The organism is Cupriavidus sp. 05L310, assembly GCF_056398185.1.
In genome coordinates, this window is the sequence record NZ_JBFTOX010000032.1 from 1 (window position 1) to 56,863 (window position 56,863).

General features: G+C 66.0%; 46 protein-coding genes, 2 tRNA genes and 1 pseudogene. 20 read left to right on the plus strand and 29 right to left on the minus strand.

Features of this window, described 5'->3' with window-relative positions; all coding sequences use genetic code 11:
- Positions 1-525 precede the first annotated feature (525 nt).
- A complete protein-coding gene (locus AC1DS6_RS22690; RefSeq protein ID WP_441634055.1) occupies positions 526-852 on the plus strand; it encodes a hypothetical protein in 327 nt (108 codons plus the stop codon).
- A gap of 121 nt (positions 853-973) precedes the next feature.
- Here the strand turns inward: AC1DS6_RS22690 and AC1DS6_RS22695 are convergent.
- From AC1DS6_RS22695 to AC1DS6_RS22705, 3 genes and pseudogenes are all read right to left on the minus strand, one after another.
- A pseudogene (locus AC1DS6_RS22695) lies at positions 974-1,165 on the minus strand (alpha/beta fold hydrolase); the annotation flags it as partial.
- Between the two features lie 32 nt (positions 1,166-1,197).
- A complete protein-coding gene (locus AC1DS6_RS22700) occupies positions 1,198-2,412 on the minus strand; it encodes an FAD-dependent oxidoreductase (protein ID WP_441634057.1) in 1,215 nt (404 codons plus the stop codon).
- Positions 2,413-2,461: 49 nt separating this feature from the next.
- The gene (locus tag AC1DS6_RS22705; protein WP_441634059.1) at positions 2,462-2,794 is read right to left on the minus strand and encodes a hypothetical protein; all 333 of its coding nucleotides are present in this window, start codon (positions 2,792-2,794) and stop codon (positions 2,462-2,464) included.
- Positions 2,795-3,022: 228 nt separating this feature from the next.
- Here AC1DS6_RS22705 and AC1DS6_RS22710 point away from each other — a divergent pair, with 228 nt between their 5' ends.
- Both AC1DS6_RS22710 and AC1DS6_RS22715 read left to right on the plus strand, forming a co-directional pair.
- Positions 3,023-3,901: an AraC family transcriptional regulator gene (locus AC1DS6_RS22710; RefSeq protein WP_441634061.1), complete on the plus strand. Its 879-nt coding sequence runs from the start codon at positions 3,023-3,025 to the stop codon at positions 3,899-3,901.
- Positions 3,902-4,026: 125 nt separating this feature from the next.
- On the plus strand, positions 4,027-4,464 hold the full coding sequence (locus AC1DS6_RS22715) for a MarR family winged helix-turn-helix transcriptional regulator (RefSeq protein WP_441634063.1): 438 nt from the start codon (positions 4,027-4,029) through the stop codon (positions 4,462-4,464).
- A 138-nt stretch (positions 4,465-4,602) separates the two neighbouring features.
- On the opposite strand, the gene AC1DS6_RS22720 is transcribed toward AC1DS6_RS22715, so the two are convergent.
- Positions 4,603-4,854 (minus strand): hypothetical protein, encoded by a 252-nt coding sequence (locus tag AC1DS6_RS22720; protein WP_441634065.1) that lies wholly within the window; start codon positions 4,852-4,854, stop codon positions 4,603-4,605.
- Between the two features lie 205 nt (positions 4,855-5,059).
- On the opposite strand from AC1DS6_RS22720, the gene AC1DS6_RS22725 reads away from it, so the two are divergent.
- From AC1DS6_RS22725 to AC1DS6_RS22740, 4 genes are all read left to right on the plus strand, one after another.
- Positions 5,060-6,271 (plus strand): NnrS family protein, encoded by a 1,212-nt coding sequence (locus AC1DS6_RS22725; RefSeq protein WP_441634067.1) that lies wholly within the window; start codon positions 5,060-5,062, stop codon positions 6,269-6,271.
- Between the two features lie 102 nt (positions 6,272-6,373).
- A complete protein-coding gene (gene pdxR / locus AC1DS6_RS22730; RefSeq protein WP_477103191.1) occupies positions 6,374-7,813 on the plus strand; it encodes a MocR-like pyridoxine biosynthesis transcription factor PdxR in 1,440 nt (479 codons plus the stop codon).
- Between the two features lie 94 nt (positions 7,814-7,907).
- The gene (locus AC1DS6_RS22735; RefSeq protein ID WP_035871037.1) at positions 7,908-8,345 is read left to right on the plus strand and encodes a carboxymuconolactone decarboxylase family protein; all 438 of its coding nucleotides are present in this window, start codon (positions 7,908-7,910) and stop codon (positions 8,343-8,345) included.
- Between the two features lie 19 nt (positions 8,346-8,364).
- The gene (locus AC1DS6_RS22740; RefSeq protein WP_441634072.1) at positions 8,365-8,823 is read left to right on the plus strand and encodes a cupin domain-containing protein; all 459 of its coding nucleotides are present in this window, start codon (positions 8,365-8,367) and stop codon (positions 8,821-8,823) included.
- 91 nt (positions 8,824-8,914) lie between these two features.
- Here AC1DS6_RS22740 and AC1DS6_RS22745 read toward each other — a convergent pair whose 3' ends face one another.
- Positions 8,915-9,352 carry a carboxymuconolactone decarboxylase family protein gene (locus AC1DS6_RS22745; protein ID WP_441634074.1) on the minus strand — a complete coding sequence of 146 codons (438 nt, stop codon included), beginning with the start codon at positions 9,350-9,352 and terminating at the stop codon, positions 8,915-8,917.
- A gap of 136 nt (positions 9,353-9,488) precedes the next feature.
- On the minus strand, positions 9,489-10,013 hold the full coding sequence (locus AC1DS6_RS22750) for an RrF2 family transcriptional regulator (RefSeq protein WP_441634076.1): 525 nt from the start codon (positions 10,011-10,013) through the stop codon (positions 9,489-9,491).
- A 273-nt stretch (positions 10,014-10,286) separates the two neighbouring features.
- Here AC1DS6_RS22750 and AC1DS6_RS22755 point away from each other — a divergent pair, with 273 nt between their 5' ends.
- Complete coding sequence (locus tag AC1DS6_RS22755; RefSeq protein WP_441634078.1) at positions 10,287-11,498, plus strand: globin domain-containing protein; 1,212 nt, start codon at positions 10,287-10,289, stop codon at positions 11,496-11,498.
- Between the two features lie 449 nt (positions 11,499-11,947).
- On the plus strand, positions 11,948-12,229 hold the full coding sequence (locus AC1DS6_RS22760; RefSeq protein ID WP_441634080.1) for a hypothetical protein: 282 nt from the start codon (positions 11,948-11,950) through the stop codon (positions 12,227-12,229).
- A gap of 112 nt (positions 12,230-12,341) precedes the next feature.
- Here AC1DS6_RS22760 and purL read toward each other — a convergent pair whose 3' ends face one another.
- The 12 genes from purL to AC1DS6_RS22820 form a co-directional block, all read right to left on the minus strand.
- Positions 12,342-16,388, minus strand: a complete 4,047-nt coding sequence (purL, locus tag AC1DS6_RS22765) for a phosphoribosylformylglycinamidine synthase (RefSeq protein WP_441634082.1) — start codon at positions 16,386-16,388, stop codon at positions 12,342-12,344.
- Positions 16,389-16,693: 305 nt separating this feature from the next.
- Entirely contained in the window at positions 16,694-17,059 is a 366-nt protein-coding gene (locus AC1DS6_RS22770; protein WP_441634084.1) for an alkyl sulfatase C-terminal domain-containing protein, read from the minus strand.
- 8 nt (positions 17,060-17,067) lie between these two features.
- The gene (locus AC1DS6_RS22775) at positions 17,068-17,862 is read right to left on the minus strand and encodes an MBL fold metallo-hydrolase (RefSeq protein ID WP_441634086.1); all 795 of its coding nucleotides are present in this window, start codon (positions 17,860-17,862) and stop codon (positions 17,068-17,070) included.
- Between the two features lie 192 nt (positions 17,863-18,054).
- Positions 18,055-18,195, minus strand: coding sequence for a hypothetical protein (locus AC1DS6_RS22780; RefSeq protein ID WP_441634088.1), 141 nt, complete (start codon positions 18,193-18,195; stop codon positions 18,055-18,057).
- 35 nt (positions 18,196-18,230) lie between these two features.
- Positions 18,231-18,689: a (2Fe-2S)-binding protein gene (locus AC1DS6_RS22785; RefSeq protein WP_441634090.1), complete on the minus strand. Its 459-nt coding sequence runs from the start codon at positions 18,687-18,689 to the stop codon at positions 18,231-18,233.
- 16 nt (positions 18,690-18,705) lie between these two features.
- Positions 18,706-20,973, minus strand: a complete 2,268-nt coding sequence (locus tag AC1DS6_RS22790) for a xanthine dehydrogenase family protein molybdopterin-binding subunit (RefSeq protein WP_441634092.1) — start codon at positions 20,971-20,973, stop codon at positions 18,706-18,708.
- Positions 20,974-20,978: 5 nt separating this feature from the next.
- Complete coding sequence (locus AC1DS6_RS22795; RefSeq protein ID WP_441634094.1) at positions 20,979-21,410, minus strand: hypothetical protein; 432 nt, start codon at positions 21,408-21,410, stop codon at positions 20,979-20,981.
- 27 nt (positions 21,411-21,437) lie between these two features.
- Entirely contained in the window at positions 21,438-23,285 is a 1,848-nt protein-coding gene (locus tag AC1DS6_RS22800) for a GMC family oxidoreductase (RefSeq protein ID WP_441634096.1), read from the minus strand.
- A 21-nt stretch (positions 23,286-23,306) separates the two neighbouring features.
- Entirely contained in the window at positions 23,307-25,868 is a 2,562-nt protein-coding gene (locus tag AC1DS6_RS22805; RefSeq protein ID WP_477103192.1) for a hypothetical protein, read from the minus strand.
- A gap of 62 nt (positions 25,869-25,930) precedes the next feature.
- Positions 25,931-26,083: a hypothetical protein gene (locus AC1DS6_RS22810; protein WP_441634100.1), complete on the minus strand. Its 153-nt coding sequence runs from the start codon at positions 26,081-26,083 to the stop codon at positions 25,931-25,933.
- 64 nt (positions 26,084-26,147) lie between these two features.
- Entirely contained in the window at positions 26,148-29,792 is a 3,645-nt protein-coding gene (locus AC1DS6_RS22815) for a hydantoinase B/oxoprolinase family protein (protein ID WP_441634102.1), read from the minus strand.
- Positions 29,793-29,918: 126 nt separating this feature from the next.
- Complete coding sequence (locus AC1DS6_RS22820) at positions 29,919-30,521, minus strand: winged helix DNA-binding protein (RefSeq protein WP_045237773.1); 603 nt, start codon at positions 30,519-30,521, stop codon at positions 29,919-29,921.
- Positions 30,522-30,827: 306 nt separating this feature from the next.
- On the opposite strand from AC1DS6_RS22820, the gene AC1DS6_RS22825 reads away from it, so the two are divergent.
- The 8 genes from AC1DS6_RS22825 to pgi all read left to right on the plus strand — a co-directional run bounded on the left by AC1DS6_RS22825 (position 30,828) and on the right by pgi (position 41,080).
- Complete coding sequence (locus tag AC1DS6_RS22825) at positions 30,828-32,171, plus strand: amidase (protein ID WP_441634104.1); 1,344 nt, start codon at positions 30,828-30,830, stop codon at positions 32,169-32,171.
- Between the two features lie 154 nt (positions 32,172-32,325).
- Positions 32,326-33,288, plus strand: a complete 963-nt coding sequence (locus AC1DS6_RS22830) for a TRAP transporter substrate-binding protein (RefSeq protein WP_441634113.1) — start codon at positions 32,326-32,328, stop codon at positions 33,286-33,288.
- Positions 33,289-33,408: 120 nt separating this feature from the next.
- Entirely contained in the window at positions 33,409-33,960 is a 552-nt protein-coding gene (locus AC1DS6_RS22835; protein ID WP_441634106.1) for a TRAP transporter small permease subunit, read from the plus strand.
- Positions 33,960-35,270, plus strand: coding sequence for a TRAP transporter large permease (locus tag AC1DS6_RS22840; RefSeq protein WP_035870958.1), 1,311 nt, complete (start codon positions 33,960-33,962; stop codon positions 35,268-35,270). Before AC1DS6_RS22835 ends, AC1DS6_RS22840 begins: the two co-directional genes overlap by 1 nt.
- A gap of 41 nt (positions 35,271-35,311) precedes the next feature.
- Positions 35,312-36,592 carry a D-amino acid dehydrogenase gene (locus tag AC1DS6_RS22845; RefSeq protein ID WP_441634109.1) on the plus strand — a complete coding sequence of 427 codons (1,281 nt, stop codon included), beginning with the start codon at positions 35,312-35,314 and terminating at the stop codon, positions 36,590-36,592.
- A 2-nt stretch (positions 36,593-36,594) separates the two neighbouring features.
- Positions 36,595-38,229, plus strand: a complete 1,635-nt coding sequence (locus tag AC1DS6_RS22850; protein ID WP_477103193.1) for an NAD(P)H-hydrate dehydratase — start codon at positions 36,595-36,597, stop codon at positions 38,227-38,229.
- Positions 38,226-39,197, plus strand: a complete 972-nt coding sequence (locus AC1DS6_RS22855; RefSeq protein WP_441634876.1) for a DMT family transporter — start codon at positions 38,226-38,228, stop codon at positions 39,195-39,197. Before AC1DS6_RS22850 ends, AC1DS6_RS22855 begins: the two co-directional genes overlap by 4 nt.
- 236 nt (positions 39,198-39,433) lie before the next feature.
- Positions 39,434-41,080 carry a glucose-6-phosphate isomerase gene (gene pgi, locus AC1DS6_RS22860; RefSeq protein WP_477103194.1) on the plus strand — a complete coding sequence of 549 codons (1,647 nt, stop codon included), beginning with the start codon at positions 39,434-39,436 and terminating at the stop codon, positions 41,078-41,080.
- Between the two features lie 14 nt (positions 41,081-41,094).
- On the opposite strand, the gene AC1DS6_RS22865 is transcribed toward pgi, so the two are convergent.
- A complete protein-coding gene (locus tag AC1DS6_RS22865) occupies positions 41,095-41,793 on the minus strand; it encodes an ABC transporter ATP-binding protein (protein WP_045237779.1) in 699 nt (232 codons plus the stop codon).
- Here AC1DS6_RS22865 and AC1DS6_RS22870 point away from each other — a divergent pair.
- Entirely contained in the window at positions 41,792-42,463 is a 672-nt protein-coding gene (locus AC1DS6_RS22870; protein WP_441634880.1) for an arylesterase, read from the plus strand. The genes AC1DS6_RS22865 and AC1DS6_RS22870 overlap by 2 nt on opposite strands.
- Positions 42,464-42,528: 65 nt before the next feature.
- Here the strand turns inward: AC1DS6_RS22870 and AC1DS6_RS22875 are convergent, their stop codons facing one another.
- From AC1DS6_RS22875 to mnmC, 8 genes are all read right to left on the minus strand, one after another.
- Positions 42,529-44,478 (minus strand): SurA N-terminal domain-containing protein, encoded by a 1,950-nt coding sequence (locus AC1DS6_RS22875; RefSeq protein WP_441634882.1) that lies wholly within the window; start codon positions 44,476-44,478, stop codon positions 42,529-42,531.
- Positions 44,479-44,796: 318 nt separating this feature from the next.
- A tRNA-Asp gene (locus tag AC1DS6_RS22880) sits at positions 44,797-44,873 on the minus strand.
- A gap of 54 nt (positions 44,874-44,927) precedes the next feature.
- Positions 44,928-45,003: transfer RNA gene (locus tag AC1DS6_RS22885), tRNA-Val, on the minus strand.
- A 298-nt stretch (positions 45,004-45,301) separates the two neighbouring features.
- Positions 45,302-47,713, minus strand: a complete 2,412-nt coding sequence (gene lon / locus AC1DS6_RS22890) for an endopeptidase La (protein ID WP_035871050.1) — start codon at positions 47,711-47,713, stop codon at positions 45,302-45,304.
- Between the two features lie 244 nt (positions 47,714-47,957).
- A complete protein-coding gene (clpX, locus tag AC1DS6_RS22895; RefSeq protein ID WP_045237782.1) occupies positions 47,958-49,232 on the minus strand; it encodes an ATP-dependent Clp protease ATP-binding subunit ClpX in 1,275 nt (424 codons plus the stop codon).
- A gap of 246 nt (positions 49,233-49,478) precedes the next feature.
- Positions 49,479-50,129: an ATP-dependent Clp endopeptidase proteolytic subunit ClpP gene (clpP, locus tag AC1DS6_RS22900; RefSeq protein ID WP_006160857.1), complete on the minus strand. Its 651-nt coding sequence runs from the start codon at positions 50,127-50,129 to the stop codon at positions 49,479-49,481.
- Between the two features lie 73 nt (positions 50,130-50,202).
- Positions 50,203-51,564, minus strand: coding sequence for a trigger factor (tig, locus tag AC1DS6_RS22905; RefSeq protein WP_035870974.1), 1,362 nt, complete (start codon positions 51,562-51,564; stop codon positions 50,203-50,205).
- A gap of 227 nt (positions 51,565-51,791) precedes the next feature.
- Complete coding sequence (gene mnmC / locus AC1DS6_RS22910; protein ID WP_441634885.1) at positions 51,792-53,828, minus strand: bifunctional tRNA (5-methylaminomethyl-2-thiouridine)(34)-methyltransferase MnmC2/FAD-dependent 5-carboxymethylaminomethyl-2-thiouridine(34) oxidoreductase MnmC1; 2,037 nt, start codon at positions 53,826-53,828, stop codon at positions 51,792-51,794.
- 233 nt (positions 53,829-54,061) lie between these two features.
- Here mnmC and AC1DS6_RS22915 point away from each other — a divergent pair, with 233 nt between their 5' ends.
- The gene (locus AC1DS6_RS22915; protein WP_477103195.1) at positions 54,062-54,919 is read left to right on the plus strand and encodes a 23S rRNA (adenine(2030)-N(6))-methyltransferase RlmJ; all 858 of its coding nucleotides are present in this window, start codon (positions 54,062-54,064) and stop codon (positions 54,917-54,919) included.
- A 22-nt stretch (positions 54,920-54,941) separates the two neighbouring features.
- Here AC1DS6_RS22915 and AC1DS6_RS22920 read toward each other — a convergent pair whose 3' ends face one another.
- Positions 54,942-55,487 carry an AAA family ATPase gene (locus AC1DS6_RS22920; RefSeq protein ID WP_441634887.1) on the minus strand — a complete coding sequence of 182 codons (546 nt, stop codon included), beginning with the start codon at positions 55,485-55,487 and terminating at the stop codon, positions 54,942-54,944.
- Positions 55,488-55,685: 198 nt separating this feature from the next.
- Between AC1DS6_RS22920 and AC1DS6_RS22925 the strand changes: the two genes are divergently transcribed.
- Positions 55,686-56,357 carry an SOS response-associated peptidase gene (locus tag AC1DS6_RS22925; protein WP_441634889.1) on the plus strand — a complete coding sequence of 224 codons (672 nt, stop codon included), beginning with the start codon at positions 55,686-55,688 and terminating at the stop codon, positions 56,355-56,357.
- 31 nt (positions 56,358-56,388) lie between these two features.
- Here the strand turns inward: AC1DS6_RS22925 and AC1DS6_RS22930 are convergent, their stop codons facing one another.
- Positions 56,389-56,640, minus strand: a complete 252-nt coding sequence (locus AC1DS6_RS22930) for a DUF1488 family protein (RefSeq protein WP_035870981.1) — start codon at positions 56,638-56,640, stop codon at positions 56,389-56,391.
- Positions 56,641-56,863 lie beyond the last annotated feature (223 nt).

Sequence of the window (56,863 nt, forward strand, 5' to 3'; positions counted from 1 at the left end):
TGCCGGCAACGAAGGCGGCGGCAAGGGCGGCGGCGGTGATCAGGGTCTTGGCGAAGAGGTTCGAGGTCATGATGTTCTCCATTCACTTTGAGGATCCGCGCTGGGGCGGAATCGAATCGGTACGCTTTGGAAGCCTTCGTTCTTTCTGGTAGTTATCTACTAGTAGATAGACTGGTTGGCCCAAAAAAACGGGGATTCCCCGGGTGTTGCGCTGGATCCTCTTTCCTGCTTCAGCTTTCTTGCTGGGGCGGAGCAGTGGCTTCCATGTCCTGAATATTATCTACTGGTAGATAGATAGTCAAGGGGTTTTTTGCAAGCCATCTGCAAGCGCACGATGTCGTCACGGGCGCTCGAGCAGGATTTGCACGTCCATCAACGTGTGCCCGCACCCTCCGGCCCAAAAGGGAATCGCCGAAATGCCAGCAACAAGGATTTACAACGTTTTACTTCAGGCAGCATGAAATCACTCCTACGATGATATTTGCGGGATGCAGTACAGGGTCCTCGCTACCACCGGAGCAAGAGATGCGCAAAGTCCTCACGATGACGTTACTTATCGCCGCCGCGACGGCTTCAGGCTTGAGCTATGCCCAGCAAAAGAAGTTCGACCCGTACACCGACGGCGCCAAGGCAGGCAAGGCCGACCCCTATACGGACGGCGCGAAATCCGGCAAGTTCGATCCATACACGGATGGCGCCAAGCAATCCACCCAGATGGACCTGAATGCCAACCAGGCCAAGCCCGACCCGTACACCGACGGTGCCAAGGCTGGCAAGGCCGATCCCTATACGGACGGCGCGAAGGCCGGCAAGGCCGACCCCTATACGGACGGCGCGAAGTCTTCCAAGTAATTGGCATCCGCGTTGCCGCTCCGCAAGCGGCAACGCATATCCACCATGGCGCGCCTACCGCAGCGAACCCGCGCGGCCTCCTCCCCTAGCCGCGCGGCCTGCACTTATGCCTGTCGCGGCTTCATCCGTGCAACCCCTGCAAAAAGGCAAGCAAGTCTGCATTGACCTGCTCTGCGTTGACCGCGCACATCCCATGCGATGCGCCCGGGCAGACCTTCAGCGTCGCGTTTCTGACCAGCCTGGAGGCCAGCATGGCCGCCGCCCCGATCGGCACGATCTGGTCGGCGTCGCCATGCAGGAACGGCGTCGGCACGATTCCGATTGCCGCCCCGCAAGCCGTGGCGCCTAGCCAGCCAGGACGCGCTTGGGCGCATGGGGCCGGCCCCCGTAGCCAAGCAAGATTTCCGTACCGCGCTGCGAAGCCAGGATGGCGTGCGAACTGTGTTCCCGCATGGCGGTTTCGTAACTGCCGATGGCCGCGCGCAGCGAACAGTGGCCGGCGGCGGCCTCGCCCAGTTGCCGCGCCAGCAGGTAGGCATCGTGCAGCGCCGCATTCGCCCCCAGGCCACCTGCGGGACTCATCGCATGGATGGCATCCCCCAGCACCGTGACCGCATTGGTCGGCCAGGCCGGCGGCACGTCTGCCGTCCTGACGGGCAGCATGGCCAGCGAGGCGCGATCGCCCAGCTGGAACAGCGCCCGCAGCCCGCTGTGCCAGTCTGCCGTGACGCGCTCGATGCGCGCGGCGAGTTCGTCCTGGCGCAACGCATCGCCACCCTCCCAGCCGATGCCAAGGCTCTCGCGGGCGCCGACGATGGCCCAGTAGAGATAGTCCTCGCACTCGCCCAGGCGGTAGCCCGTGGGCTGCGGCCGGAACCGCATCGGATCGATGATGACCGCGAGGCCATCGCCGAAGACGATAGAAGTCCTGTCCCGCAGCACGCCGGAGATCCGCGCCAGCGCGGCAGGCGTCGGGCAAGTCTTGCCATAGAGGCAGGCGCACCCGGTATCCGCCGGGGTGGCGCCCGGCAAACGGCGCCGGCGCACCTGGGAATTGACGCCATCCGCCGCCACCAGCACGTCCGAGACGGCGGATGAACCATCCGCAAACACGGCGGCCACGCGCCCGTCTTCGCACTCCCGGTAACGCACGCACGCCTTGCCGAAATGCACACGGTCCTCGATGCCGCACAGCAGGACTTCGCGCAGCGTCTGGCGGTTCACGCTCAGGTCGTCCTCTTCAACATTTCCAGCGCCTTCGTTCCCGGCCCGCCGCCACGACTCCACCCACATTCCGGTCACGGCATCGAGCCCTGTGTCAACCACATTGACGCCCTCCACCGGCATCGCGCCGGTTGCCTTGAACAAGGCGAAAAGGTCTGCCGGCAAGCAGGCCTTCAAGGCTTGCTGGCCCCGATGATCGATGCGGATGCGGTAGCCCTGCGTGCGGCTGTCCAGTGCCGCATCGCGCTCGTAGACATCGAAGGCGATGCCATGCCTCCTGAGCCCTTGCGCCAGGCACAAGCCGCCCAGGCCGGCGCCGACGATGGTGATGTGCATGGGCCTCGCCATCAAGGCGCGCTGCGCCGCCACAGCGCCCGCCCGGCGTTCAGCGCGCGGGGCCATCTTGCACTCCGGCAACCGCATTCGCCGTGGTCGTGGCAGCCAGGGCATCGTTGCCCAGCGCCAGCGCTTCCGCCATGGTGGCGGCCATCGCCACGGGCACGCCAAAGGCCTTGACCGCCATCTGCGCCTGCTCGGCCATTGCCGCCCGCTTGTCCGGGTCGGGTTCGATATGGATCAGCGCCCTGCAGCTTCTCCCGAGTGGCGCCTTGTGCTGTTTGAGCCATAGCGCGCGTTGCTTGCGGTCCTCGTGCGCTTCTTCGTCCCGTGCGGCATGGATCAGCACAAAGACCCGGTCCTGCCCGACCAGGGCCGTCATCTCGTCGCGCCACCGGGCGGCGTAGCCTGCATGGCTTCGGCGCGGCCGACCACGAGGGGGAAGTTCGATACGTCGTAGATGTGGAAGCTGGAAGCCTGTGCTTGCATGTCGCTCTCCTGCGCTGCGGGTAAAGGTTGACGCGTTGAATAAGGCGCCTCGCATGCAGTATCCAGTGGAAGCGGGTAGACTCGATAACGTTATCACGCCTAAAAATATTGAATTCCGGCCATGCCTTCCCGCCCAGCCCATCCTGCGGTCCCTAACGCTGACGACGCGTCCCCGCAGGCGGAAACCCAGACCCTGCTCGCCTCCTTTGCCGACTCGAGCGAGCAAGCGGGCGGCCCTGCCCTGATCGCCATGCGCGGTGCCGACAGGACCGACAACGAATTCCGACTTGGCACGCGTGAGCTGGACTGGCATAGCCACGTGCGCGGCCAGTTGTTCTGCATCGACAACGGCCTGGTGCATGTCCGCACCCGCCACGGCTCCTGGCTGCTGCCCGCCCAGCGCGCTGGCTGGATGCCGCCGGGCGAGACGCATCGCGTCACCATCAGCGGCGTGCTGGGCGGCTGGAACGTGTGGATTGCCCCCTCCGCGGCGCAGGACCTGCCGCGCCTGCCTTGCGTATTGGGAACCAGCGAACTGATGCGCGCGCTGATCAGCCGTGCTGCGTCCTGGCCCTCGCCTTTCGCGCCGGATCCTGCGCAGGAGCGCATTGCCGCGGTACTGCTCGACGAGATCCGGCAGGCGCCGCGCGAGCCCCTGCATCTGCCCTTGCCAACCGACCGGCGCGCGCTGCGGATCAGCAATGCCATCCTGGGATGCCCGGATGACCATCGCAGCCTGGTGGAGTGGGCAGACTGGGCGGGCATGTCGCCGCGTACGCTATCCCGCCTGTTCCTTGGAGAGACTGGCCTGAGCTTTGCCCATTGGCGCCAGCAGGCTCGCCTGACCCTGGCGCTGGAACGGCTCGCACGCGGCGAAGCCGTGGCCGCTGTGGCCGAGACCCTGGGCTACGCCACGCCGAGCAACTTCATCGCCATGTTCCGCCGTGCTTTTGGCGACTCGCCGGCCCGGTATTTTGCGAACCGCGGACTGGGTGGCTAGCTACCGGAAGCGGCCCGTTCCTCGCCCTCACTCCCGCCCCGGCGGCTCACTGAAAATCCGCAGATTCTGACCTTGAATTTATCTGACTTATCAAATAATATCCATCCAGCAAACAGGAGGCGCCCATGAAGCACTACACCAGAGAGAACTTTCGCCTCACGCAGAGCGTGGGGTTCTTCCTCAACAAGGCCCGCAACCTTGTGCTGATGGAAATGGACGCCGCCCTCAAGGAACTGGATATCACCGCCCAGCAGATGGGCATCCTGCTGTCGCTGTCCCGAGGCGTCGCCACCACCCCGTTCGAACTCAGCAAGCTGCTGGTGATCGACACCGGCCTGATGACCCGCATGCTCGACAAGCTGGAGCACAAGGGCCTGCTGACCCGCTCGCGCAGCGTGGACGACCGCCGCGTGGTCAACCTGGAGCTGACCGCCAAGGGCCATGGCGTTGCCGAACAGATCCCGGAGATCGCCCCCGAGGTGCTGAATGCGCGCCTGAAGGATTTCACCAAGAGCGAGTTCGACGAGTTCATCCGCCTGCTCGGCAAATTCTCGGCCGCCTGAGCGCATCATTTTTAATTATTTAAAAGCGCGCGACGGTTTCCTTGCGCCGGTGCCGGGCAAAATCATGCCGTGCCCCGATGCGCGTGCTGCTACCCTGGCCTTCGCCGGTTTTGCAGTGGTGTTCTTCATTCGCTCGGGCTACACCACCACCGTGGACACCTTGACGCTGGTGCCGCCCGCGTTGCGGCAAGGCATTCCGACCGCGCCCGCCAGGTGGTTGATGATGGGCGGCAACATCTGCGCCACGCCCGCATCGATGATGAAAAAACTGAAGCTCCGCTCTGCCGCCGCGGGATCGAAGGACACAGGATCAGAGCGCAGCGCGCGCATACGTTCCAGGATGCCCAGCACGGGCTCCGCCAGCGCCCGGTCGCTATCGGCCAGCGGCAAATTGTCATGCCGGATCCGAGCCTCGCCATCGGTCTTTATGTTGCATTTAAAATGCTTGTTTTATAGAATCGTTATCGGGTTGCTGCGCCGCACGATATGAAGCGCCGGTAACACCGGTAACGCCGGTTGGCAAGCGAGGCCGCTGCGACACTGCCTTGGCGGCTGCCGCATCCCGAATTCCACCCGACACATTGAGAGCCGAACCATGCTGCCCCTTGCGCAAAACCAGCCACCGGCAAGCCACGCCACCACGCGCTATCACGGCCATCCCGTCCTTGCGCTGGCGTTCCGGCCGTTCTACCTGCTGGCGGCCGCCTTTGCCGTGGTGGCCGTTGGCGTCTGGACCGCGATCTACCTGGGCTGGTGGCCCCATGCCGGTGCGCAGCCGGCCATGGGCGGCATGCTGTGGCACGCGCACGAGATGGTGTTCGGCTTTGCCGCCGCGATCGTGGTCGGCTTCCTGTTCACTGCCGGCAAGAACTGGACAGGCCTGCAAACACCGCAGGGCGGCTTGCTGGCCTGCCTCGCTGCCGTCTGGCTAGCGGCGCGTGTGCTGATGTGGACCGGGCCGGCAGCCGTTGCGGCGGGGCTGGACCTGGCCTTCCTGCTGCTTTGCGCGGCCAGCTTCCTGCGCGTGCTGGTTCGCGCCGGCAGTACGCGCAACTACGGGCTTGCCGCCGCGTTGTTCCTGCTGTGGGCGCTGAATGCGGTGTTCCATGTGGCGCTGGCCAACGGCGCCGTGCTGCTCGCGCTGCAAAGCGCCGATGCGGGGATCGGGCTGATCGTCATCTTCATTACCGTGATCGGCGGGCGCGTGATCCCGATGTTCACCGCCAACACGGTCCCAGGGGTACGCATCCGGCGCTCGGCGGCTATCGAGCGCAGCGTTGTGGCGCTGACGCTGGCCGCGATGACCGCCTGCACGCTGGCGCCGCGCGGCATGGCCACCGCCGCGATCGCGCTGCTGGCCGCGCTGGCGCAAGCCGTGCGACTGGGCGGCTGGAGCTCGCGGCGCACGGCAGGCAAGCCCCTGATCGCCATCCTGCACCTCGCCTACGGCTGCCTGCCGCTGGGCCTGCTCTTGCTGGCGGCCGCCGCACTTGGCTGGGCCGACCGCTCGGCGGCCTTGCACGCGCTCACCGTGGGCGCGATCGGTTGCGCCATCCTGGGGATGATCACGCGCACCGCGCTGGGCCATACGGGCCGCAAGCTGGAGGCCGGCCAGATGGAGAAAGCGGCTTATGCGTGCATCGGCACGGCTGCCCTCTTCCGCGTCCTGGGGCCGCTATTGCTGCCGCAATACAAGCCGTTCTGGATAGCCGGGGCCGCTGCGCTGTGGATGGCGGCGTTCTTGCTTTACCTGGTGAAATACACGCCCTACCTGACCAGGCCACGCGCCGACGGGCGGGACGGCTGAGCGGCCAGGGCCCGGGCCAAGCCCCCCTCCAGCGCCCCTTCACCGATGGCATGAGCGGCTACTAAAATCAATGAACTTTTCTCCGTCTCAGGTAGCCAGCAAATGGACGTCCATTTGACTATTCACGGCCGGCAGGGCCTGGCCGGCCAGCTTTATCGCCAGTTGCGCGCGGGTATCGTCGACGGACGGCTGGCGCCGGGCGAGAGACTGCCGTCTACCCGCGACCTCGCCACGCAGCTCGGCATCTCGCGCAAGACCACGCTCGATGTGTTCGAGCGGTTGATTGCCGAGGGCTACCTGCGCTCGCGCGCCGGCGACGGCACCTTCGTGGCGCACGAGATGACCCGCCTGGCACCGGCGCCGGCACCGGTCTCCCCGAGTCCCGGCTCCGGCTCGATCTGGGAGACGTTGCCGGACGCCTTGCCGATGACGGCGCCCGGCGCGGCGCCCGCGTTCGACTTCGTGGGCGGCGTCACAGACAAGGCCTTGTTTCCCTTCGATAAATGGCGCAGTTGCGTGAGCCACGCGCTGCGCGTGCAGGCCCGCGGACGCGGCACCTACCGGGATCCCGCCGGGGAGCAGGAGCTGCGCCTGGCGGTCTCGCGCTACCTGGCTTTCAGCCGCGCCGTGGCCAGCAACTGGCAGGACGTCATCGTGACGCAAGGCGCGCAGCAGGCGATCGACCTGATGGCACGGGTCGTGATCCGCCCAGGCGATGTGGTGGCGGTGGAAGATCCCGGCTACCCGCCCGCGCGCATCGCATTTTCCGCGCTCGGCGCGCAGGTGGCGCACGTCCCGGTCGATGCCGAGGGGCTGGTGGTGGACGCCCTGCCCGGCAACGCACGCATTGTCTACGTCACGCCCTCGCACCAGTTCCCGCTGGGCATGGCCATGAGCATGGAGCGCCGCGTCGCGCTGCTGGAATGGGCGCAACGCCGCGGTGCGCTGCTGCTGGAAGACGACTACGACGGTGAATTCCGCTTCATGGGCCGCCCGATGGAGTCGCTCAAGAGCCTGGACAAGACCGGCGTGGTGGCGTACGTGGGCACCTTCTCCAAGACGATCTTTCCCGAACTGCGCATTGGCTACGTGATCCCCCCGGCACCGTTGGCCACAGCGGTACGCCGCGCCAAGCAGGTCGGCGACTGGCATAGCTGCACCATGACGCAGACCGCCCTCGCCAAGTTCATGCTCGACGGCTATTTCGGCAAGCATCTGCGGCGCATGCACAAGGAATATGCCGCGCGCCGGACCGCGCTGCTTGCGCACCTGGACGGCCCGCTGAGCCGCTGGTTCACGGCGCTCGCGCCGGCCGCCGGCATCCACCTGGTTGCCCGGCTGAAGACGGAGCAGGATGAGCAGGCGCTGATCGCACGTGCCGCCGCCGCATCCATCGGCCTGTACGGCATCTCCGGCATGTACGCAGGGCAACGGCCAACACCCGGGATCCTGTTTGGCTATGGCGGCATCGGCGTGGCCGACATTCACGCCGGCATGGAAAAACTGGCCGGGGCGATGGATGGCCATCACTGGCTACCTTAAATTACAAAAAAGTGGCTATTTTTTATAACCAGTTGCCGTCCTAATCTTGTTCCTGTCGCGCAGCCAACCCGGCGGCGCAAACCAGGAGCAAACCATGGAACAACGTCTCGACTTCTACAAAGCCAGCCCCGCCACCATCAAGGCGCTGATCGGGCTGGAGGAACGCATCGGCAAGAGCGGACTGGAACAGCCGCTGGTGGAACTGGTGCGCCTGCGGGCTTCGCAAATCAACGGCTGCGCCTATTGCATCGACTTGCACACCACCGACGCGCGCAAGGGCGGCGAAGACGACCGCCGCCTGGCCACCCTGTCGGTCTGGCGCGAAACGCCCTTCTTCTCCGCGCGCGAGCAAGCCGCGCTGGCCTGGACCGAGGCAGTCACGTTGGTCGCGCAGGACCACGTGCCCGACGCCGCCTGGGAAGCCGTCCGCCCGCACTTCAGCGACGCCGAGCTGGTCGACCTGACGCTGCTGATCTCCGCGATCAATAGCTGGAACCGCTTCGCCATCTCGTTCCGCAAGACGCCGGCCTGAGCCAGGGGAGACAATGACGATGACCCGATTGCAGATTGGACGGGCCGTGTCCCGCCTGGCGATTGCGACAGTAGTGTCGGCCGTGCTGGCGTTGCCGGGCGCGGGCAGTGCCCTTGCCCATACGCCTGACGGACAACCCGGTAAGTCAGAGGAAAGCGTGCAGCCGCTGATGAAACAGCCGATCCCTGAGGCCGCGGGCAAGAACGTCCTGCTGGCAACAGTGACATTCGCACCCGGCCAGGAGTCCGAGCCCCATGTCCACCCCGGATCGATCTTTGCCTATGTACTGGAAGGTACCGTGGTATCGCAACTCGGCGGCGAGCCCGAAAGGACCTATGGCAAGGGCCAGAGCTGGTACGAAGCGCCCGGCGCGCGGCATCTCGTCACCCGCAACGCCAGCAAGACCAAGCCGGCCAGACTACTGGTGTTTGGCATCGCCGCCGAAGGCGATCCAATCAAGCAGCCGCTGCCCCGATAAGCTGGTGGCCAGGACCTGCGGGCGTGGGCCTGCCGGCATGCCCGTTCCAGACCCCGCGCATGGCAGTGTCCCGGCTCCCGGCTCCCTTCACCTAGACGGGAGACCGGCGAAACGCGATGCCGAAGCGGTTAAGACTATTGACCGCCGTGACCAGCAAGGTCAGGTCCACGATCTCCCGCTCCGAAAAATACGGCCGTACCGCCTCCCAGACGGCATCCGGCACATGCGTGCCGGCGATGTCCGTCACCGCCTCGGCCCACGCCAGCGCCGCCCGCTCACGGTCGGTGTACAGCGGCGTCTCACGCCAGACTTCCAGCATATCGATCCGCGCCGCCATTTCGCCGTCCTTGCGCGCCCGCGCCGAATGCAGGTCGATGCAATATGGACAGCCGTTGACCTGCGACACACGCAGGCGCACCAGATCCACCAGCGAATGCTCAAGCCGGTAGCGCTGGTTGCGCCTGTCCAGGCGAATCAATAGTTCGGTGCTGAGCCGGTTGGCCCGGTGGCTGTCGAGCCGCAATGTCATCCCGATCTCCCCTGCCGGCCCTGCCGGACGGCTGGCCGCATACGGCAGACTAGCGCCGCCAGCGGGCGCAGACAATAGCCACTACGGCGCCATTTCGGGTAACCAGTGCAGGCCTCCGCTTCGGGGTCCCGGCTACTTACTGCTCACCTGCATCGCCTGGCGCTGCCCGGGCAGGCCTGGCCTTGCGCATCACGCTCTTCACGGGAATTCCCACCATGGTGGCCGCCCCGTCCTGTCCAAGCGCGCGGCTCAGCGCCGCGGGCTTCTCCACCAGATCCTGCAGGCTGTAGGCATCCAGCACTTCGAAATATGCCCGCAGCGCGGCGGCAAGCACGCCCCGCAAGCCGCACACGCGCGTGATCACGCAATGGTTGTCATCCCCCTGGAAGCACTCCACCAGGTGGAAATCCGACTCCATGGTGCGGATCACCTCGCCCACATTGATCTGCGCCGCCGGCCGGCCCAGCTCGATGCCGCCGGCGCGCCCGCGCACCGTGTGCAGGAAGCCGGCCTGGCCAAGCTTCTGCACAATCTTGATCAGGTGGTTCTTGGGAATGCCGAACGCATCCGCGATGCGCTGGATGGTCACAAGCTCGCCTGGGTGGACCGCGACATAGATCAGGGTCCGCAGACTGTAGTCGGTGTAGTCAGTCAGTCTCATGGCTTGGGTCCGGCTTGCGGCGGTGATGGTATGCGTGGCAGCCAGGATGGCTCTGCGGCAGGCGCAGCGCTGCTTTGCGCAACGCCGCCGCAGTCTAACATGGCCCCCGGATGCATCTTTCCGCACCGCCACAAACTTTATGTTGCATTACAAATGCATGTTTAATAAAATCCTTCCCAAGGCGTCGCAACCACATCGCACGCCGCCACCGCGGAATGCCGCGGCATTTTTTCGCTTTTTTGTTGCATCTATCGTACATCTTTGGAGGTTGTCGTGCTGTCTGAAAAATCGAGACCACTGATCGACGCAAGCGTCCCCGTCCTGCGGGAACATGGCCTGGCCATCACCCAGACCTTCTACCGCAACATGTTTGCCGATCGGCCCGAGTTGACCAACCTGTTCAACATGGGCAACCAAGCCAACGGTTCGCAGCAGCAATCGCTCGCCTCCGCAGTCTTTGCCTACGCCGCCAACTACGGCGACAACAGCGCCCTGGCCCCGGTTGTCAACCGCATCGTTCACAAGCACGCCTCGGTCGGCATCAAGCCCAGCCACTACGCCATCGTTGCCCGCCACCTGCTCGGCGCCATCGGCGAAGTGCTCGGCGACGCCGCCACCCCGGCACTGGTAGCCGCGTGGGATGAAGCCTACTGGTTGCTGGCCGCCGAACTGATCGCCGCGGAAACGCGCCTCTACGAGCGCGCGCAGACCGGCCCGGACCACCGCCAGCCCGTGCGGATCGTTGCCCGCGAAGAACAAAGCGCCGACATCACCGCCTTCACGCTCGAAGCCGTCGGTGGCACCACGCTGGCAGATTTCCTGCCGGGCCAGTACATCTCGGTCGTGGTCGAACTGGCACCCGGCGCCTTCCAGCAACGTCAGTACAGCCTGTCGGACGCGCCCAACGGAAAGACCTGGCGCATCTCGGTAAAGCGCGACAGCGGCAACGGCGACACCCTGCCCGCCGGCGCCGTGTCCAACTGGCTCCATGACAACGCCCGCCCTGGCGACGTGCTGATGGTCAGCCAGCCCTTCGGCGACTTCGCGCCGCGCATTGAGCCGGCCACGCCCATCGTGCTGCTCTCCGCCGGCGTCGGTGTCACGCCCATGATCTCCGCGCTGAATGCCGTGGCGAAACGCAATCCTTCGCGCAAGGTGGTGTTCGGCCATGCGGCGCGCAAGGTCTCGCATGTGGCCCACCTGAAGGATGTCACGCACGCGGCGCGGAAACTGCCGAAGCTGCGGACGCATTTCTTCCTGGAGTCGGCGGAGCCCGCTGAATTCCTCGCGCAACCCGCCCTGCCCGGCCGCATGGATATCGACGTGATCCTGGCGGACGACGATCTTGCGGATGCTGACTTTTACCTGTGCGGGCCGCTGCCGTTCATGCAGGCGCAGCGGGCAGCGTTGCACGCGCGGGGAGTGAAGGCTGAGCGGGTGCATCGGGAAGTGTTCGGGCCGGATTTGCTGGATGGCCTGGTGTAGTGGGTGTAGTGGCCGGCTGGCACTAACAATGGCCGGGCCCATCGGCGAATGCGACCAAAGCGTCCGCCCTGAAAAACCAGGATCGCGGGTCCGGCCGGCTTTTGCCGGCATTCAAGCTGGCAGCAAACGCCGGCCGCCAGACGCGCCCTGGCTCATGCGGCGTACCACAGGTGATGTACTGCCAATCTTTCGCAGACGCCGATGAGCCACATGGATCATGCGGTACTCCGGGATCACACCAGGCGTCATTCCCTTGCCTGCCAGGTGATCCCGCGGCAACGCGTATGTGCCGCATACCACCAAGCCCGGGCCACGGGCATTCCCTCCATGCCGACACCTGAGTAAGATCAGGGGAATGCGCCTCCCGCCGCATGGCTGGCGCGCACACTGCATTGCCCTCACCCGCGTGATCTCCCGCCGCGGGCGACGGCATGGGAAAGAGCGAGTCCATGGCTTCAGGCAGCGCCTACCGGCAACTCTGGCACCTCACCTCCGAGGGTTGGGGCTACTGCGCGCTCGGCACCTTCAGCCACGATGGCCTGCCACCGGAATGGCGGTCCGTGCTGCCGCTGCTGCCGCTGCGCGACCGCTATTCGGCCGTCAAGGCGGCACGCATGGTGCTGGTCACCATGCAGCTCCGGGGCGCGGCACCGGCTCGCGCAAAACTATCGGATCCGCAGCGGCCGTTGTATTACGTGTATCAGGCCTGGAGTACGCAGATGGTGGCGTGACCGGAATCTGCTCCTTTTGCCCCCGTCTTCGCCATGCACGCCCGTTAGCAAAAGAAAAAGCCCGCGCGAGGCGAGCTTTCTCTTTTCTACCAGCGAGCCAGCGGCAAACCGCTCAACCCACCCACTTCCGCGCGTTGCGGAACATGCGCATCCACGGGCTGCCGCCATCCGCCACCTGCTTCCAGGCATCCGGCGCCCAACTCATGGTGGCGGTGCGGAACACGCGCTCCGGGTGCGGCATCAGCACGGTGAAGCGGCCATCCGTGGTGGTCACCGAGGTAATGCCGTCCGGCGAGCCGTTCGGGTTCAGCGGATAGGTCTGGGTGGGTGCGCCGAGGTTGTCCACGAAACGCAGCGCCACCTGGGCCTGGCTCTTGTCGCCTTGCTGCGAGAAGTCGGCAAAGCCTTCGCCGTGCGCCACCACGATGGGGATGCGGCTGCCTTCCATGCCGGCGAAGAAGATCGACGGCGAGGACTGCACTTCCACGGTGACGTAGCGCGCTTCGTACTGTTCCGACTGATTACGCGTGAACTTGGGCCAGGCGCCCGCGCCCGGGATGATCGGGGCGAGGTTGCTCATCATCTGGCAGCCATTGCACACGCCCAGCGCGAACGTATCCTGGCGGTTGAAGAAGGCTGCAAACTGCTCGGCCATCTGCGCGTTGAACAGGATCGTCTTGGCCCAGCCTTCGCCAGCGCCCAGCACGTCGCCGTAGCTGAAGCCGCCGCAGGCCACGAAGCCGGAGAACTCGGCCAGGTTGGCGCGGCCCGCGATCAGGTCGCTCATATGCACGTCGTGCGTGTCGAAGCCCGCGCGGTCCATGCTGTAGGCCATCTCGATCTGCGAGTTGACGCCCTGCTCGCGCAGGATCGCCACGCGCGGACGCGCACCGGTTGCCACGAACGGCGCAGCAATGTCTTCCGCCGGATCGAAGGTCAGTACCGGCGAGATGCCGGGGTCCGCCGCGTCGAGCAGGCGGTCGTATTCGCTATCGGCGCAGGCGGGGTTGTCGCGCAGGCGCGCGATGCGCCAGCTGACTTCGCTCCAGGTGCGCTGCAGTTCGCCGCGCGCGGCGCCGAACACCTTCTTGGCGTCGCGGTAGATCTCGATCTGGTCGGTGGTGTTGGGCTTGCCCACTACGTGGCTGCATGCCGACAGGCCAACCTCGCGCAGCACGGCGAACACGGCATCGCGCTCTTCCTGGCGTACCTGGATCACCGCGCCGAGTTCCTCCGAGAACAGCGCGCGCAGGGTCTGCTCGTCCCGGCGGCCGGAGATTTGCTGGGCCCAGTTCTTGGCGTCGCCGAAGTCCTGCTCCTGGACCGGGTCCAGCGCCAGCATGTCGACGTTGAGCGACAGGCCGCAATGGCCGGCAAAGGCCATTTCCGCCAGGGCAGCCAGGAAGCCGCCGTCGGAACGGTCGTGGTAGGCCAGCAGCTTGCCCTCGCGGTTCAGGCGCTGGATCACGTTGAAGAAGTTCTTCAGGTCTTCGGCGTTGTCCACGTCCGGCGCGGTGTCGCCTACCTGCTGCGTCACCTGGGCCAGGATGCTGCCGCCCAGGCGGTTCTTGCCGCGGCCGAGGTCGATGGCGATCAGCACGCTGTCGCCGGCATCGGTGCGCAGTTGCGGGGTCAGGGTCCGGTCGGTGTCGTCCACGGCGGCAAACGCCGAGATGATCAGCGAGACTGGCGCGACCACTTCCTTGTCGGCGCCGTTGTCCTGCCACTTGGTGCGCATGGACAGCGAATCCTTGCCCACCGGGATGCTGATGCCCAGCGCCGGGCACAGCTCCATGCCGACGGCGTGCACGGTGTCATACAGCTTGGCGTCCTCGCCTTCCACGCCGCAGGCCGCCATCCAGTTGGCCGACAGCTTCACCTTGCCCAGGTCCTTGACCGGCGCGGCGGCCAGGTTGGTCAGTGCCTCGCCGATGGCCATGCGGCCGGAGGCCGGAGCGTTGATCACGGCCAGCGGCGTGCGCTCGCCCATGGTCATGGCTTCGCCGGTGCGGCCCTTGTAATCGAGCGTGGTCACGGCCACGTCGGCCACCGGCACCTGCCAGGGGCCGACCATCTGGTCGCGCGCGTTCATGCCGCCCACGGTACGGTCGCCGATGGTGATCAGGAAGGACTTGCTGGCCACGGTGGGGTGGCGCAGCACGTCGCGCACGGCCTTGTCCAGCGCGATGCCGGTCACGTCCACCGGCGGCAGGCTTTGCTCCACATGCCTGACGTCGCGGTGCATGCGCGGCGGCTTGCCCAGCAGCACGTCCATCGGCATGTTCACGGCATGGTGTTCCTTGAGCGCGGCGTCGACATGGGCGTCGACCAGCTGCAGCTGCTTCTCCTCGGTGGCGATGCCCACCACCGCGAACGGCGAGCGCTCGCGCTGGCACATGGCCTGGAACAGCGGGAAGGATTCCGGCGCCACCGCCATCACATAGCGTTCCTGCGACTCGTTGCACCAGATCTCGGCCGGGCTCATGCCGGACTCTTCCAGGTGCACCTGGCGCAGGTCGAAACGCGCGCCGCGGCCGGCGCCGTCCACCAGTTCGGGGAAGGCATTGGAAATGCCGCCCGCGCCCACGTCATGGATCGACAGGATGGGGTTGTCGTCGCCGAGTTGCCAGCAGGCGTTGATCACTTCCTGCGCGCGCCGCTCCATCTCGGGGTTGCCGCGCTGGACCGAATCGAAGTCCAGGTCGGCGGTGTTGGTGCCGGTCGCCATCGAGCTGGCGGCGCTGCCGCCCATGCCGATGCGCATGCCCGGGCCGCCCAGCTGGATCAGCAGCGAGCCGGCGGGCAGGTCCTTCTTGTGCGTGTGGCCGGCGTCGATATTGCCGATGCCGCCGGCGATCATGATCGGCTTGTGATAGCCGCGCACGGTGCCGCCGACGTTTTGCTCGTAGACGCGGAAGTAGCCACCCAGGATGGCGCGGCCGAACTCGTTGTTGAACGCGGCGCCGCCAAGCGGGCCGTCGGTCATGATCTGCAGCGGCGAGGCGATGCGATCCGGCTTGCCGGTCACGCCGGGCTTGTCGGCGGGGTTGCGGTGCGCCACCGGCTGGGCCGCGTCGCGCGCGTTTTCCCAGCCTTCGACGGCATCGGGCAGCATCAGGTTGGAAACCGTGAAACCGGTCAGGCCCGCCTTGGGCTTGCCGCCACGTCCGGTGGCGCCCTCGTCACGGATCTCGCCGCCGGCACCGGTGGAGGCGCCGGGGAACGGCGAGATGGCGGTCGGGTGGTTGTGCGTCTCCACCTTCATCAGCGTGTGGGTCAGCGCCTCATGGCGGCCGTACTTGTGCCCGGTGCCGCGCGGGAACCAGCGCTCGGCCACGTCGCCTTCCATCACCGCGGAGTTGTCCGAGTACGCCACGATCGACCCTTGCGGGTTGAGCTGGTGGGTATTGCGGATCATGGCGAACAGGGATTTATCCTGCTGCACGCCGTCGATGGTCCAGGTGGCGTTGAAGATCTTGTGGCGGCAGTGCTCGCTGTTGGCCTGCGCGAACATCATCAGCTCGACGTCGGTCGGGTTGCGCTCCAGCCTGGCGTAGGCGTCCACCAGGTAATCGATCTCGTCTTCCGACAGCGCCAGGCCCATCTCGGTATTGGCCTGCGCCAGCGCGGCGCGGCCACCGGAGATATCGATGAAGCGCAGCGGCTTGGCGGGCAGTTCCTGGAACAGGCCGGCGGCGTCCTCGCGCGAGGCCACCACGGATTCGGTCATGCGATCGAACAGGTGGGCGGCCACGGCGGCACGGGTGCCGGCGTCCAGCGACTTGCGCCCGCGCAGCAGGCCCTTCTTGCACACCACGGTGATCTCGATGCCACGCTCGATGCGGTGGACGTGCTCGAAGCCGCAGTTATGCGCAATATCGGTGGCCTTGCTGGCCCACGGCGAAATCGTGCCGAAACGCGGGATCACCACGAAACGGTCGCCTTCGGTCTGTGCCTCGAAAGGCGCACCGTAGGTCAGCAGCGCGCCGATGCGGGCGCTGTCGTCCTGGGACAGCGGCACGTCGGTGTCGACGAAATGCAGGAACTGGCCGTGCACCGACTCGATGTCGGCGTCGATCTGCTTGAGGGCGGTGAGCAGGCGTTGCTGGCGGAAGGCGGAAAGCGCCAATGCACCGGGGAAGCACGAGAAATGCGCCATGGTCTGAGCGGTCGGGAGGGCAGGAGGTAGGGGCTGCTACCGGCCGGCGCCGCTGGTTGGGGCGCCGTGCTGGCGGGAAACCGGCATTATACCTTGTCGAAGGGGGTTTCCCGCGATGCAGCACGGGCAGCTTGATGGACAAAGGCACGGGTGCCGCGGACGAGCCTCGCAGCCATCACGCGGAAGGCGCCCCGCCCGGCACAGCATGCCGCAAGCGGCACTTCAATCCGTCTGCCGCAGCCGGCACCCCTGCGCCGGCGAAGCGCCGGTGTCACCGCCGGCGCTGCTTTACGGGCGTGGCCGGCTCAGCGGTCGGGCCACGGCGCCGCATCCACCACCGGGAAGCTGCCGCTGAACTGGTCCAGCAGGCCCATGAAGCGCGGCAGCAGCGATACGGCGCCGCTCAGCGAGAGGCGGCCTTCGGCCATGGCCTCGGCAACGGTCCAGCGCCGCGTCAACAGCCCGTCGAGCGTGTCGCGGGTGGTTTCGATGACCACGTCCGCCGAGGACGCCGCCTCCACCTGCAGGCTGCTCAGCGCGCAGTTGGACAAGGTGCTCACCCACTGCTCGCCGCTCTCGGTGAAATGCCAGCCGAGCTGGCACGCCATGCCTTCGGCACGCTGGCCATGGATGCGCACCGCCAGCGCGTCGAACAACAGTTCGTTGCTCATGGCGTGCATCAGGGCATTGGCCGGCGGCCCCTGCGGATTGGCCTGGGGCGGGCCTTCGCGATCACGTGGACTTCGTGTTCCGCCTCGATCGACAGCGTCGGCGCGATCAGCGTGGAGCGTCCCAACGGCAAGGTCTTGCCCAGCCCCGCATCCACCTGCGCCGCCGGCCCCTTGGCCAGCGTATGGCCAAACTGGAACTGCGCGCGGCGCGCCATTGCCACGCCGCCGATCACGTTCTCGGCAATGGCGTGGTGCATGAAGCCGGATGGCGCTATCACCTGTACCCGTCCGGCGCGCACGTCGGCTTCGTCCACCAGTCCCGCCACCCCGCCGAAGTGGTCGGCATGGCTGTGGCTGTAGATCACGGTGTGCAGCGTGCGGTTGCCGCGATGCTGCCGGTACAGCGCAAGCGCCGCGGCGGCAGTCTCCGGGCAGGTCAGCGCGTCCAGCGCGATCACGCCGGTGTCGCCTTCGATAAAGGTGATGTTGGCGATATCGAATCCCCGCACCTGGAAGATACGCGGCGTGACCTGGAACAGCCCGTGGATACGGTTCAGCCGCGCCTGCCGCCACAGGCTCGGGTTGACGGTATCCGGCGCCTGCCCGGCATCGAGGAAACCGTACGCCTCCAGGTTCCACACGCCGTGGCCGTTGGCGCGCGCGACCCTGGCATCGGGGATGGTGCCGAGAAAGCCGCGCTGCGCGTCCTCCCAGTCCTGTTCGTCGTGCTCCGGCAGTTCGCGCGCCAGCAGGCGATGAAAGTCAGCCGTGGCCGCGTGGGCACAGCCTGGATTGTCCGTCATGGGGTCTCCGTGTTGGTTAATGCGGGTTACTGCCAGCGCAGCACCAGCGCGCCGGGCAACTTCTCCATCAGCCGGTTCGTCATTCCCCCTCGGCCTTTACATTGAGATAGGCCGACAGCGCCGCCAGCAACTCCACCTGCAGCGCAGGCGCGTCCAGCTTCAAGGGCCCGGGGTCGGTCAGCACCGCGTTGATCAGGACGCCATATGGGAGCGCGCCAGCGGCCAGGAGGGCGAGGTCTCGCGGGCCGCGGGCGGCATGCGGCGCGGCTCCAGCACGGCGGCGGCGTACAAGCCACGGTGCTTGCTGAAGTCTTGGCCGCGCTTTGTGTTCACGTTATCCGGAAATACCCTCGCAAGGCGGCAGTGCCTCAGGCGCGCGGCTGCCCGGCTGCCCGATGGATGGCCGCCCTGATCCGCGGATAGGTGCCGCAGCGGCAGACAATGCCGGACATGAACGCATCGATGTCGGCATCGCTGGGCTTCGGGATTTTTTTCAGCAGTGCGCTGGCAGCCATGAGCTGTGCGCTCTGGCAGTACCCGCACTGCACCACATCGAGATCGATCCAGGCAGCCTTCAAGGCTTGCGCCTGCGCGCCGCGCAAGCCTTCGATGGTCACGATCCTGGTCTTTTCCAGCGACGAGACCTTGCGCTGACAGGCGAAGCCCCGGTCGTCGTTCATCTGTACCGTGCAGGCGCCGCAAATGCCCACGCCGCAGCCATACTTGGTGCCGGTCAACCCCAGTTCGCAGCGCAGCACCCACAACAGCGGCGTGTCCGGATCGGACCGCACGGTCACCGCCTTGCCGTTGATGTTCAGGGATAACATGGTTCTCTCCCGCAGCTCATGCAAACTTCAAGGGCAATGCGCGCAGGCGCTGCCCGGTCAGCGCAAACAGGGCATTCGCCACCGCCGGCGCAATCGGCGGCGTGCCGGTTTCGCCCACGCCCCGCGGATGTTCCTGGCTCGGCATGATGTCGGTTTCGATCGCCGGGCAGTCGTTGATGTGGATGACAGGAAATTCCTTGAAATTCCGCTGGTGCACCTGGCCATGGTCGATCGTGATTTCTTCGTACAGCGCGGCCGACAGGCCAAAAATGATCGCACTTTCCAGTTGCTGCCGGATCAGGTTCGGGTTCACCGCCGTACCGCAATCGATCACGCAGACCACCCGGTGCACACGCACCCGCTTGTCCGGCGCCAGCGATACCTCCGCCACCTGCGCGACGATGCTGCCGTAGGCCTCGTGCAGCGCCACCCCGCGCGCGCGCGCGGCGCCGTCGGTAGCCTGCCCTGGCGCCCGCCCCCAGCCGGCCAGTTCCGCGGCGCGCTGCAACACGGCCATGTGGCGCGGGTGCTTTGCCAACAGGCCGGCGCGGAACGCCACGGGATCCTTGCCAGCCGCCGCCGCCAGCTCATCGATGAAGCTCTCGGTAAAAAAGGCCTGGTGCGAATGGCCGACCGAGCGCCAGAAGCCCACCGGCACCGGCAGGTCGACAATCACATGGCCGACCCTCGCGTTCGGCCATTCGTAGGGCCGGTCGAATGCCCCTTCCGTCGTGGTCTTGTCGATGCCGAGGCGAGGCAGGCCAAGCAGACGCGACAGCGCGCCCGGCACGATCGCCTGGCTGGCCGACGTGTTGTGCCAGGCTATGAGGTTGCCTGCGCCATCGAGCCCGGCCTTGAAGCGCGAGACGCAAGCCGGCCGATAGAAGTCGTGCGTGGTGTCCTGAATGCGCGTCCAGATCGTCTGGACCGGCCTGCCGCCCCCCTCGCGCGCGATGGCCGCCGCCTGGGAGATGAAATCCACCTCCAGCCGCCGCCCGAATGCGCCGCCGACCAGTTGCGGCTGCACGTCGACCCGTTCCGCATCGAGCGCGAGCACCCTGGCGACCGCTTTGCGCGCCAGGCCAGGCAACTGCGTCGAGACCCAGACCCTGGCCGCGCCGTCGCGAACCTGCACCGTGCAGTTGATGGGCTCCACCGCGCCATGCGCAAGGTAGGGCACGCTGTACTCCGCGTTGAGGGTTTTCGCGGCGGATTTCAACGCGGCATCGACGTCGCCGTGCCGGTAATAGGCGTGGCCGTCGGATTCATCCAGCGCCTGCGCCAGACGGCGGCTCACGTCCGCGCTGGACAGCGCGGCGGCGGGGCCGTGGTTCCACACGATCTTGACCGCATCCAGCGCGGTCATGGCCCGGTACGCATTGTCGGCGATCACCGCCACGCCGCCGGTGCCGCCGTTGTAGCCATCGACCGCGAACACCTTGACGATGCCCGGCAACGCGGCCGCGGCCGAGCCGTCGAAGCTCGCCACCGTACCACCCAGCGTCGGACACATCATCACGCTGGCGTACAGCAGTCCCTCGGGCAGCACGTCGATGCCAAAGCGCGCGGTGCCATCGATCTTGGCCGCGGCCTCGATGCGCCGCATGTTCTTGCCGATCAGCCTGAATTCGGATGGCGCCTTCAGCGCCACCTTCGCCGGCATCGGCTGTTTGGCGGCCTGCGCCGCCAGCTCGCCGAAGGTGGCCGTTTTGCCGGAGGCGTGCAGCACTTTGCCGTCCTGCGCGCGGCACTCGCCCACAGGCACGTTCCACCGCGCGGCGGCGGCGCCGATCAGCATCGCGCGGGCGGATGCGCCGGCCTCGCGCATCGGCTCCCACAGGTCGTTGACGCTCGACGAGCCGCCTGTCACCATCTCGCCGATCTCGCGCATGAGCTTGCGGGTGAACCAGACCGCCCCTTGCCTGACCACGCCATCGTCGTCCGCCCGGAACGGGAGATCGTCGACAACGACTTCCAGGTTGTTGTAGATCTTGTCCACGGGCGCATGCTCGACCTTCACCTGCGCCCAGTCCGCGTCCAGTTCGTCGGCCAGTACCATGGCCAGGCCGGTGTGCACGCCCTGCCCCATCTCCGTGCGGCACATCATGATGGTGACGCTGTTGTCCGCGGCGATCTTGACCCAGCCGTTGAGCCCGACCTGCGTGCCGACCGCCGGCAATGGGGCCGATGTCGTCAGGCGCTGGCGCGGCGGCAGCAACGACCAGCCCACCAGCAGCACACCGGCGGCGCCGACTCCGCCAAACAGGAAGGTCCTGCGCTTCATGATGGTCAGAACACAAGGGAAAAGTCGATCAGGCGATGCTTGTCCCAGTACACAACGCCGAGATAGGCATCCGGCGCGATGCAGCGGATCTCGTCCCGTATCCAGTGCGCCACGACCGAAGTCTCGGCATAGTCCAGGACAATGCACTCCTTCTGGTCGAGCCAGCTTTCACCCTTGTACACCTTCGCCAGGATGGCCTCGAGCCCGAAAGGCGATATCTTGTTCTTGAGCACCCCGCGCCTGGCGTCGAAGACTTTGCCCTGCCAGGCGAAAAGATTGATCATCCTTGCGATGCTCTCGCTGAACACCGTGCCGGGCGAGATGATCGCCGTGCCCGTGGCTTCGCCATCCGGAATCTCGCCGGCCGGGCTGTTGCGGAACAATTCGTCCAGCTGTTCCTGGCTCATCGCCAGCAGCTTGCTCACGTCGTAGGCCATCTTCCACCTCCCTTGTCGATCGGCTGCCTATGCGCCCGTTGTCGTCTCGTTCAAGATGACATCGGCCGCCTTCTCGGCAACCATGCAAATTGCGCTAGCCGGGAAAAAGCCAGGAATCCTCGGAAAAACGGAGGCGTCGACGACACGCAGCCGGCGCGTTCCGTGCACGGAAAAACCGCTGTCGAGCACACCGCCCGCCTCGCGCGGGCCGATGGCGCAGGTACACGATGCGTGGTGCCCCCACGCGTTGTCGCGCACATAGCCAGCCAGTTCCGCATCATCGCGCAGGTGGGCGCCGGGAAGCTGCTCCTGCGCGATCACGCCGCGCTCGGCCAGCGGTACGGCCAGCTTGCGCACGTAGCGGATGGCTTCGATCACCGCGCGCATATCCTCGTCCGAGGCGGCATCGCCCTCCTCGAAATAGTGGAAGTTGATCAGGGGCGTATCGAGCGGATTCGCGGACCGCAGCAGGACCGTGCCCGCGCGATTCTGCGTGTGCGCCTTGAGTATGGCCCAGGTGAGGATATCGTCGCTCTGGGCGAACACCTTGGAATAACCCGGAAAATAGCCGGCAAAGTGCTCGACCAGCGCCATGCAGAAAATATCCGGCACGGGAAGGCCTTTGCGCGAACGCCTCGCCACCGCGATCGCGACGCCGTTGGAAGTGTAGACACCGTGGCGCAGGTCGCGCCAGCTGCAATAGGCCGGGTCGTCCCTCTCGAAGCGGGCGCCGTTCAGTATCTGCCAGGGCCGCGCCATCCGGCTCACGACGCCCACCTCATAGCGATCCTGGAGGTTGCGGCCGACCCCAGGCAGATCCACCCGCACGGGTATGCCATGCTCGCGGAGGTGCCCGGCGGGACCAATCCCCGAGAGCATCAGCAATTGCGGCGTATTGAACGCGCCGCCCGCCAGGATCACCTCGCGGCGAGCGCGCACTTCCTGCCGCACGCCGGGCGCCGGATTTGGCGAGACGTGCGCCTGGTAGAGATGCCGCCCCTTGAGATATTCGACCCCGAACGCGGTGCCGTTCGCGTCGATCAGCACCCTGGTCGCCAGTGCGTCCAGTTCGATATGCAGCCGCGAGGGAAAACGGCCGGCGACTTCCAGCACCCGTTCGCGCGTGCCGGTGCGGGCATGGCCGCTGGTCGTCATCGGCGTATAGCACACGCCATCGAAACATCGTCTTCCCCAGATCCTGGAGTTCGGGTCGCCCTGCCACCGGAAGAAGCGCAGCAAGGCATGGAGCCGCCTCGGCACGCTGCGCGCCGCCATCTCCATCGAGCCGAGAATCAGGCGCGTCAGCGCGTCATCGGTGAGCGCCTGCAGGGGAAACGCGCGCTCCGTGCTGAGCCAGCCGTCCCAGCCGTGGGCAGTGGGATCGAAACCCAGGCGGCGGGCAAGCGCCCACAGCGGACGGTGACGGCATTGCTCCAGCCGCTTGGCATAGCGGCGCATGTGGCTGGCCTTCCACGAGCGGTCGCCGGTCAGCGCGGCAATGCCGTCCCAGTCGGCATCGTGGGGGTAGAGAAAGATCATCGCGTTGTGGGCGGTGCAGCCGCCCAGGGTCGCGGCCCGGGGATAGAGCACGCCTTCGCTGCCGCACTTGGGGTCGCGCCGTTGCTGTGCATCGTCCGCGTAATGACGCACGAAGAAGTTCCAGCTCATCGCGGGATTCTCGGAGGCGCAGGCGTGAAACGCCGGCACTTCGTAATCCTCCGGCAGGCACGCCGCCCCATGCTCGCGCGCATCGCAACCCGCCTCGATCAGGAACACGCGCATGCCTGCTTCAGCGAGCCGCGCGGCGAGCGTGCCGCCGCCCGCGCCGGAGCCAACGATCACATAATCCCAAGCTTCCTCGCCTTGAGCAGACATATCCCCGCCGCGCAGTCTTCATCAGAAGGTCTTGAGAAAGGCAATCAAGGCCCGCTTGTCCTCGTCGCTCAGTACCGGCTCCTGCCCGAACGATTGCTCATCGGCGCTCAGGCCGGCCTGGTTGTTGAACTCCGCCGTGCCGAAGTAATGGCCGCGATTCACCACGAAATCCGGGCATTTGCTCAGGCTCAGCATGGGCTTGACGAGGTTGGCGTAGGTCTTTCGCAGATCGTCGTCGGTGGCGCCCTCCGGTACCGAAGCCAGGTCGGACTTCAGCTTGACCGCAAGGCTCACCACCTTGGCCGCGTGGTCGGCCTTTGCACCGGTTTCGCTGCTTTCCGCCAGCGGCTGGATATTGGCGATCAGGTTGACCGGCATCTGCCTGGGCGCGGGACCGATGGTCACATCGCCTCCGGCCCCTACCAGCCACGGCGCGAAGCGGTGCATGAAGCCTTGCAGCGGCTTGAGCGCATCCGGCACGAAGCCCGCCGGGACAGTGATCTGGCTGCGCTCCGTGGTGCGGTCGATCACGCCGGGCACCTTGGTCCCCAGGACCTCGTCGCGCGCGCGTTTTTCCGGCCAGAGCAATTGCTCGATGGAAGCATCGAATACCTTCACCCGGCTTGCCACCGAAGGATCCTCGCTAAACGGCCCGAGCGCATTGTTGAGGAAGAGCGGCGCAGTCGACCACACGCTGATCAGCGAGGGCACACGCGTGTAGCCACGCCCGCCGGCTGGCATCCGGTACTGCCAGCGCTCACCCGTAAACGGGTCATTGAGCGTGATGGTGCCAACCGATGGCAGCGTCTTGTAGGACTCCGACGAAAAGTTGTCCCAGATATTTCCCCGCAGCGCATTGGTCGCCAGCGGACTGCATGCATTCGTGCGCAGCAGCGTGACGGGAACGCGCGCATCGGACGAAAGATAGTTGCCCTCCAGGAAGTCCGGCGCATTGACGACCTTGCGCATCTGCGCCTTGAATTCGTCCGTTTGCGTCCATTTCCAGTACCGCATGAAGCACGCGAGGTAGTTCGGCCCCGCGCAGTTCTGCAGGTTCAGGCTGGCCGGCGGCGGCGGCGCCTTGCTGGAATGACAGCGTGCGCAGGTATCGGCAAACACGTTCTTGCCCTGTTCAAGCAGCGCGGCGCCGGCCGGCGACGACACGTCCGCCAGGAATGACGCACCGCCCGGCGCATCGCTCAGGTGGTCCGGCGGGGTCGATTTCAGCAGGAACAGCGCCGTATTGAAGGTGCCGGCTTCCGTCGCCTTCCAATAGCTCGAGTTCCTCTGCGCCACGGAAAGTTCGATGGGCGTGATGGACTTGCCGCCGAGGATAGGATTGAAGTGCAGCAGCCACTCCTCGCTGAACAGCCCGATATTCAGGTACACCCGGTTCAGGGCGCCCAGCACCCCGACCGAGTCGGCACCATCCTTGAGGACGTGCGGCGTCCATACCGTATCGGGCGGCGCGTAGAACTGCGTCAGCGCGCCGCTTTTCACGAAGTCGTTGATCTGCCGGTTGTTCAGCTCGCCGCCGGCCAGCTTCTCCTGCCCGATCCGCTTCGCCACGCCCATGCGCGCCATCAGGTCGTAGAGCGCGTTCATGGTCCTGGGGTTGTTGATGTTGTCCGTGGAGACCAGCGAGGTATCCATGGCGCCCGGCCGGAACGTATGCACGAGTTGGAACATGAAATTCTGCTGGCCTTCGCGCGTCGATGCATTGTGGATGAAGAGCCGGTCCACCCACATATACTGCGCGCCCACCGTGGAGCTCAGGTCGGCCCATTTCGGATGCGCCGGGTCCGCGGGCGGATGGACCGGGCTGGGGCCTGCGTGGCAGAAGCCGCAGGCCATGCCCACGCGATAGGGGCGCACCAGGTCGGCTCTGTTGTAGTAGGCCGGATCGGTGTAATAGCGCTGCGGATCCCACGCCTTTGCGGCCTTCTCGTCAAAAGCCGGATTGGGAAACAGGCGCAACCCGACGATGCCGGTGGGATAGCCGTAGTAGGAGCCGACCGGGAGCTTCGCGCCGTTCGAGAAAGTGGTGCCGCGCGCGCCGGTCCTGACCCCTGGATAGGCCTGTTCGTTTTCGAACGGATCGGCCGGGCAATCCTTCACCCGTTGGTCGAGCCATAGCCCGAAGCGTTGCGGATCGGGCGCGAGGGGCTTTTCGAAACAAGGCTCGTTGACCAGGCCGAGGGAGCTCCAGCGGGTGTCGCGCGAATAGCCCTGGCCGGGATGCGAGCTGATGGACTTGAGCAGGTCGAAGGCGCCGAACGTGAAGTTCGTCATGCCGTCCCAGAACCTGTCGTTGCCGCCACTCCAGACGAGCCACATATTGCGGCCCATGATCTCTTCCCTGGTCAGGGCGACACCACGATCCATATCGTGAAAATAGTCTTCCGCGGCGTGCCGGAACGACTCCGCGCCGCGGCCCGCCTGCTGCGCCTCGTCCAGGACGTGACCCGGTTCCGGTTTCGAACACCCGCCCACGGCGATCGAGCCAATCAACGCAATAACCAGAACGATAGCTCTGCTGCCTGGATTCACCGCCGCCCCTCCCTGCCCAAGAGAATCGGCCATTTATCGCGCTATGGCCTTGCACCCCGGAGTCTTGATAAACCTAGGAATGACCTGGGGATAAGTCAAGGAAATTGCTGCAACGCGGTTATTTCAGCGTCGTCGCCAGGAGTGCCGGAGTTGCCGAAAATGGTGGATCTGAAAATCCGGATGACGGCCTTGAGGCCAAGTGACGAAAGACGGATCTGTTCGACGTTGAATTCTGCTTCGCGCGCCATGAATGGCAACGAGCCGAAGCGCTCTCGCTTCGGCTCGTGAAAACATCGAGGACGTTCGCGGTCCCTACGCCGCCCCGAAGCCGCCGCCCCCCGGCGTTTCCACCACGAAGATATCGCCCGCCTCCATCTCGCAGCGGCCGACATGGCCCAGCGCCTCCTCGCTGCCATCATGGCGCACAACGTAGTTGCGCCCCATGGCGCCGGGCTCGCCGCCAGCCATGCCGAATGGCGCATGCAAGCGGTTATTGGACAGGATCGACGCCGTCATCGGCTCAAGGAAGCGGACCTTGCGAATACCACCGTTGCCGCCATGCCGCTGCCCGGCCCCACCCGATCCCGGCCGGATCTCATAGCTTTCCAGCCGCACCGGGAACCGCCATTCCAGCACCTCCGGATCGGTCAGGCGCGAGTTGGTCATATTGGTCTGCACCACGTCGCAGCCGCTAAAGCCCTGCCCGGCGCCGCTGCCACCCGAGATGGTCTCGTAATACTGGTAGCGATCGTTGCCGAAGGTGAAGTTGTTCATGGTGCCCTGGCTGGCCGCCACCACGCCCAGCGCGCCGTAAAGCGCGTTGGTGATGCAAGAGGAAGTTTCCACGTTGCCCGATACCACCGAAGCCGGATAACGCGGATTCAGCATCGAGCCCTCGGGAATGATCACCCTGATCGGCTTGAGGCAGCCGGCATTGAGCGGGATATCCTCGTTGACCAGCGTGCGGAACACATAGAGCACGGCCGCCATGCACACCGCGCGCGGCGCATTGAAGTTGTTGGACAACTGCGCCGACGTGCCGGTGAAGTCCACCACCGCTTCGCGCCGGACCTGGTCCACGGTGACGCGCACCCGGATCTGGGCGCCGTTGTCCAGCGGATAGCGATAGGCGCCGTCCTTGAGCGCGGTGATGACGCGGCGCACGGCTTCCTCGGCGTTGTCCTGCACGTGCCCCATATAGGCACGCACCACCGGCAGGCCGAACTGCACCACCATCTTGCGCAATTCCTCCACGCCCTTGGCGTTGGCCGCCACTTGGGCGCGCAGGTCGGCCATGTTCTGGTCGATATTGCGGGCCGGGTAGCGCGCGCCGGCCAGCAGCGCGCGCATGCCGGCATCGTCAAGCACGCCGGCCTTCACCAGCGGGAAGTTGTCGATCATCACGCCTTCCTCCTCGACCACCGTGGAGTCCGGCGGCATCGAGCCCGGCGTGATGCCACCGATATCGGCGTGATGGCCGCGAGAGCCGACGTAGAAGAGAATCTCCGCGCCGGCCTCGTCGAAGACCGGCGTGATCACCGTGACGTCGGGCAAGTGCGTGCCGCCGTTGTACGGATCGTTCAGCACGTAGACATCGCCGTCGGCCATGCGACCGGCATTGCGCGCGATCACGGTCTTGATGCTCTCGCCCATCGAACCAAGATGCACCGGCATATGCGGGGCGTTGGCGATCAGGTTGCCGCCGGCATCGAAGATCGCGCAGGAGAAGTCGAGCCGCTCCTTGATGTTCACCGAGTACGCCGTGTTCTGCAGGCGCTGGCCCATCTGCTCGGCGATCGACATGAACAGGTTGTTGAAGACCTCCAGCATGACCGGATCGGCGTCGGTGCCCATCGCGCGCCGCCGGGGACGCGGCACGGCGCGGGTCAGCACCAGGTGGTCGCGCGCGGTCAGCTCGGCCTGCCAGCCGGGCTCCACCACCGTGGTGGCATTGCGCTCGGCGATGATGGCCGGTCCCGGCAGCACGTCGCCGGGTCGCAGCGCATCGCGCGGGAACAGCCCGGTATCGTGCCAGTTGCCGCCGCTGAACATGCGCACCTGCTCCGCCGGCACCGGGCCGCCTGCGCGCGGCGGCGGCTCGGGCAGCTTTTCCTCGGGCGGTTCGCTGCTGCCGATGGCTTCCACCGACACGGCTTCCACCACCAGCGGCTTGCCTTGCATCAGGAAGGCATAGCGCTGCCGATAGGCCGCATCGAACGCGGCCTGCATGGCAGCCTGACTGCCGAATGGCACCACCAGCGCCGAATCCGTGCCCTCATAGCGCAGGTGCGCGCGGCGCACCACGTCGATCTGCGCCTCGGCCACCTCCTGCTCCAGCAACTCCCGGCGCGCCTCGCCTGCCAGCGTATCGAGCACAGCCTGCAGCACGGGCAGCGCCGCAGCGTCGAGCCGCGCCTCCACCGCCCGCTCGCGCATCGCGGTGCGGTCAGCCAGCCCCATGCCGTAGGCCGACAACACGCCGGCCAGCGGATGCACGAACACGGTCTGCATGCCAAGCGCGTCCGCCACCAGGCACGCATGCTGGCCGCCCGCGCCGCCGAAGGTGGTCAGCGTGTAGCCCGTCACGTCGTGGCCGCGCTGCACCGATATCTGCTTGATCGCATTGGCCATATTGCCCACGGCGATCTCGATGAAGCCCTCGGCCACCTGCTCGGCGCTGCGCGCATCGCCGGTGGCGGCTGACACGGCTTGCGCCAGCGCCTCGAACTTCGCCACCACCACATCGCGATCCAGCGCCGCATCGGCGCGCGGGCCGAACACCGCGGGGAAATGGCCCGACTGGATCTTGCCGAGCATGACGTTGCAGTCGGTCACCGCCAGCGGGCCGCCGCGCCGGTAGCTCGCCGGCCCGGGATTGGCGCCGGCGGAATCCGGGCCGACGCGGAAGCGGCTGCCGTCGAAATGCAGGATGGAGCCCCCGCCCGCGGCCACCGTGTGGATGCTCATCATGGGCGCGCGCATGCGCACGCCCGCCACGCTGGTTTCGAACACGCGCTCGAAATCGTTGGGATGGCTGCCGTTGAAATGCGAGACATCGGTGGACGTGCCGCCCATGTCGAAGCCGATGATGCGCCCGAAACCGGCGCTCTGCGACGAACGCACCATGCCGACGATGCCGCCGGCCGGGCCGGACAGGATGGCGTCCTTGCCCTGGAAGCGGTGCGCATCGGTCAGGCCGCCGCTGCTCTGCATGAATTGCAGCCGCACACCCGGCATCTGCTGCTCCACCTGTTCCACGTAGCGGCGCAGGATCGGCGACAGGTAGGCATCCACCACCGTGGTATCGCCCCGCGAGACCAGCTTCATCAGCGGCGACACCTGGTGCGACACGGAGATCTGCGTGAAGCCGGTCTGCCGCGCGATCCGCGCCGCCGCCAGCTCGTGCGCCGCTTGCCGGTAGCCGTGCAGGAACACGATGGCGATGGCGCGGATGCCGCTGTCGAACACGCGCCGCATATCGGCGCGCAGCGATGCCTCGTCGAGCGGCGTCACCGTTTCGCCCCGCGCGTCCAGGCGTTCGCCCACCTCCACCACTTCGCGGTAGAGCAGCTCCGGCAGCACGATATTCAGGTCGAACAGCCGGGGCCGGTTCTGGTAGGCGATGCGCAGCGCGTCCCGGAAACCGCGCGTGATGAACAGCGCCACCGGCTCGCCCTTGCGTTCCAGCAAGGCATTGGTCGCCACCGTGGTGCCCATCTTCACCACCTCCACCTGCGCCGGCGTGACCGGCTCGTCGGCCGCCAGCCCGAGCAGGTGGCGGATGCCGGCCACGGCGGCGTCGCTGTATTGCTCCGGATTCTCGGACAGCAGCTTGTGCGTGACCACCGTACCGTCCGGCCTGAGCCCGACCACATCGGTAAAGGTGCCGCCGCGGTCGATCCAGAATTGCCAGCGGCGGCGATCCGAGACATTGGCGGCGGAGAATGGCAGCGACATATGGGAGATTCCCTGCAGCGGTGTGATGGCAATGTCGGGGAAAAACCTGGAACGTCAGGCAAGCGATTCCCGTAGCAGCCCGGCCCCGGGCCGCTACGGAAGTCGCCGCTGCATCGGCAAGGGCGGTTACAGCGACGTGGCCGAGCGCGCGGCCTGCTCGTACAGGCCGGTCAGCACACGCAGCAGTCGTGCCAGCTCGCCGATCTCGGCGTTCTCCGCGCTGCCCGCGGAGAAATTGCTGGTCAGGCACTGCTCCCGGATCTCGCGGTAGCGCGCGCAGGCTTCCGTGCCGGCTGGCGTGGTGATGTAGGTGGCTTCCTTGCCGACCCGCTCGCCCTCCACCAGCGCCAGGCCCTGCAGCTTCTTGAGCGCGTAGGTGACGAGGTGGGTGTCCTCCACATTGAGCACAAAGCAGATATCGGCCAGCCGCTTGGGACGCGCGCGGTGGTTGACATGGTGGAGCACCAGCACATCCAGGAAAGTCAGGTCGCGCACGCCGGAGGCGCCCATGCAGCGCACCACCCAGCGGCTATAGGCGTTGTAGGCCGTGTTCAGGCCGAACTCGAACTCGGACAGTTCCGGGCTGCGCTCGGACACCAGGTGCGAAGACGACACGATATTCGGCCCGGACGATCGCGCAAACGCGCTGGCCGCGGACCGCGCGGACGCCTCGTTCCCGCTGCCGTCGTCGTCGGCCCGGGCTGGCTCGGATGCTGGCTTACGCGCCATGTCTTCACTCCTTTCGTGGGTTGGTGCCTGGACGGTATGACAAGGATGACTAGGTATATCCCCGATGCCGCCGCCACCATATTTGGCTTGACAGTTTATTAACAAATTATGAGGATAAACACAAAATAAATCCAAGCAAAACATCGGAGATGTCACCGTGGATTCTGCACGAAAACAGGGCGGAGAAAGCGATTCACGCACTATCCCAGGGACCTTCTCGCGCCCGGCAATGGGCTGGTTGCGCGGTGCGAATGCACTGGATAGACTCGATCCGAACCCTCCTGAGCGCGATTGAGCGCGAGCCCAATGTCCACGGATATCCATACATTACAGACAAAACTTCGCGATGGCGCGACTTCGCGGGCCGACGTGATCGCTGAAGCGGAGCAGCTTGCGCAGACGCCGGCGGCCAATGCCGTCTTCCTGCGCACCACCTTCGACGCCGCGGCGCAGGTAGCGCGGGCGGCCGACGCCGCCAGCCTGGCCGGCAAGCCCCTGCATCCCCTGGCGGGCCTGCCGGTCTCGGTCAAGGACCTGTTCAATATCGCCGGCGAAGCCACGCACGCCGGCTCACCGGTACGCAGCGACGCGGCGGCAGCCACGGCCGATGCCACGGTGGTGCGCCGGCTGCGCGACAGCGGCGCGGCCCTGGTGGGCCGCACCAACATGACGGAGTTCGCCTTCTCCGGCGTGGGCATCAACCCGCATTTCGGCACGCCCGTGAACCCGGCGGATGCGCAGGTGGCACGTATTCCCGGCGGGTCGTCCTCCGGCGCCGCCGTCTCCGTGGCGCTGGGCCTGGCAGTGGCCGGGCTGGGCAGCGATACCGGCGGTTCCATCCGCATCCCAGCGGCCCTGTGCGGCCTGGCCGGCTTCAAGCCCACTGCCCGCCGCGTGCCGCTGGACGGCGCCTTCCCGCTGTCTTACACCCTGGATACCGCCTGCGCCATGGCGCGCACGGTGCATGACTGCGTCCTGGTGGACAGCGTGATCGCCGACGAGGCTGTCATCCCGGCCATCAAGGCCGCGGCCGGCATTCGCCTGGCCATCCCGCGCCAGTACCTGCTGGACGACCTCGACCCCGTCGTGGCGCGCGCCTTCGACCGTGCCCTGGGCCGGTTGTCCGCGGCCGGCGTGCAGATCGAGCACATCGACCTGCCCGAACTGACCGAACTGCCCGCCATCAACGCCGCGGGCGGCTTCACCGCCGCCGAGGCCTATGCCATCCACCGCCACGCGCTGGCCACCCGGCGCGAGCAATACGACCCCCGCGTAGCCTCGCGCATCGACCGCGGCGCCAGCATGGGCGCAGCCGACTATGTCGACCTTATGCGCGCCCGCGCCGACTGGATCGCGCGGGTTGCGGCGCGCATCGGCGGCTTCGACGCCGTGGCCTGCCCCACCGTGCCGATGGTGGCGCCGCCGATCGCCCCGCTGGTGGCGGACGATGCCCTGTTCTTCCGCACCAATGCCCTGCTGCTGCGCAATACCTCGGCCTTCAACTTCCTTGACGGCTGTTCGATCTCGCTGCCCTGCCACCAGCCCGACGAATTGCCGGTCGGCCTGATGCTCTCGCACGGTGCGCTGCGCGACGCGCAACTGCTGGGCACGGCAATTGCATTGGAATCCATCGTCAAGCCGGCCGCCTGAGGCGCCGGGCCAAGCCGCACACCGCCGTGCAATCCATGAGCCAGGTTGCACGGGCAGCAAAGATAAGAAACAAAAGTCAAAGACAGACAAAGACGTATCAGCCAAAACGATCAACCAGGAGAGATCGATGCAAGGGAAGGCAACACTTAAGTACATGCTGCTGGGCGGGGTGCTTGCCACCTCCTCCGTCATGATGTCCGCCGCGCAAGCCGAGACCAAATGGGACCTGCCGACCGGCTACCCGGTCAGCAACCTGCACACCGAGAACCTGCAGCAAATGGCCAGCGACGTGGAGAAGGCCACCGGCGGCAAGCTGAAGATCGTGATCCACCCCAACGGTTCGCTGCTCAAGGCCAACGAAATCAAGCGCGGCGTGCAGACCGGCCAGGTCCAGATGGGCGAGATCCTGATGTCGCTGCTGGCCAACGAGAACCCGGTGTTCGGCGTGGATGCGGTGCCCTTCCTGGCCACCAGCTACCAGGACTCCTACAAGCTGTGGCAGGCCTCGCGCGCTGTCACCGACAAGGTGCTCGACAAGCAAGGCCTGAAACTGCTGTACGCGGTGGCCTGGCCGCCGCAAGGCATCTACGCCAACAAGCCGCTCAACAACGCGGGCGACATGAAGGGCCTGAAGTGGCGCGCCTATAACCCCGCCACCTCCAAGATCGCCGAGCTCGTGGGCGCGCAGCCGGTGACGATCCAGGCCGCCGACCTCGCCCAGGCGCTGGCGACGGGCACTGTGAACTCCTTCATGTCCTCGGGCGCCACCGGCGTCGACACCAAGGTGTGGGAGAGCGTGAAGTACTTCTACACCGTCGATGCCTGGCTGCCCAAGAACATGCTGGTGGTCAGCAAGAAGTCTTTCGCCGCGCTGGACAAGCCGACCCAGGACGCCCTGCTCAAGACCGTTGCCGAGGCCGAGAAGCGCGGCTGGCAGGTATCGGAGCAGAAAACGCGTGAGTACCTGGCCGTGCTCGGCAAGAACGGCATGACGGTGCAGCCGCCCTCGCCCCAGCTCAAGCAGGACATGCAGAAAGTTGGCCAGGTGATGGTGGACGAATGGGCCAAGGGCGCCGGCGACGACGGCAAGGCCATTCTCGACGCCTACAAGAAGTAAGCGAAGTAGCGAGAAACAAGCGATCCGTATCCGGCCGCGGCGGCACTGCCTGCCGCCACGGCCACTGCTGCCGCAGCATCCCGCGCCCTTTTTTCACCGCATTCTCCCTCCCCTCTCGCCATGGAAGCTCCTTCCGTCAACAAGCGCTGGCTGGACCGGCTGCTTGACCTGTTCGCCGTGCTCGGCGCGCTATGCATTCTCGGGGTCTGCATCATCATGATCCTGATGTCGTTCTCGCGCGAGACCACCATCATCTTCAAGGGCGGCGACGACATCGTTGCGTGGCTGTGCGCCGCTTCCGCCTTCCTCGTCCTTGGCCAGACCTTCCAGCATGGCGGCATCGTGCGCGTGGAAATGCTGCTAGAGGCCGTCAAACCGCGCATGCGCTGGTGGCTCGAACTGGTCTCGCTGGTCATCTGCGCGGTGTTCGCCGCCTATGCCACCTGGGCCTTGTTCTCCTTCGCCTGGCAGAGCTGGGAGATCGGCGATGTCTCGCAGGGCCAGATCGTGGTGCCGCTGTGGATTCCGCAGAGCTTCGCGGTGCTGGGCTGTGGCGGCTTCATGCTGGCAGTGCTCGACGAACTGCAGCGCGTGGCGCGCCGGCAAAAGCCGCGCTACCAGCTGGCGCAGGAAGCCAAGCTGGCCGCCGGCGATTTCGGGGAGACCGTCTGATGAGCACCGTCCTGATTTCCCTGATCCTGCTGGTGGTGATGATCGTCTTCCTGGTCATCGGCGCGTGGATTCCGGTTGCCATCGCCGTCACCTCCTGGGTGGGGCTGGTGGTCTTCGCCGACCGCGATGCGCTGGTCAATCTGGCCAATGCCTGGTGGTCGTCCAGCGCTTCCTATACGCTGGCATCGCTGCCGCTCTTTGTCTGGATGGGCGAGATACTCTTCCGCACCAAGCTGTCCGAGCAGATGTTCAACGGGCTGTCGCCCTGGCTGAACTGGCTGCCGGGGCGGCTGATGCACGTCAACATCCTGGGGTGCGGCATCTTCGGCTCCGTGTCGGGCTCGTCGGCCGCCACCTGCGCCACCATCGCCAAATCCGCGCTGCCCGAACTGACACGGCGCGGCTACGACGAGCGCGTCACGCTGGGCTCGCTGTCGTGCGCCGGCACGCTCGGCATCCTGATTCCGCCTTCGATCACCATGGTGGTCTATGCGGTCTCGGCCGATGTGTCGATCATCCGCGTGTTCCTGGCCGGCTTCCTGCCCGGCCTGCTGCTGATGCTGCTGTTCTCCGGCTATATCGTGGTGTGGGCGCTCTCGAACCCGGACAAGACGCCGCAGGCGGAACGCTTCGACTGGCGCTCGCGGCTCGCCTCGATCCGCCAGCTGATGCCCTGCATCGTGCTCATCGCCTTTATCACCTGGATCATGATCACCGGCTACTCCACCGCCACGGAAGCCGCGGCATACGGCGTGGTGGCTTCGCTGGCGCTGGCGTGGGTGGGCGGATCGCTGACGCGCAAGGCCTTCTGGGAGAGCCTGATGTCGGCCACCCGGCTGACCGCGATGATCATGTTCGTCCTGGGCGCCACCTCCTTCCTGTCGGTGACCATGAGCTTCACGGGCATCCCGCGCGCGCTGGCGGAATGGGTGGCCGCGATGCACCTGTCGCCATGGGCGCTGATCGCCGTGCTGACGGTGATCTATATCCTGCTGGGGACCGCGCTCGACGGCATTTCCATGATCGCGCTGACCACCGCCACGGTGCTGCCGATGGTGCAGGCGGCGGGTTTCGATCTGGTATGGTTCGGGATATTCATCGTGCTGCTGGTGGAAATCGCCGAAGTGACGCCGCCGGTGGGGTTCAACCTGTTCGTGCTGCAGAGCATGACAGGCAAGGACAGCAACTACATAGCCCGGGTGTCGCTGCCATTCTTCATGATGATGGTGGTGGCGATCGCCATCGTCACCGTGTGGCCGGAAATCGTCACCTGGCTGCCCGACGTGGTCATGCAAAAAGAGTTGAAGTAGCCATCGACAGCGAGGGCCGGTCCGGCCCTCAACGGAGTGCCATGCATGTGATCGTGATCGGCGCCGGCGTGATCGGCGTCTGCTCCGCCTGGTACCTGCGCGAAGCCGGCTTCGAAGTGACCGTGGTCGAACGGCGCGCCGCGCCGGCGCAGGAATCCAGCTTCGGCAATGCCGGCGTGATCGCGCCCGGCTACGTTACCCCGTGGGCCGCGCCCGGCATGCCGGGCAAGGTGCTGCGCAACCTCTTTGCCAGCACCTCGCCCGTGCTGTTCCGGCCCAGCGCCGATCCGGCCATGTGGCGCTGGATCGCGCGCTGGCTGGGCGAATGCACGCTGGAGCGCTACCGTGTCAACAAGCTGCGCATGCAGCGCCTGGCCTTCTACAGCCGGGAATGCCTGCACACGCTGCGCAGCCAGCTGGAGATCGACTACGAGCAGTCGCAAGGCTACCTGCAACTGTTCCGCACCGAGCGCGACCGGAGCCTGGCCGAACCGGCGCTGGCCTTGCTGCGCGAGCACAAGGTGCCGCACCGGCTGGTCGATGCCGCTGGCTGCCGGGGCATCGAGCCCGGCCTCACCACCGACACGCCGCTGGCCGGCGGGCTGCACCTGCCCGAGGACGAATCCGGCAATTGCCCGATGTTCGTGCGCCGGCTGCGCGTGCTGGCGGAAGCCGCCGGCGTGCGCTTCGTCATGGACAGCCACGCCTGTGCGCTGCGGCCGCTGCCGGGCGGCAAGCTCGCGCTGGACCTGCGCGCCGGCGCTGCCGGCGCCACGCGCGAAACACGCACCGCCGATCGCGTACTGGTGAGCGCCGGCGTCGCCAGCGCCGCCTTGCTGCGCCCGCTTGGCCTGCGCATCCCGCTCTACCCGGTCAAAGGCTACTCCGCCACGGTGCAGGTCAGCGACGAACTGCAGGCGCCGCTGGCCGCGCTGATGGACGAGTCGTACAAGGTGGCCGTCACGCGCATGGGCAACCGCATGCGGATTGCCGGCACCGCCGAACTCGGCTCGCGCAAGCTCGACCTGCGCCCCGCGGCCATCAACACCTTGCTCAAGGTGGCGCGCGACTGGTTTCCCGTCGCCGGCCACTATGACAACGCCACGCTATGGGCCGGCGCCCGCCCCATGCTGCCTGACGGCCCGCCGCTGATTGGCGCCACCGCCATGCCCGGCCTTTTTCTCAACCTGGGTCACGGCTCCACGGGCTGGGCCATGGCATGCGGCTCCGGCCGCATCGCCGCCGACCTGATCGCGGGCAACCACCCCGGCATCGACCTGGACGGCCTGACCCCCGCCCGCTATGGCTTAGGCCCGCGCTGACCATGCAAACCCCTACCCAGATCCCGCCCACGCACGCGCCAGCCACGGTACTGCCCACCGACGCCTGGCTGCCCCTGGACACCGCCAGCGCCAGCGAGATCCCGCTTTACGGCGTGGCGGCCATCCGCCAGGTCGAAGCCACCGCCATGGCCAGCCTGCCCGCCTTCGAACTGATGACGCGGGCAGGAAATACCGCGGCCGCCTGGCTGGCACACCATGCCCCGGCTGGCCCGCTGCTGTTGCTGGCCGGACCCGGCAACAACGGCGGCGACGCATTGGTGGCCGCCACCCGTCTGCACCAGGCCGGGCGCCAGGTCCAGGTGTGGCTGACCGCCGAGCCCGATCGCCTGCCCGCCGACGCCGGCCGCGCCTGGCTCGAGGCGCGCGCGGCGGGCGTCACGCTGCGCGCGCTGCCGGAGACGGCCTGCCACGGCACCCTGCCTGCGATTCCCGGGGATACCCGCGCGCTGGTCGACGGACTGCTCGGCATCGGCCTGAACCGTGCCGCCGATGGCTTTATGGCGCAGTGGATCGCGCATCTGGCGGACTCAGAGTTGCCGGTGTTCGCGCTCGACATCCCGAGCGGGCTGTTCGCCGATACCGGCGGCGGCGCGCCGGCGGTCCGCGCCTGCCGCACGCTGACCTTCATTGCGGCCAAGCCGGGCCTGCTGACGCTCGATGGACGCGATTGCGCGGGTGAAGTCGATATCGCCCCGCTGGGCCTGCCCTACCCCCCGGCCCAGCCGGCCTGCGCCACGGTCAACGTGCCGGCTTCGTTCGCCAGGGCACTGCCCGCGCGCCGCCATGCCACCAACAAGGGCACGTTCGGCTCGCTCGCCGTGATCGGCGGCGGCATCGGCATGACCGGCGCGCCGCTGCTCGGCGCGCGCGCCGCGCTGCACCTTGGCGCCGGGCGCGTGCACATCGGCTTCCTGGCGCAGCCCGCGCCGCTGCTAGACCCCGTGCAACCGGAACTGATGCTGCACCCGATCGCGGAGATCGCGCTGTCTGCCATGTCCGCGCTGGTGGTCGGCCCGGGCATGGGCACCGGCACGGCGGCACGCGAGCAGTTCGCGCAACTGCTGCACGGCAGCGCCTGCGCCGCCGAGTTGCCCGCCCTGGTACTGGACGCCGACGCGCTGAACCTGCTCGCCTCGGATGCCGCGCTGGCTGCCATGCTGGAGGGCAGCCCGCTGGTGCGCGTGATGACACCCCACCCGCTCGAAGCCGCCCGGCTGGCCGGCCTCGGCGTGGCGGAAATCCAGCGCGACCGCCTGGCGGCGGCACGCTTGCTGGCCACGCAATGGCAGGCCGTGATCGTGCTCAAAGGCTCCGGCACAGTGATCGCGGCGCCACCGGACGCCAGCGGCAACGTAGCGCTGTCGGTCAACCCGACCGGCAACGCCGGGCTAGCGACTGCCGGCACCGGCGACGTGCTGGCCGGCATGATCGGCGCCCTGCTCGCCCAGGGCATGCCGGCGCTACAAGCGGCGCAGGCGGCGGTCTGGCTGCACGGACGCGCCGCCGACCGACTTGTGGCTCACGGCACAGGCCCCGCCGGACTCACCGCCAGCGAGCTCTACACGCCGATGCGCAGCCTGTTCAATGCCTTGCTGCGAGATCCGCGCGGCTCATGAACAAGGCCACCGACAGCGTTACCCGGCTGTCCGCCGCAAGCGCGACAGCCACTTCGCCGGCCCGGCGCCAGTTGCTCACCGGCATTGCCCTGCTGGTGCTCGGCCAGTGGATCCTCAGCCTGCTGGACGCCAGCAGCAAGACGTTGACGCAGCAAGGCCTGCCGGTGGCAGCGGTAGCCTGGGTGCGCTATGTCGGCCATGTGATCGCCATCTTCCTGCTGCTAGGGCCGGCGCGCTTCCGCCAGCAATGGCGTCCGGTAAAGCCCGGCCTGCAATGGCTGCGCGGCGGGCTGATGCTGGTTTCGACCCTGGTGTTCTTCAGCGTGCTCAAGCTGATGCCGCTGGCCGAGGCCACCGCGCTCAATTTCTGTGCCCCGCTCTTCGTGGTGGCGCTGTCGCCCTGGCTGCTCGGCGAGCGGCCGGGACGGCATGCGCGCGTCAGCCGCTGGAGTGGCGTGGCGATCGGCTTCGCCGGCATGCTGATCGTGGTGCGGCCGGGCGGCGAGCTGAGCGGGGCGGGTATTGCGCTGGGCCTGCTGTCCGCGCTGGTGTTCGCGCTGATGCAGATGCTGACGCGACGCATCGCCGCGCACGACGCCCCCATGACCACCCTGATCCAGAGTGGCGTCACCGGCGCCGCCCTGACCACGCTGCTGGTGCCCTTTTTCTGGTTCCACGCGGTGCCCACGCCCCTGCAAGCGGTGCTGCTGGTGAGCACCGGCATCACCGGTTCGGTTGGACATTATTTTGTGATCCGGGCGTTCCAGTATGCCGATGCCTCGTTTCTCAGCCCCTTTCTCTATTTGCAGATCCTGTCGGCCACGACGATCGGCTACCTGGCATTCGGCCAGTTGCCGGACTGGATCACGGCGCTGGGCGTGGCGGTGATCTGCGCCGGCGGCGTGTGTGTGGCGGGAGGGGAATCGGCATTGCGCGCGGTCGCCCGCCGGCTTGGCCGCCCGGGCTGATGTCAGAACACCACCGATAGCCGGAAAGGATTCGCCCTGCTATTGTTTCCGCTAATGGCATGAATGCTGTGCTTTGCTGCCAAATCCTAAAGTCGCGCCAAAAGTGCGCGTTATACTTAAGCCGCTCCCGACGGCCGGACCAGGCCCGCCAAACGGCCTGCCCGGGAACAATAAAATATGGCTGAAACCTAGCTTAGAACGGTACTTCCGCGCTGGCCTTCAAGAATTACGCACGCATGCCCACAGACCTACACGCCTGGCACTCTCTCCTGCAACATCACGACGCCATTCGCGAGACGCCGATGCGCGAGTGGTTCGCCGACGGCGCCGCCAGCCAGCGCGTCAAGCAGTTCTCGCTGGAAGCCGCAGGCCTGTATCTCGACTACTCGAAAAACCGCATTACGCCACAGACCGTGGCATTGCTGATGCAGCTGGCGGACGAAGCCGGCGTACCCAAGCGCCGGGATGCCATGTTCGCGGGCGACCACATCAATGCCACCGAGGACCGCGCGGTGCTGCACATTGCGTTGCGCGCCGGTCCCGACGCAAGCTTCAAGGTGGATGGCAAGCCGGTGATGCCCGCCATCCACGACGTACTGAACCGCATGCGGGTGTTCTCGGAACGCGTGCGCAGCGGCGACTGGACCGGCGCCACGGGCAAGCGCATCACGGACGTCATCAATATCGGCATCGGCGGCTCGGACCTCGGCCCGCGCATGGTGTGCCGCGCGCTCTCCCACCTGGCGGGCAACGGGCCGCGCATGCATTTCGTCTCCAATGTGGACGGCACCGAACTGGCCGAGACCCTGGATCGGCTCGACCCTGAGCAGACCCTGGTGATTGTCTGCTCGAAGACCTTCACCACGCTGGAAACCATGGCCAACGCCTGTAGCGCGCGCCAGTGGTTCCTTGACAGGGGCGTGGCCAGGAACCAGCTGGCCAGCCATTTCGCCGCCGTATCCACCAACGTGGAGGCGGTGCGCGCTTTCGGCATCGACCCCGCGCATATGTTCGAATTCTGGGACTGGATCGGCGGACGCTTCTCGCTGTGGTCCTCGGTCGGGCTGTCGATCGCACTGGCGGTGGGCTTCGATGCCTTCGCCGACCTGCTGGCCGGCGGCCGCGCCATGGACGAGCATTTCAGCAGTGCGCCGCTGGAGCGGAACATGCCGGTCGTGCTGGGCATGATCGGCATCTGGTACCGCAATTTCTTCGGCATGCCGACCAGTTGCATGGCACCGTATTCGACCTCGCTCGAATTGTTTCCCGCCTTCCTGCAGCAACTGGAAATGGAGAGCAACGGCAAATCCGTCCAGCTCGATGGCCGGCACGTGCGCGCCCATACCGCGCCGGTGGTCTGGGGCTCCGCCGGCACCAACGGCCAGCATGCTTATTTCCAGCTGATCCACCAGGGCTCGCAGATCGTGCCGGTGGATTTCGTGGCTCCGCTGCGGCCCCCGCGCGTCCTGCCCGGCCATCATGCCAAGCTGCTTGCCAATTGCTTTGCCCAGGCCGAGGCGCTCATGCGCGGGCGCACCGCGGAGGAACTGCGCGCGAGCGGCCTGAGCGATGAAATCCGCATCGCCCACATGGTGTTCGAGGGCAATCGCCCAAGCAACACGCTGCTGATGGAAGACGTCACGCCACACACGCTCGGCGCGCTGATCGCGCTTTATGAGCACCGCACCTTTGTGCAGGGCGTGGTGTGGAACATCAATTCATTCGACCAATGGGGCGTGGAACTGGGCAAGATCCTGGCCAAGCCGATCGAGTGCGAGCTCACTGGCGAGGCCAACGCGGCCGCCAGTGGCCAGGAGCCTGCGCACGATGCCTCCACCAGCGCCCTGATCGCGCGGGCGCGGGCGGCACTGGGCAACGCCTGACGCTGGCCCAGCGCCTACACGGGGGCCGTCATCCATTCGTCGCTGGCCACGCGGCCGGCGTCGATGGTCAGGATGCGCCCGCAGCGGGCTGCCACGGAGCGATCGTGCGTGACCAGCACCAGCGTTGAGCCGGCATCGCGATTGAGCTCGAACATCAACGCAATCACGGCCTCGCCGGTAGCCGTGTCGAGACTGCCGGTAGGCTCGTCGGCAAAGAGGATATCGGGACGCGCCACAAAGGCGCGCGCCAGCGCCACGCGCTGCTGCTCGCCGCCGGAGAGCGTGCGCGGATAGTGGGACAGGCGCCCGCCCAGTCCTACCCGCGCAAGCATGTCGGCGGCGCGCTCGCGGACACCGGCGGTTTCGCCGCGCAACTCCAGCGGCAGCATCACGTTCTCCAGGGCATTCAGGTGCCCGACCAGCTGGAAAGACTGGAACACAAAGCCCACATGGCGCCCGCGCTGCGCGGCGCGCTGGTCTTCGTCGAGCTGGAACAGGTCCTGGCCATTGAGCCTGACGGTGCCCGTGGTAGGCAGGTCCAGGCCCGCCAGCAAGCCAAGCAGGGTTGACTTGCCCGAGCCGGATGCGCCGACAATGGCCAGCGTTTCGCCGGGCGTGACGGAAAACGTGACGTCATGCAAAATCGTCAGCGAACCCGTCGTGTCGGCTACGGTCTTTCCTAATGACTCGACTGCAAGAATGGATGAAGACATGAGCAAGAAGTTCTGGTGCGGTTGGCGAAAGCTGGCGCTGGCGGTATGCACGGCCACGCTGCTGCCTGCGGCGGCGCCGATGGCCCGGGCGGCAGCGCCCGCCATCCTGGTGCTGGGCGACAGCCTGTCCGCGGAATACGGCATCGCGCGCGATGCCGGCTGGGTCAAGCTGCTGGAGACGCGGTTGCGGGCGGAGCGTTTCGATTATAGCGTCGTGAATGCCAGCATCAGCGGCGAGACCACGGTAGGCGGCAAGACACGCCTGCCCGACCTGCTGGCGCGGCACCACCCTGCGGTGGTCATCGTCGAACTGGGCGCCAACGATGCCTTGCGCGGCCTGCCGCTGCAGACCACCGAGGCCAACCTGCGCAGCATCGTCGCCAGCGCGCAGCAAGCCAAGGCCGGCGTGCTGCTCGTGGGGATGCGCATCCCGCCCAACTACGGGCCGGACTACACCGAGCGATTCTTCTCGCTCTACCCCAGGCTGGCCGGCGAATACAAGGTCCGGCTGGTGCCTTTCCTGCTGGAGCGGGTCGTCGCCAGGCCAGAGTGGTTCCAGGCTGACCGCATTCATCCCACGGCACAAGCGCAGGGCACGCTGCTCGACACAGTCTGGCCGCAGCTCAAGCCACTGCTGAAGGCACCGGCAGCCCGGACCGCGGGGCGCTGAGCCCTTGCGGCGCGGATCATGAAAAAGGCGCCCGGAGGCGCCTTTTTCATGTTTGCGGGCTGTGCTTACTGCGCGCCGGCACCGCTGGCGGCACCCGCTTCCGTCGTGGTGGCGGGCTTGAGCAGCTTCACCTTGGCGCGGTCCTTCAGGCTCTCATAGAAGGCCTCCAGCTGGCTCTGGCCAACCATCTGCCCCAGTTGCTGGGCCTCGCCCTGGCGTTGCGCGGCATCGGCCTGCGCAGGCTGGCTGACCTTGCCGATGCGATAGATGGCGTAGCCGGCGGCACCAAGGTCCACGCCCACGAACGCGGGCAGCTTGGCGGTATCGGCCCGCATCACGGCTTCGACCGCCTTCGGCGGCAGGCCATCGGCCTTGGCGCGAGAGACCGTTACCGGCGCGCCGAAGCCGTCGGCGCCGCCGCTCTTCTTCAACGCCTCGAGACGCTCCGCACCCGCCTTCACGGCGAGCTCGGCCGCCTGCTGGGCGATATAGCCTTCGCGCACCTTGGCCTGCACGTCTTCGAACTTGCGCACCGTGGCCGGGCGATATTCGACGATACGTGCCGCCACCAGCGTGGTCGGGCCCACCTGCACGGCTTCGGTATTGCGCTTGTTCTTGACGGAATCGTCGCCGAACAGGGCCTTGAGCAGCTTCTCATTGTTGAGCGGGCTTTGCGCACCCAGCGCCGGGTTGGGCTGGCGGGTCACGTTGTCGGCGCTCTGGATGGCCAGCTTGAACTTGTCGGCAGCAGGCTTGAGGCTGTCGGACTGTTCGTAGACCGTGTTGCCGAACGAATCAGCCAGTTCGGTGTACTTCTTGGCGGCGAGCTGCTTGCGCAATTCGGCTTCCAGTTCGGTACGGACCTGGTCGAGCGGCTTGGTTTCGGCAGCCTTGATGCCGGTGAGCTTGATGATGTGGTAGCCGTAATCGGTCTCCACCACGTCGCTGATCTGGCCATCCTTGAGCGCATACATCGCATCCTCGAACGGCTTGACCAGTGCGCCGCGGCCCATGAAGCCGAGGTCGCCGCCCTTCTCCGCAGAGCCCGGATCCTGCGATTGCTTGCGGGCCACATCGGCAAACGTTTCGGGATGCTTGCGCAGGTCCTCGAGCAGCTTGGTGGCCTTTTCCTTGGCTGCCTGGCGATCCGCCGCCGGGGCATCCTTGGGCGAGCCGATCAGGATATGGCTGGCGCGGCGCTGCTCTTCCGTGCGGAAGCGCGCGATGTTGCTGTCGTAGTAGGACTTGAGCTCTTCGGGCGTCACCGGCGTCGATGCCGCCAGCGCGTCGGCCGACAGCACCAGGTATTCGACCTTGGCCTGCTCGGGCACCGAGAACTGCGCCTTGTGGCTGTCGTAGTACGCCTTCAGCGCGGCTTCGTCGGGATTGACCTTGGCGGCGAATTCGGCCGGCTTGAGCTGCAGCGCCTGCACCTCGCGCTGCTGGTCGCGAATGGCGATCAGCCGGTCGAGCAAGGACTTCGGCACGAAGGCGGTGGCAGCGATGGAAGTGCCGAGCTGCTGGGTGGCGAGATCGAAACGCATGCGCGCATCGAACTGCTCCGGCGTCATGCCTTGCTGGGCGAGCAGGTCAACATAGGCCTTGTCGTCGATCGTGCCGTCCTTCTTCTTCGGCAGCTGGGCGATGGCGGGAATGCTGCTGATGGTCTCGAACAGGCGTTCGTTGGACACCGTGAGGTGCTTGTTGGCCACCTCATTGGCCACCACGCGCTGCAGGATCAGCTGGTCGAGCACCTGCTGGCGCGCCAGCGCGCCTTCGAATTGGCGCGGATCGTAGTTCGCGCCGAGCATCTGGCGCATGCGCTCGCTCTGGTCACGCACCACGTTATCCACTTCCTGCGCCGTAATGGCGCGGCCATCGACCTTGGCAAGATCGTGCGAGCTGTCCATGAAACGCGAGTAGCTCTCCACGCCGAAGAACACGAACGACGGGAAGACAAGCACCAGCAGCAGCAAAAGCATCAAGCGCCGGTTGTTGCGTACGAAATCAAGCATGCTGACTCAGGAAAAGGGTTGGTACCGAACGGCAAACTCCGGGATTCTATCAGGAGCGGCAAGCTTCACGCGATTTGGCGGCCGGTGCGGCCTCGCCGGGCAACGCCCGATGGCATCCGGCTCGGACAGGAAACCTGCGATATCGCGTACCGTCCCCTCGCGCCAGCAGTGGCTCGGCGGTGCAAAACACCGCCAGATACGCGATCAGGGCCCGCACCCTTGCCGGCCCTCAGGAAAGAGGGGGGGAAGACGCGCCGAATGCAGAAAGCGCAAAAAGCAAAACGGGCCGCTAAGGGCCCGTTTTGCTGACTGCGTATTTGGCGGAGTGGACGGGACTCGAACCCGCGACCCCCGGCGTGACAGGCCGGTATTCTAACCAACTGAACTACCACTCCTGTATCGGTGCGGCAGCACGCGTCATCTGTGTGGATTGTCTTGCGGCAGGAGCGTGGTGGGTGCTGAGGGGCTCGAACCCCCGACCTACGCCTTGTAAGGGCGCCGCTCTACCAACTGAGCTAAGCACCCGCTCGTACCGCAGCCGCACTGCATGCTGCAAGCATCGCCGCGCACATATCAGAGTAATTACTGCTGTTTGCGTTGCGAGGGCGCAAGTGTAATACAGCCCCTGGCATTTTGCCAAGTATTCTTCGCGGACATTTTGAGAAACGCAAAAAGCACCCGCTGCCTGCACGCCTGGGGCGCCGAACAATGTGAGGCGAAATAGAAAAACGCCGCGGGGAAAAGCCCGCGGCGTTTTCAAAAGCGGCCTGCTTCGGCAACGCCCGGCCCGGATCGCAGGATCCGGGCAGCGCCATCGCCGGCGTCAGTGATGAATCATCTCGACCTTGGCAGCACCCTTGTCCGCCACATCGGCGGGCTTGGCCACTTCCTCCGGCAGAGGCTCGGGCTTGCGCTCGAGCGCGAGTTCCAGGACCTTGTCGATCCAGCGCACCGGGACGATCTCGATGGCGTTCTTGACGTTGTCCGGGATCTCCGCGAGATCCTTCACGTTTTCCTCGGGGATCAGCACCAGCTTGATACCGCCGCGATGGGCCGCAAGCAGTTTCTCCTTGAGGCCGCCGATCGGCAGGACTTCACCGCGCAACGTGATTTCCCCGGTCATGGCCACGTCGGCGCGCACCGGGATACCCGTGAGCACCGACACCAGCGCCGTGGTCATCGCACCGCCGGCCGAAGGACCATCCTTGGGGGTGGCGCCTTCGGGCACGTGGATGTGGATATCGCGCTTCTCGAACATCTCGTCCGTAATGCCCAGACGACGTGCCCGCGAGCGCACCACCGAACGTGCGGCCTCGACCGATTCCTTCATCACGTCGCCCAGCGAACCGGTGCGGGTGATGTTGCCCTTGCCCGGCATGATCGCGGCTTCGATGGTCAGCAGATCGCCGCCCACTTCCGTCCACGCCAGACCGGTCACCTGGCCTACCTGGTTTTCCTTGCCGGCCAGGCCGAAGTCGTACTTGCGCACGCCAAGGAATTTATCCAGGTTCTCCGATGCCACCTTGACCGTGCCCGTTTCCTTCTTGAGCAGCAGCAGCTTGACCACCTTGCGGGCGATCTTCGACACTTCACGCTCGAGCGAGCGGACGCCCGCTTCACGCGTGTAGTAGCGAATGATGTCGCGCAGGGCGTCTTCGCTCACTTCCATCTCGCCTGCCTTCAGACCATTGTTCTTGATCTGCTTGGGCAGCAGGTAGCGCTGGGCGATGTTGACCTTCTCTTCCTCGGTGTAACCCGACAGGCGGATCACTTCCATCCGGTCCAGCAGCGGAGGCGGAATGTTGAGCGAGTTCGAGGTCGCCACGAACATCACATCGGACAGGTCGAAATCGACCTCGATGTAATGGTCCTGGAAGGTGTGGTTCTGTTCCGGGTCCAGCACCTCGAGCAATGCCGACGAAGGATCGCCGCGGAAATCCATGCCCATCTTGTCGATTTCATCGAGCAGGAAGAGCGGATTGCGCACGCCGACCTTGGCCAGGCTTTGCAGGATCTTGCCGGGCATCGAGCCGATGTACGTGCGGCGGTGGCCGCGGATCTCGGCCTCGTCACGCACGCCGCCCAGTGCCATGCGCACGAACTTGCGGTTCGTCGCGCGCGCCACCGACTGGCCGAGCGAGGTCTTGCCCACGCCGGGGGGGCCCACCAGGCACAGGATCGGCGCCTTCACCTTGTCCACGCGCTGTTGCACCGCGAGATACTCGAGAATGCGTTCCTTGACCTTCTCGAGACCGTAGTGGTCTTCATCCAGCACGCGCTCGGCGTTGGTCAGGTCGTTGTTGACCTTGCTCTTCTTGCGCCACGGCAGGTTGACCAGCGTGTCGATGTAGTTGCGCACGACAGTGGCTTCGGCCGACATCGGCGACATCAGCTTGAGCTTCTTGAATTCGGCGTCGGCCTTCTTCTTGGCTTCCTTCGGCATGCGCGCGGCCTTGATGCGCTTGTCGAGTTCTTCCAGGTCGGCACCCTCTTCGCCTTCGCCCAGTTCCTTCTGGATGGCCTTGACCTGCTCGTTGAGGTAGTACTCGCGCTGGCTCTTCTCCATCTGGCGCTTGACGCGGCCACGGATGCGCTTTTCCACCTGCAGGATGTCGATCTCGCCCTCGAGCTGCGACAGCAGGCTCTCCAGGCGCTCGGTGACATTCACCATCTCCAGGATCTTCTGCTTCTGCTCGAGCTTGATCGGCAGATGCGCGGCGATGGTGTCGGCCAGGCGACCCGGCTCGTCGATGCCCGACAGCGAGGTCAGGATCTCGGGCGGGATCTTCTTGTTCAGCTTCACGTACTGGTCGAACTGCGACACGATGGCGCGGCGCAGCGCCTCCGTCTCGGCGGTCTCGACCGGACCCGGCGGCACGGGCACGGCTTCGCACATGAAGTGCGACTCGTCTTCGCTCACTTCGCGGATATTCGCGCGCTGCGTGCCTTCCACCAGCACCTTGACGGTGCCGTCGGGCAGCTTGAGCATTTGCAGGATGTTGGCGATGCAGCCTACCTCGTAGAGGTCGTCGGCGGTCGGCTCATCCTTGGCCGCCGTTTTCTGGGCCACAAGCATGATGCTTTTGCCCGCCTCCATCGCAGTTTCCAGCGCCTTGATGGACTTCGGACGTCCCACGAACAGTGGGATCACCATGTGCGGAAACACCACCACGTCGCGCAGGGGCAACAGTGGCAAGCGAATCGGCTCAGCCGGGAGGAGTTGTGTTCCGGACATCATTTTCCCCAGTCAGTCATTTAGGCGTAAATTGGGTCTCATGAATCGATTGCAAGATAGGTGCCAACGATTCAATGCATTGTGCAAATGCTGCTCCCCGCACTTGCAAGACCCGTCCAAACAGCATACCCCCGTTTTCCCCCCTTCGTTTTACGAAAATGAAGAAAAAAAGCCGCTCGCTTTTCGCGAACGGCCTTTAGGACTCGCTGCCGGCCTGAGATCGTCATAAGCGCCGGCGTTCGCGTCAGTTCGAACCAGCCACCTTCGGCTGTTCCTCATACATCAGCAACGGCGGAGCGTCCCCGGTGATGGTGTTCTCGTCGATCACCACCTTTTGCACGCCCTTGTAATTGGGCAAGTCATACATCACATCCATCAGCGACTGTTCGAGTATCGAACGCAAGCCGCGTGCACCCGTCTTGCGACGGATCGCCTTGCGGGCAATCGCGGACAGCGCGGCCGGACGGATTTCCAGCTCCACGCCTTCCATCGCCAGCAGCTTCTGGTATTGCTTGATCAGCGCGTTCTTGGGCTCGACCAGGATCTGCATCAGGGCGGCCTCGTCCAGCTTGGCCAGCGTCGCCACCACCGGCAGGCGGCCGATCAGTTCCGGGATCAACCCGAACTTGATCAGGTCTTCCGGCTCGACCTGCGGCAGCACCTCGCTGGCCTCGCGCTCTTCCTTGCTCTGAACCTGCGCGGCAAAACCGATGCCGGTCTTGTCCGAGCGCTGCATGATGACCTTTTCCAGGCCGTCAAACGCGCCGCCGCAGATAAACAGGATGTTGGTGGTATCCACCTGCAGGAAGTCCTGGTTCGGATGCTTGCGGCCGCCCTGCGGGGGCACCGAAGCCATCGTACCTTCGATCAGCTTGAGCAGAGCCTGCTGCACGCCTTCACCGGACACATCGCGGGTGATGGACGGGTTATCCGACTTGCGCGAAATCTTGTCGATCTCATCGATGTAGACAATGCCGCGCTGTGCCTTTTCCACCTCGTAATTGCAGTTCTGCAGCAACTTCTGGATGATGTTTTCCACGTCCTCGCCGACATAGCCGGCTTCGGTCAGCGTGGTGGCATCGGCGATCACGAACGGCACGTTCAGCAGGCGCGCCAGCGTTTGCGCCAGCAACGTCTTGCCCGAGCCGGTGGGCCCGATCAGCAGGATGTTGCTCTTGGACAACTCGACGTCGTCCTTCTTGCCGAGGTGCTTCAGGCGCTTGTAGTGGTTGTACACCGCTACGGCCAGGATCTTCTTGGCCTGCTCCTGCCCGATCACGTACTGATCCAGGCTCTCGCGGATCTCGTGGGGGGTGGGGAGATCGGACTTGGCCGAGGCGCCCGCATCCTTGTCGGATGCGGCTGCCTCGTCGCGGATGATCTCGTTGCACAGATCGATGCATTCGTCGCAAATGAACACCGACGGGCCGGCGATGAGCTTCTTTACCTCGTGCTGGCTTTTGCCGCAGAACGAGCAGTAAAGGAGCTTCTCACTGGATGAACCTTTTTTATCCGCCATAGGAATCAGTCACATTAGCAGTGTGCGTGCCGCAGTGCCGGAGCGCTGCGGGGATACGCTTCAAACGCATCATACGCCAAAAAAATTGGCGCGGCGGGTAGACCCCCACGCTGTGGGGCAAAAGCAAAAAACGAGGCACAAGGCCTCGTTTCTGCATAGCCTTCTTCGTTGCGGCCGGACGGCGATACCCTAAGGATCACCGCCCGGCCCCTGCCCGGCCCGCCTTGCGGCAGCCGGGCCGGTCTGTCAGGCACGGCGGGTGAGCACCTTGTCGATCAGGCCGTAGTCCACTGCCTGATCGCCGCTCATGAAGTTGTCGCGATCGGTATCGCGGGCAATCTTCTCGACCGGCTGGCCGGTGACTTCCGACAGGATCGTGTTGAGCCGCTCGCGCAGGTACAGGATCTCGCGGGCCTGGATCTCGATGTCCGAGGCCTGGCCGCGCGCGCCGCCCAGCGGCTGGTGGATCATGATGCGCGAGTTGGGCAGCGCCGAACGCTTGCCCTTGGCGCCAGCCGACAGCAGGAACGCACCCATGCTGGCTGCCATGCCCATGCACAGCGTGGCCACGTCCGGCTTGACGAACTGCATGGTGTCGTAGATGGCGAGGCCAGCCGACACCGAGCCACCCGGCGAGTTGATGTAGAGCGAGATGTCCTTGTCGGGATTCTCGCTTTCCAGGAACAGCAGCTGTGCGACCACCAGGTTGGCAGTCTGGTCGTTGACTTCGCCGACCATGAAAATCAACCGCTCCTTCAACAGGCGCGAGTAGATGTCATAGGCGCGCTCGCCCCGGCCGGACTGCTCAACCACCATCGGCACCAGCCCCAGTCCCTGCGTTTCCAGGGCGGAGGCCTGCGTGGTAGCCAGACGGTCAAGCAAATCATTGCGGGTCATGCAAGTTCTCCTGGAGTTCGGTAAGAGACAAGGCTGTGGCCGGCGCGCCATGCGCTCCGGCCACGGGCCAGGCTCAGGCCTGCTGAGGCTGGTTGTTGCCTTCGGCAGTCAGTTCCTCGAAGGACACCGTCTTTTCGGTGACCTTGGCCTTGTCGCACACGAAATTTACCACGTTGTTTTCCAGCACGTAGGCTTCCATCTCGGCCAGGCGCTGCTGGTCACCGTAGTACCAGCGCATGACTTCCTTCGGGTCTTCGTAGCTCTTGGCGAAGTCCTCGATCTCGGCCTTGATCTGGTCGGCCTTGGCGTCCAGGCCGTGAGCCTTGACGATCTCGGCCAGAATCAGGCCCAGCTTGACGCGGCGCTCAGCTTGCTGGGTGAACATCTCGGCCGGAATCGGCATGTCCTTGGCATTCGGCATGCCGCGCTGTTCCAGGTCGCGGCGAGCCATTTCCACCAGGCGCTCCTGGTCTTGCTCGATCAGGGCCTTCGGCACTTCCAGCTCGCTTGCCTTCAGCAGCGCGTCCATGACCTGGTCCTTCAGCATGGCGTGCGTGCGGCGCTTGACTTCGCGCTCCAGGTTTTCGCGGATGTCGGCGCGCATCTTCTCGACGCTGCCGTCGGCGATGCCCAGCGACTTGGCGAACTCGTCGTTCACTTCCGGCAGGTGCGCCCACTCGATTTTCTTCAGCGTGACGGTGAACTCGGCGGTCTTGCCGGCCACTTCCTTGCCGTGATAATCCTCGGGGAACGCCAGCGGGAAGGTCTTGCTTTCGCCAACCTTCAGGCCCAGCGCAGCTTGCTCGAACTCGGGCAGCATGCGGCCTTCGCCCAGCACGAAGGCGAAGTCGTCAGCCTTGCCGCCGGGGAATTCCACGCCGTCGATCTTGCCGACGAAGTCCAGGGTCACGCGGTCGCCGTTCTGGGCGGCCACTTCACCGCCGCCGTCGCCGTGCTCGCCGGCTTCGCCACGGGTGTGGTAATGCACGCGCTGCTTGCGCAGGATGTCGATGGTCTTGTCGACTTCGGCATCAGTGATTTCGGTCTTGGTGCGGGTCACTTCGGCGCCGGCCAGGTCGCCCAGCTTGACTTCCGGATAGACCTCGAAGGTTGCGTCGAAGGCCACTTCGTCTTCGTTCACGCCGTCGGTCTTGACCTCGAACTTCGGCTGGCCGGCAACCTTCACATCCTGCTCTTTGGTGATGTCGAAGAACTTGCGTGCAGCCTTGTCGAAGCGGACTTCGAATTCGACTTGCTGGCCGTACTGCTTCTCGACCATCTTCATCGGTACCTTGCCGGGACGGAAGCCGGACATCTTCACCGTCTTCGACAGGCGAACCAGACGTTCCAGCTTTTCCTTTTCGACTTCGGCCTTGGGAATGGCCAGGGTCACCTTGCGGTCCAGTTTGCCAAGGTTTTCAATGACATTCGACATGGTCGTTGATCCAATCCAGAAATGTTGTTGTGTTCGTAAGCGCACCCCGCTCGCGTGCCCGACAAGACACAGGCAAAGCGACGGCAAATGCCGATGCCCGGTACGCGGGCGCTATCGAAAACTGCGGGTACGCGCGGAAAACCGACGAACCCGGAGCATCCGGGCGCAGGCCCACGCAAACGGAAAACGGGGATTATCGCACGGTTTTCATTCGGTTCCGGCAGTTTTTAGCCGGGAACCGGCTCGGATGGCGCGGCCGCGCCTTCCGCCTCGCTTGCCACCTGCCCTTGCCGCAAGGCACGGACCAGCAGCCGCGCGGGGTCGATGGCCTCGGCCAGTTCGAGTTCGAGCGGTAAGGGCTCTCCTTCGATTTGGCTGGCCAGCAACTCCGCCCCCAGTGCCGCCCATGTGAGGCCACGCGAGCCATATGCAAGTGCCGCGTAGAGCCCGGAAAGACGAGGGATATCCCTGAGACGCGCGCCGCGAAGCGCGACGGCGTCGCGCGCGGCCTGCGCCTCATCGGCAATGCGGCCGATCAGCGGCAGGCGATTGTGTGAAACACTGCGCACGCCAACGTAGCCGCGCAGGGCCGCCGGATTCAGCCGGGCCGCGGCGGCGGCGAGATCCGGCAATAGCAAGCCCAGCTTGGCAAGATTCTCCGCGTGCACTTCCGGGCGCTCGGCGAGTTCGCCCTGCCCTTCGGCGGCCGGCTCGTAGCTGGAGCCGACCCGCGCACTACCGTCGCCGGCCCTTGGCAACAGATAGCCCGAGCCGGTCACCACGCAGTCCGGCCAGGTGCCCAACTGCTCCACTTGCGCGGCCTCGAGCGTGGTCAGCTGCCCGCGCACGCGGTCGATCGTCATATGGTGCAGCGGCAGCAGGCGCAGCGCCTCGTGCGCGTTGGCGAGGACCATCACCGGCGCCTGCGCCATCACCGCCCCGGCGTCGTCCAAGGCCTGCCAGCCATCCGCGGCACGTACCAGCCGCGCGACCCGGCGGCCAAAATGCGTCGTCACCGCTGCTCCGGCCTGCGCCAGTTGCGCGTGGCAGATGTCGGGCGGCGGCGCCCAGCCGCCCTGCCCGAACCAGAGTCCGCCATGGGGAACGGCGGCGCCATGCCGGCGCGCGGCTTCCTCGGGCGGCATCCAGCGCGCGAACGCTTCGGGAAACCCCAGCGCGGCCAGCGCCGCCCGCTGGATTCGGGCGTCCTCCGCGTCCGCGCCAATCTGCAGCACGCCGCACCCCTGCCAGCCCGGCGCATGCCCTGCCGCGGCCAATGCCTCCCAGGCTCTCAGAGAGAACAGGTTCCCGGCGCGCGACAAGCGCGACAGGAGGCTGTCGTCCGACGACAGATGCGGGTGCATGGCTGCCGCGCGATGCGCGGAAGTCAGTCGCGCGGGGCCATCATGCGCGTCGAACAGCGTCACACGCCAGCCGCGTGCGGCCAGGCGCTCCGTGACCGCGCAGCCAGCCAGCCCGGCACCGATCACGATGGCGTGTCGCCCGGGCCAGTTAGCGGCGGCTGGCGGGGGATGCCGGCGCTGGCCGCGCGCCGCGGGGAAGCGCGCCACCGTCATATGCCACTTGCTGCCGTAGCCGGTCGCCCGCTTCACCTCGAAGCCAGCTGCCTGCAAGCCGCGCCGGAAAAAACCGGCCGCCGCATAGGTCGCCAGCGTGGCCTCCGGACGCGCCAGCCGGGCGAGCCGCTTCATCAATGGCGGCTGCCACATATCGGGATTGCGATCGGGCGCAAAGCCGTCCAGGTAGAACGCATCGACGCCCAGCGCCAGCCTTGGCAACACGGTATCGATATCGCCGAACGCAAGCGTCAGCACGACCGCCCCGCCCTCGAATTCCAGCCGGTGCAGCCCGGGCAAGGTCAGCGGCCATGCCTGCCGCAACTGCGTGGCCAGCGGCGCCAGTTCCGCCAGGCCGGGCAAATTGGCGTGGACGGCGGCGAGACCGTCGCTGGTGAACGGGTGCTTTTCCACCGACACGAAATGCAGCCGCCGGCAACGCGCGGGATCGGCCCGCCACGCCTGCCACGTCGCCAGGAAGTTAAGCCCGAGGCCAAACCCGGCCTCCAGGACTACGAACTGGTCGCGCCCGCCCCACGCGCCTGGCAAACCGTTGCCCGCCAGGAAAACGTGCCGGGCCTGCTCCAGGCCACCCTCGTCGCTGTGGTAGACATCCCCGTAACGCTGCGAGTATGGCGGGCCCGAGGCGGCGAAAACGGGCTCGGCGAGATCTAAGGCGCGGGTCATGGACAAAACTTGGACAAGGAGGGGACGGAGAACGTCGGACAGGAATGGGTCGGGACAAGACGCTGGCGCGCAGGCCGGGGCACCATGGCGAGCCAAGGCGCCCGGGATGCTAGCGTCTCGCGCGGCACCGCGAACAGCCGTACGGCAGCGCCAGAGCCCGGCGATGGTAGCATAGCGCCCTGTGCCGCCGGCCCGTCCAGGCCGGCATCGGCACGCCCTTTTCCCGCCTCGCCATGCTCAGCTACCGTCACGCCTTCCACGCCGGCAACCACGCCGATGTTCTTAAACACGCCATCGTGGTCCAGTTGCTGGAGCAGTTGAGCCAGAAAGACAAGCCCTTCTGGTATATCGACACGCACGCCGGCGCCGGGCTTTATGCGCTCGACCACGCTTACGCGCAAAAGAAGGGCGAATACGAAACCGGCATTGCCCGGCTGTGGCAGGCCGCCGCCGCCAAGCGGCCCATGCCGACCTTGCTCGAGGACTACCTGGAACAGGTGCGTACCCTTAATCCGGACGGCAGCCTGAAGCACTACCCCGGTTCGCCCTGGCTCGCCCGGCAGATGCTGCGCGACGCCGACCGCCTGCGCCTGTTCGAGTTGCACAGCACGGAAATCCAGGTGCTGCGTGAGAATTTCCGCGGCGCCGGCCGCCGCGTCATGCTTTACGACGGCGACGGCTTCACCGGAATCAACGCCATCCTGCCGCCGCCCCCCCGCCGCGCGCTGGTGCTGATCGACCCCTCCTACGAAGACAAGCAGGACTACGCCCGCGTGCTGCGGACCCTGCAGGATGGCCTGCAGCGCTTCGCCACCGGCATGTACGCCATCTGGTATCCCGAAGTGCAGCGCCGCGAATCGGTGCAGTTGCCGGTGCAGTTGAAGAAGCTGCCGCTCAAAAGCTGGCTGCACGTCAGCCTGCGCGTCAAGCATCCGGTTTCCGGCGGGCTTGGCCTGCACGGCAGTGGCATGTTCATCGTCAATCCGCCGTGGCGCCTGAAGGAAACCCTGGAGGCGGCCATGCCCGCCCTGGTGACGCTGCTGCGCCAGGATGATGGCGCGGGCTTCACGCTGGAAGCCCAGGAAAGCTGATCCTCGCGCCAGCCGCGCGCGCTCAGCGGCGGATGGCCGACTCGACGAAGTCGGCCCGCCGCGCAGCCGGCAAACGCGGCACTTCCAGCAGTTCATAGCCGTAACCGGCATAGACGCTCACCATGGCGTCATAGGTGCGTGCCGCCTCCTGCGGCGATTGCCGGCGTTCCGCATCCCGGCTGTAAATATCCTCCCAGGGCGGCAGGATGAAGACGCAGCGGTGATAGCGAAGCAATCGCGCGGCGGCGTCGATATGCGGCGGCACCGGCAAACCCGACAGGCTCAGGTAGCCGGCCACATCCGGCACGCCGCGATCGAAAAACACCGGTTCGACCCGGCCCGCATGCGCCCGGTGGTTGCGCATCTCGCGCGACAGCATCAACTCGGCGAACAAGCGCGGATCCACCCACGGCAGGCCGGGGCCGTTCACCAGCGTTTGCTCCTGGATAATCTCGCGCCCGACCTCGTCCGAGGTAGCGTATCCCCGGCGCGCCAGTTCGGCGATCAAGGTGGTTTTGCCGGCGCCGGGGCCGCCGGTGAGGATGAAGAACGGAGATGTATCGGTCATCAATGGCAATCAGGATGGGGTCGGTTCAGCGCGCCTGATCTTGGGCGGGGATGGAACCGGCGCCAACGCGGCGCCGTGACACGACAAGCGATTACAGCAGGCACCCCGCCGGTAGGACAAGAATCACTTTGGTCCTTCCCGCCCGTCCGCCATACTGGATATTCCCTTTCACATGCAGCATCGGCATGGAGACAAGCCATGTGCGTCAACTACGCGCCCGTGCAGGCGGCCGTTTTACGCGATGTCTTCGGCCTCACTTGTCCGGTGCGGGAATGGCCCCCCGAAACATGGCCTGACTACGTCGCGCCACTGCTCGTGGCGGACCACGACGGCCAGCGGCAATGCCTGGCCGGCACCTTCGGGATGGTCCCCAGGAAGCGCATTCCGCCCGGCGTCGCGAGGTTCGACACCACGAACGCGCGCTCGGAGTCGGTGGGTGAAAAACGGACGTTCTCGGCGGCGTGGAAACAGGGTCAGCTATGCCTGATACCAGCGCAGTGCTTCTATGAGCCCGACTACGCAACCGGCAAGGCGGTACGCTGGCGGATCTGGCTCAAGGATGGCGAGCCCATGGCAATCGCCGGCCTCTGGCGCGCATGGCCTGGCGAAGGCGGCCAGGACGTCTTCAGCTTCACCATGCTGACCATCAATTCGGAGCACCACCCGTTGATGCAACGCTTCCATGCGCCGGGCAAGGAAAAACGGATGATCGTGATCGTCCCGGGCACGGAGTGGGATGATTGGCTGACTTGCAGGAATACGGAACTGGCGCGCAGCTTCCTGCGCCCCTACGCCGCGGAAAAGCTGGCCGCCGAGCCCGCACCGCTGCCGCCGCGGATTGCGGCAGGATCTCCGGAGGCGTCAGCCTGAGCGAACTGCGTTTGCCCGGACTGAACAGCGTTCAGGAAATCTGATACCGGTTCTGCCGGCTGCGGGAATAGAGCCCGCGCGCGAGTTCCAGGATGTGATCGCGGTGGCGGTCGAATGCATCGAGCACGGCAGGCTCGTCCGGGCGCAATTCAGGGCTGAGGGTAGAGAGTACCGCGCGGTCCACCTCGAAGGCGATTTCACGCGAGTTGTCATAGCCCCAAAAACATACGCAATGCCTGGAAGGGTCGTAACTCCGGCTGGGATTGGGGAAATTGAGTGCCATGCATGCATCCTAGTCCGAATCGCGGGCATCCGTACGGTATCGAGGGCCCGGTTGCGCTATTTCGCCAGGATTCGGGGACGCGCCCCCCGGCAAGTCTGGAAAGGGGCGCTTTATCGCTGGCCGCGCATCGCGCGGGCTGCCCGGTGACGCGGCTTTGGCGAGACATTCTCGCGCCCGTACATTGAGCGACATATGCATCGGGAATACCAGATCTAAGCATCTT

What these genes read in the sequence shown, in the direction of transcription:
- AC1DS6_RS22690 (WP_441634055.1), top strand. Translation starts at nt 526, where the DNA reads ATGCGCAAAGTCCTCACGATGACGTTACTTATCGCCGCCGCGACGGCT.
- AC1DS6_RS22700 (WP_441634057.1), bottom strand. Translation starts at nt 2,412, where the DNA reads ATGCACATCACCATCGTCGGCGCCGGCCTGGGCGGCTTGTGCCTGGCG.
- AC1DS6_RS22705 (WP_441634059.1), bottom strand. Translation starts at nt 2,794, where the DNA reads ATGACGGCCCTGGTCGGGCAGGACCGGGTCTTTGTGCTGATCCATGCC.
- AC1DS6_RS22710 (WP_441634061.1), top strand. Translation starts at nt 3,023, where the DNA reads ATGCCTTCCCGCCCAGCCCATCCTGCGGTCCCTAACGCTGACGACGCG.
- AC1DS6_RS22715 (WP_441634063.1), top strand. Translation starts at nt 4,027, where the DNA reads ATGAAGCACTACACCAGAGAGAACTTTCGCCTCACGCAGAGCGTGGGG.
- AC1DS6_RS22725 (WP_441634067.1), top strand. Translation starts at nt 5,060, where the DNA reads ATGCTGCCCCTTGCGCAAAACCAGCCACCGGCAAGCCACGCCACCACG.
- pdxR (WP_477103191.1), top strand. Translation starts at nt 6,374, where the DNA reads ATGGACGTCCATTTGACTATTCACGGCCGGCAGGGCCTGGCCGGCCAG.
- AC1DS6_RS22735 (WP_035871037.1), top strand. Translation starts at nt 7,908, where the DNA reads ATGGAACAACGTCTCGACTTCTACAAAGCCAGCCCCGCCACCATCAAG.
- AC1DS6_RS22740 (WP_441634072.1), top strand. Translation starts at nt 8,365, where the DNA reads ATGACCCGATTGCAGATTGGACGGGCCGTGTCCCGCCTGGCGATTGCG.
- AC1DS6_RS22745 (WP_441634074.1), bottom strand. Translation starts at nt 9,352, where the DNA reads ATGACATTGCGGCTCGACAGCCACCGGGCCAACCGGCTCAGCACCGAA.
- AC1DS6_RS22750 (WP_441634076.1), bottom strand. Translation starts at nt 10,013, where the DNA reads ATGAGACTGACTGACTACACCGACTACAGTCTGCGGACCCTGATCTAT.
- AC1DS6_RS22760 (WP_441634080.1), top strand. Translation starts at nt 11,948, where the DNA reads ATGGCTTCAGGCAGCGCCTACCGGCAACTCTGGCACCTCACCTCCGAG.
- purL (WP_441634082.1), bottom strand. Translation starts at nt 16,388, where the DNA reads ATGGCGCATTTCTCGTGCTTCCCCGGTGCATTGGCGCTTTCCGCCTTC.
- AC1DS6_RS22770 (WP_441634084.1), bottom strand. Translation starts at nt 17,059, where the DNA reads ATGAGCAACGAACTGTTGTTCGACGCGCTGGCGGTGCGCATCCATGGC.
- AC1DS6_RS22775 (WP_441634086.1), bottom strand. Translation starts at nt 17,862, where the DNA reads ATGACGGACAATCCAGGCTGTGCCCACGCGGCCACGGCTGACTTTCAT.
- AC1DS6_RS22785 (WP_441634090.1), bottom strand. Translation starts at nt 18,689, where the DNA reads ATGTTATCCCTGAACATCAACGGCAAGGCGGTGACCGTGCGGTCCGAT.
- AC1DS6_RS22790 (WP_441634092.1), bottom strand. Translation starts at nt 20,973, where the DNA reads ATGAAGCGCAGGACCTTCCTGTTTGGCGGAGTCGGCGCCGCCGGTGTG.
- AC1DS6_RS22795 (WP_441634094.1), bottom strand. Translation starts at nt 21,410, where the DNA reads ATGGCCTACGACGTGAGCAAGCTGCTGGCGATGAGCCAGGAACAGCTG.
- AC1DS6_RS22800 (WP_441634096.1), bottom strand. Translation starts at nt 23,285, where the DNA reads ATGTCTGCTCAAGGCGAGGAAGCTTGGGATTATGTGATCGTTGGCTCC.
- AC1DS6_RS22805 (WP_477103192.1), bottom strand. Translation starts at nt 25,868, where the DNA reads ATGGCCGATTCTCTTGGGCAGGGAGGGGCGGCGGTGAATCCAGGCAGC.
- AC1DS6_RS22810 (WP_441634100.1), bottom strand. Translation starts at nt 26,083, where the DNA reads ATGGCGCGCGAAGCAGAATTCAACGTCGAACAGATCCGTCTTTCGTCA.
- AC1DS6_RS22815 (WP_441634102.1), bottom strand. Translation starts at nt 29,792, where the DNA reads ATGTCGCTGCCATTCTCCGCCGCCAATGTCTCGGATCGCCGCCGCTGG.
- AC1DS6_RS22820 (WP_045237773.1), bottom strand. Translation starts at nt 30,521, where the DNA reads ATGGCGCGTAAGCCAGCATCCGAGCCAGCCCGGGCCGACGACGACGGC.
- AC1DS6_RS22825 (WP_441634104.1), top strand. Translation starts at nt 30,828, where the DNA reads ATGTCCACGGATATCCATACATTACAGACAAAACTTCGCGATGGCGCG.
- AC1DS6_RS22830 (WP_441634113.1), top strand. Translation starts at nt 32,326, where the DNA reads ATGCTGCTGGGCGGGGTGCTTGCCACCTCCTCCGTCATGATGTCCGCC.
- AC1DS6_RS22835 (WP_441634106.1), top strand. Translation starts at nt 33,409, where the DNA reads ATGGAAGCTCCTTCCGTCAACAAGCGCTGGCTGGACCGGCTGCTTGAC.
- AC1DS6_RS22840 (WP_035870958.1), top strand. Translation starts at nt 33,960, where the DNA reads ATGAGCACCGTCCTGATTTCCCTGATCCTGCTGGTGGTGATGATCGTC.
- AC1DS6_RS22845 (WP_441634109.1), top strand. Translation starts at nt 35,312, where the DNA reads ATGCATGTGATCGTGATCGGCGCCGGCGTGATCGGCGTCTGCTCCGCC.
- AC1DS6_RS22850 (WP_477103193.1), top strand. Translation starts at nt 36,595, where the DNA reads ATGCAAACCCCTACCCAGATCCCGCCCACGCACGCGCCAGCCACGGTA.
- AC1DS6_RS22855 (WP_441634876.1), top strand. Translation starts at nt 38,226, where the DNA reads ATGAACAAGGCCACCGACAGCGTTACCCGGCTGTCCGCCGCAAGCGCG.
- pgi (WP_477103194.1), top strand. Translation starts at nt 39,434, where the DNA reads ATGCCCACAGACCTACACGCCTGGCACTCTCTCCTGCAACATCACGAC.
- AC1DS6_RS22870 (WP_441634880.1), top strand. Translation starts at nt 41,792, where the DNA reads ATGAGCAAGAAGTTCTGGTGCGGTTGGCGAAAGCTGGCGCTGGCGGTA.
- AC1DS6_RS22865 (WP_045237779.1), bottom strand. Translation starts at nt 41,793, where the DNA reads ATGTCTTCATCCATTCTTGCAGTCGAGTCATTAGGAAAGACCGTAGCC.
- AC1DS6_RS22875 (WP_441634882.1), bottom strand. Translation starts at nt 44,478, where the DNA reads ATGCTTGATTTCGTACGCAACAACCGGCGCTTGATGCTTTTGCTGCTG.
- lon (WP_035871050.1), bottom strand. Translation starts at nt 47,713, where the DNA reads ATGTCCGGAACACAACTCCTCCCGGCTGAGCCGATTCGCTTGCCACTG.
- clpX (WP_045237782.1), bottom strand. Translation starts at nt 49,232, where the DNA reads ATGGCGGATAAAAAAGGTTCATCCAGTGAGAAGCTCCTTTACTGCTCG.
- clpP (WP_006160857.1), bottom strand. Translation starts at nt 50,129, where the DNA reads ATGACCCGCAATGATTTGCTTGACCGTCTGGCTACCACGCAGGCCTCC.
- tig (WP_035870974.1), bottom strand. Translation starts at nt 51,564, where the DNA reads ATGTCGAATGTCATTGAAAACCTTGGCAAACTGGACCGCAAGGTGACC.
- mnmC (WP_441634885.1), bottom strand. Translation starts at nt 53,828, where the DNA reads ATGACCCGCGCCTTAGATCTCGCCGAGCCCGTTTTCGCCGCCTCGGGC.
- AC1DS6_RS22915 (WP_477103195.1), top strand. Translation starts at nt 54,062, where the DNA reads ATGCTCAGCTACCGTCACGCCTTCCACGCCGGCAACCACGCCGATGTT.
- AC1DS6_RS22920 (WP_441634887.1), bottom strand. Translation starts at nt 55,487, where the DNA reads ATGACCGATACATCTCCGTTCTTCATCCTCACCGGCGGCCCCGGCGCC.
- AC1DS6_RS22925 (WP_441634889.1), top strand. Translation starts at nt 55,686, where the DNA reads ATGTGCGTCAACTACGCGCCCGTGCAGGCGGCCGTTTTACGCGATGTC.
- AC1DS6_RS22930 (WP_035870981.1), bottom strand. Translation starts at nt 56,640, where the DNA reads ATGGCACTCAATTTCCCCAATCCCAGCCGGAGTTACGACCCTTCCAGG.